The sequence below is a fragment of the Pseudomonas sp. OE 28.3 genome, from assembly GCF_014268205.2.
In the GTDB taxonomy this organism is placed as follows: domain Bacteria; phylum Pseudomonadota; class Gammaproteobacteria; order Pseudomonadales; family Pseudomonadaceae; genus Aquipseudomonas; species Aquipseudomonas edaphica.
On record NZ_CP077082.1, the window covers coordinates 686,735 to 744,405 of the forward strand.

Below are 57,671 nucleotides of genomic sequence, written 5' to 3' on the forward strand. Positions count from 1 at the left end.
TGACGCCAACGACTACGTGGGCAAGGGCATGACCGGCGGCAAGCTGGTGATCGTTCCGCCTAAAGGCAGCATCTACAAGACTCAGGACAGTGCCATCATCGGCAACACCTGCTTGTACGGTGCCACCGGTGGCAAGCTGTTCGCTGCCGGTACTGCCGGTGAGCGTTTCGCCGTGCGTAACTCCGGTGCCCACACCGTGGTGGAAGGCACTGGCGATCACTGCTGCGAGTACATGACCGGTGGCTTTGTCGCGGTACTGGGCAAGACCGGTTACAACTTCGGCTCGGGCATGACCGGCGGTTTCGCCTACGTGCTTGACCAGGACAACACCTTCGTCGACAAGGTCAACCACGAGTTGGTCGAGATCCAGCGGATCAGCGGCGAAGCCATGGAGTCCTACCGGAACCACTTGCAGCACGTGCTGGACGAGTACGTCGAGGAGACCGGCAGCGAATGGGGCCGTAACCTCGCCGAAAACCTCGATGATTACCTGCGTCGTTTCTGGCTGGTCAAGCCCAAGGCTGCCAACCTGAAATCGTTGCTTTCCAGCATCCGTGCCAACCCGCAGTGATATGCGCCTGAAGAGTTTGATGAGGTTTTAACATGGCTGAACGTCTGAATAACGACTTCCAGTTCATCGATGTCGGGCGCAAAGATCCGAAGAAGAAACTGTTGCGTCAACGCAAGAAAGAGTTCGTGGAAATCTACGAACCCTTCAAACCCCAGCACTCGGCCGACCAGGCCCACCGCTGCCTGGGTTGCGGTAACCCGTATTGCGAATGGAAGTGCCCGGTGCACAACTTCATTCCCAACTGGCTCAAGCTGGTGGCCGAGGGCAACATCCTCGCTGCCGCCGAGCTGTCGCACCAGACCAACACCCTGCCGGAAGTCTGCGGCAGGGTGTGCCCGCAGGACCGTCTGTGCGAGGGTGCCTGCACCCTTAACGACGGCTTCGGCGCGGTGACCATCGGTTCGGTGGAGAAGTACATCACCGACACCGCGTTCGCCATGGGTTGGCGCCCGGACATGTCCAAGGTCAAGCCGACCGGCAAGCGCGTTGCGATCATCGGCGCAGGCCCGGCGGGCCTGGGCTGTGCCGACGTGCTGGTGCGCGGCGGTGTGACCCCGGTGGTGTTCGACAAGAACCCGGAAATCGGCGGCCTGCTGACCTTCGGTATTCCCGAGTTCAAGCTGGAAAAAACCGTGCTGAGCCACCGTCGTGAAGTCTTCACCGGCATGGGTATCGAGTTCCGTCTCAATACCGAAATCGGCAAAGACATCACCATGGAGCAACTGCTCGCCGAATACGATGCCGTGTTCATGGGCATGGGCACCTACACCTACATGAAGGGCGGCTTTGCCGGTGAGGACCTGCCGGGCGTGTATGACGCGCTCGACTTCCTGATCGCCAACGTCAACCGCAACCTGGGCTTTGAAAAGTCGCCGGAAGATTTCGTCGACATGAAAGGCAAGAAGGTCGTGGTACTGGGCGGTGGTGACACCGCGATGGACTGCAACCGCACCTCGATCCGCCAGGGCGCCAAGTCGGTGACCTGTGCTTATCGTCGTGACGAAGCCAACATGCCCGGTTCGCGCAAAGAGGTGAAGAACGCCAAGGAAGAAGGCGTGAAGTTCCTCTACAACCGCCAGCCGATCGCCATCGTCGGTGAAGACCGTGTTGAAGGTGTGAAGGTGGTCGAGACCCGTCTCGGCGAGCCGGACGCCCGTGGCCGTCGCAGCCCCGAGCCGATCCCGGGTTCCGAAGAAATCATCCCGGCTGATGCCGTGGTTATCGCCTTCGGTTTCCGTCCAAGCCCGGCGCCGTGGTTCGAGCAGTTCGAAATCCAGACCGACAGCCAGGGCCGCGTGGTAGCCCCGGAACAAGGCCAGTACAAGCACCAGACCAGCAACCCGAAAATCTTCGCCGGTGGCGATATGGTGCGCGGCTCTGACCTGGTAGTGACCGCGATCTTCGAAGGCCGCAACGCCGCCGAAGGCATCCTGGATTACCTGCAAGTTTGAGTTGAAACACGGTCAACGGTGGGAGCTGGCTTGCCTGCGATAGCGATAGTGAATTCACCACCGCCATCGCAGGCAAGCCAGCTCCCACACAAACCCCATTCCAGATAGGGTTTGGTGGTGTCTGTCATACCGCAAGACACCGCGACAAATTGACCTGATAGACAAAAGGCACGGCTCACTCCGTGCCTTTTGCGTCGCGCTCTGAGAAAATGCCCGCACTTTTTTTGCGGATGCCGACATGACTGCCCTCAAGAACGACCGTTTCCTTCGTGCCCTGCTCAAGCAACCCGTAGACGTCACGCCCGTGTGGATGATGCGTCAAGCCGGTCGCTACCTGCCGGAATACCGCGCCAGTCGCGCCAATGCCGGCGACTTCATGAGCCTGTGCATGAACCCGGAGTTCGCCTGCGAAGTCACGATGCAGCCGCTGGACCGCTACCCACAACTGGATGCGGCCATCCTCTTCTCCGACATCCTCACCATCCCTGATGCCATGGGCCAAGGCCTGTATTTTGAAACCGGTGAAGGCCCGCGTTTCAAGAAAGTCGTCAGCACCCTGGCCGACATCGAAGCCTTGCCGATCCCGGACCCGCACAAAGACCTCGGTTACGTGATGGACGCCGTGAGCACCATCCGCCGCGAGCTTAACGGCCGCGTGCCGTTGATCGGCTTCTCCGGCAGCCCGTGGACCCTGGCTACCTATATGGTCGAAGGCGGCTCGTCGAAAGACTTCCGCAAGACCAAGGCCATGCTCTACGACAACCCGCAAGCCATGCACCTGTTGCTGGACAAGCTGGCGCAGTCGGTTACCAGTTATCTCAACGGCCAGATCATGGCCGGCGCGCAAGCAGTGCAGATCTTCGACACCTGGGGCGGCAACCTGTCGTCGGCGGCGTATCAGGAGTTCTCCCTGGCTTACATGCGCAAAATCGTCAGCGGCCTGATCCGCGAACACGAAGGTCGCAAAGTGCCGGTGATCATGTTCACCAAAGGCGGCGGCCTGTGGCTGGAAAGCATTGCTGATGCGGGCGCCGATGCACTGGGCCTGGACTGGACCTGCGACCTCGGCGAAGCCCGCCGTCGCGTCGGCAACCAGGTGGCGCTGCAAGGCAACATGGACCCAACCGTGCTGTACGCCAAACCGGAAGCGATCCGCACCGAAGTCGGCCGCATCCTGGCCAGCTATGGCAAGGGCAGCGGCCACGTGTTCAACCTCGGCCATGGCATTACGCCGGAAGTGAACCCCGAGCACGCTGGCGCGTTCTTGCGCGCAGTGCATGAGCTGTCGGCGCAATACCACGAATAAAACGCAAACCTAATGTGGGAGCTGGCTTGTCGAATCGTCGCACCGCTGCGATAGCAGTAGTGAATTCACTATTGCTATCGCAGGCAAGCCAGCTCCCACATTAAAAGCAGGACCGCGTCAGGTTTTTACATTCCCCAGCGGCGGCAACTTCGCCAGCTTCAGCGCCACCAGCAGCGCACCCATCAGCAACGCCACGATAAACCCGCCAATTCCGTTCCACCCGGCAAAGTGCCAGAAGAACCCGCCCGCCGTCCCCGCGATACTCGACCCCACGTAGTAGCAGAACAGGTACAGCGACGACGCCTGCCCTTTGGCCTTCACCGCTCGCCGCCCAATCCAGCTGCTGGCTACCGAATGCGCGCCGAAGAAGCCGAAGGTGAAGATCAGCATGCCCGGCACCACCAGCCACAGCGGCGTGAACAGGGTCAGCAGCATCCCCGACAGCATCAAGACGATGGTGCCCCACAGTACGCGACGGCGGCCGAGACGGTCAGCCAGAGAGCCGATTTTCGCCGAGCTGTAGATGCCTGACAGGTACACCAGCGACAACAGGCCAACCACCGCCTGGCTAAGTTCGTAGGGCGAGGCCAACAGGCGATAGCCGATGTAGTTGAACATCGTCACGAATGCGCCCATCAACAGGAAGGCCTCGAGGAACAGCCACGGCAGGCCCGCGTCCTTGAAGTGCATGACAAAACCGTTCACCAGGTTACGCGGCTTCAGGCTGCTGGCGCGGAAGTTGCGCGATTCAGGCAGGATTTTCCAGAACACCGTGGCTGCGATCAGCGCCAGCGCGCCGATGATCAGCATCGCGGTGTGCCAGCTGACAAAGTCGATCAACACGCCGATGATCAGACGCCCGCTCATGCCGCCAATCGCGTTGCCGCCGATGTACAAGCCCATGGCCAGGCCAATGTGCTGAGGGTGGATCTCTTCGCTCAGGTAAGTCATCGCCACGGCGGCCAGGCCGCTTAGCGACAAGCCCACCAGCGCACGCATCAGCAGAATGCCTTCCCAGGTCGGCATCAAGCCGCTGGCGATGGTCGCCAGCGCGGCACAGAACAGGGCTGAAACCATCACCGGCTTGCGCCCCAAGCGGTCGGAAATCGGTCCGGTAATCAGCAGGCCCAGCGCCAGCATCGCCGTGGCGACCGAGAGGATCAGGCTGCTTTGCGCCGCATTGATGGAAAACTCGTGGGATAACGCCGGCATCATCGGTTGCACGCAGTACAGCAGGGCAAAGGTGGCAAACCCGCCGGAGAACAGCGCGAGCACCGTGCGCATGAACATCGGCGTGCCTTTTTCGATGTACGCGTCATTGAGCTGGGCGACCACCTCATCCAAGGCGGTAGGCGGGACTTCTTGAGCGAATGGCGCGACAGCAGATTTCACGGGGACCTCGGGGAGGAAAAGCCTGCCAGGACTGGCAATACGAAAAAGAATATAGCTGCCTAATGATTCTTTCCAATATATTGTTCGACCTGTTTAAGAGCTTTTACGACCTAATGAGGTTTGCATGGAATTGCGTCACTTGCGGTACTTCATTGCCGTCGCCGAAGAGCTGCATTTTGGCCGCGCCGCGCAGGTGCTGGGCATCTCTCAACCGCCGTTGAGCCAGCAGATCCAGGCGCTGGAACAGGAAGTCGGCGCACGCTTGTTTGAGCGCACCAATCGTCGGGTTGAGCTGAGCGAGGCCGGCCGATTGTTCCTGCACGAGGCGCGTTTGGTGTTGGCGCAGGTGGATAAAGCCGCCGACGTTGCCCGCCGCGCGCAATTGGGGGAGTTAGGCGAACTGAAGATCGGCTTCACCTCGTCGGCGCCATTCAACGCCAGCATTCCACAGGCGATCTTTGCGTTTCGTAAAGCCTTCCCTGCGGTGCACCTGAATTTGCAGGAAATGAGCAGCACCGAGGTGGCCGAGTCGCTGGTGGATGAGTCGATTCAGGTGGGCCTGATGCGCCCGCTGCCGTTGCCGGATTCTCTAAGCGTGATCGAGTTGATGCGCGAGCCGTTGGTTGCGGTATTGAACGCTGGCCATCCGTTGGTGGAAGGCAGCGAGCGCGGCCTGCACCTGGCGCAACTGGTCGAGGAGCCGTTTGTATTTTTCCCGCGCACCTACGGCAGCGGCCTCTACGCTCAGCTGCTCAACCTGGCCCGCGATGCCGGCTTCAGCCCGCACTTCGCCCAGGAAGCTGGAGAAGCGATGACCATCATCGGCCTGGTGGCGGCGGGGTTGGGGGTGTCGGTGCTGCCGGCGTCTTACCAGCGCATCCGCATTGATGGCGTGGTCTATCGCACCTTGCTCGATCGGGAGGCCGTGACGGCGGTGTGGCTGGTGCAACGCAAGGGTGCGCAAACGCCAATGGCCAAGGCCTTTGTGGAGCTGCTGACGCGCCAGGCGATCTTATAGTCGAACACGGTCAAAAGTGGGAGCTGGCTTGCCTGCGATGCAGGCGCCTCGGTTTATCAGAAAAACTGAGGTGATCCCATCGCAGCATAGGTATCTACACAACCGGTTAACACGAAGTCTGTGGCAGGTGGGCTGTTGTGGCGAGCAGGCTTGTCCTGCGTTGGGCTGCGAAGCGGCCCCAGTACAGGCACTGCAATTTTCCTGAAAGAACTCAGCGACTGGGTTTGGGGCTGCTTCGCAGCCCAACGCAGGACAAGCCTGCTCGCCACAGGAGAAATAGGGTGCTTTTAAAAGTTGTGTAGATACCTATGCCCATCGCAGGCAAGCCAGCTCCCACATTTGGATGCGAAAGCCTCAGTTCTGCTTTAAGGCCTCCACGCCATTGATACCCGCACTCTGCAAGCCCGCCATGATGTCGCGATCCAGCATGCTCACCCAGCGGTTGTAGTTGCGATGGATCTTGCCGTCCTTGTAGCCCAGGTCGCGGCTGTCGCGGTAGGTGATGGCGTAGCTGGTGCGGGTGTAGCGGATATCGATTTCGGCGTGGAATTGGTTGCGCACAGTGATTTCGGCCTGCACCAGTTGCGGGCTCAGGCGTTGCACGGTCCATTCGCGTTTTTGCAGGGCCGCGACGATCACCTGTTTGATTTTTTCTTCGCTGAGCTGGGCCGTGACCGGCAAATCGTGCTGGGTGTTTAGCACGGGTTTGTTGGTGCAACCGGCGGTGGTCAGCAAAGCCAGAGTGATCAGGGTGGCGCGTAGCAAGGAAGACATTCCGTTTTCTCCAGTCAATTAAAAAATCAGGACCAGCGGCGAAAGATCAGCGAAGTGTTGACGCCGCCAAAGGCAAAGTTGTTGTTCATCACGTAGTCGTTGTGCATCTCGCGAAACCCACCTTGCAGGTAATCCAGCTCGCCGCATTGCGGGTCGACGGCATCCAGGTTGAAGGTGTGCACATACTGGTCGCGGTTCATCATTTCGATGCTGAACCACGATTCCAGTGCGCCGCACGCGCCCAAAGTGTGGCCCAGGAAGCTTTTCTGCGAACTGATCGGCATGCGGCTGCCGAACAGGCTGCTGGTGGCCAGCGTTTCGGCGATGTCGCCCTGATCGGTGGCGGTGCCGTGGCCATTGACGTAGCCGATCGCGGATGGCTCAAGCCCGGCATCTTCCAGGGCCAGCTCCATGGCGCGGCGCATGGTTTTCTGCTCTGGGCGCGTGGTGTGCTGGCCGTCGGCGTTGCTGCCGAAGCCGACCAACTCGGCGTGGATATGCGCACCGCGCGCCAGGGCGTGTTCCAGTTCTTCGAGCACCAGCATGCCGCCGCCTTCGCCGATCACCAGGCCGTCGCGGCCGCTGTCGTAAGGGCGTGGGCTGGTCTGCGGCGCGTCGTTTTTGAGGCTGGTGGCGTAGAGCGCGTCGAACACCATGGCTTCGGTGGGGCACAATTCCTCGGCGCCGCCGGCAAGCATCAACGGCAAGCGGCCGAACTTGATCGCCTCGTAGGCGTAACCAATGCCCTGGCTGCCGCTGGTGCAGGCGCTGGAGGTGGGGATCAGCCGCCCGGTCAGGCCAAAGAAGATGCTGATATTCGCCGCCGTGGTGTGCGGCATCATGCGCACATAGGAGTTGGCATTCAGCCCCTCGGCCACCGAGTTCAGCAGCATATTGCCGAACGCCTTGATCTCATCGGTGCTGCCGGTGGATGAGCCACAGGCGACGCCCATGCGCCCGTCCTTGATCGATTCGTCGCCGAGCAACCCGGCATCCTGCAACGCCTGTTCCGCCGCCCACACCGCCAGGCGCGACACGCGGCCCATGCTGCGCAGTTGCTTGCGCGTCCAGTGCGAGGGCACGACAAAGTCGTCGATCGGCCCGGCCAGACGCGTGTTCAATTCGGTAAAACGGTCCCACTCATCCATGCGCCGGATGCCGCTGCGGTTGGCGCGAAAGTTGGCGGCGATGGTGTCCCAATCGCTGCCCAGGGAGGTCATGCCGGCCATGCCGGTGACGACGACGCGTTTCATCAGCACAAGCCCCCATTCACGGCCAGCACTTGGCGCGTGATATAGCCGGCCTCGGCCGACATCAAGAAATTCACTGCCCCGGCGACTTCTTCCGGGGTGCCCATGCGTTGCGCCGGGATCATCTTCATCAGTTCTTCGACCGGCACGTTTTCATCCAGCATCGCCGTGTCGATCAAGCCGGGGGCGACGCAATTGACGGTGATCTTGCGCTTGCCCAGTTCAATAGCCAGCGCCTTGGCCGCGCCGATCAAACCGGCTTTGGAGGCGCTGTAGTTGACCTGGCCACGGTTGCCGATCAAACCGGAAACCGACGTGATACAAACGATACGGCCAGCGGCGCGACGACGAATCATCGGCATCATCACCGGGTGCAGCACGTTGTAGAAACCATCCAGGTTGGTGCGCATCACCACATCCCAATCGTCTTCGGAGAGGGCCGGGAACGCACCGTCGCGTGTCAGGCCGGCGTTGAGCACCACGCCGTAATAGGCGCCATATTGCTCCACATCGGCTTCAAGGATTTCCTTGCAGCTGAAACGATCCGCCACATTAAATTGCAGCACCCGCGCCTTGCGACCCAGCGCCTCGATCTCGAGCTTTACCGCGTCCGCTTCAGCGCGGCCACTGCGGCAATGCAGCACGATGTCATGCCCGGCCTGGGCCAGGCGCAGGGCAATGGCGCGGCCGATGCCACGGCTGGAGCCGGTGACCAGTACGGATTCAGTCATGGCGTTGAGTCCTTCGATTCATCTAAATAATTGGCCGCCTGGGGCGGTCGAAATACGTTCAAACGTGCGCTGGCCTGGATACCGTCACCGGTCAGGTGGCATTCGAACACACCCATGCCGTTGTCGTCTTCCAGCGAGCGCAGGCCGTGGATGCGCAGCTCGGCGCCGGCCGGGAAGTGTTCCACGTTGCATTCGAATTTGCGCGTGCCGAGCAGGAAACCCAGTTCCACTGCCTCGCCGTTCTGGCGCGCGCGGCAGCCGGCATAGGCGGCGACGCTTTGCGCCATCAGCTCGATGCCGACCCAGGCTGGCAGGCTGCCGTCCGGCCGGTTGAACAGGCCGCCGGGCTTGACGGTGGCGCGGGTGTGAACCTGCTCTTCATCGAACGACAGCACCTGGTCGATCAGGATCATGTCGCCCGCGTGGGGCAGCAGTTCGGCGAGTGGCCAATCGATCATGGGGCCTCCGCGATTATCAGGCTGACGTTATTGCCGCCGAAGGCGAACGAGTTGCTCATCAGGCAGCGTTTTTTCAAGGTGTCGCCGGTCTGTGCCCACTGCAGTTCGGGCAGTGCCGGATCGGCTTGGCCGTCCCACACATGCGGCGGCACACGGTCATGCATCAGGCTCAACCAGCAGAACGCCGCTTCCAGCGCGCCTGCGGCACCGAGGGTGTGGCCGCTCATGGGCTTGGTCGACGAACAGGCTACGCCTTGAGGAAACAGGCTGGCGACGGCCAGGCTTTCCATGGCGTCGTTGTGTTGGGTCGCGGTGCCGTGCAGGTTCAGGTAACCGATGTGTTCCGGTTCAAGTTTGGCGCTGGCCAAGGCCTTGCGCATCGACTGCAACGCACCTTTGCCGCTGGGCTCTGGCGCGGAGATATGGTGCGCATCGCAACTGGCGCCGCTGCCGAGCAAGGCAATCGGCGCAGGTGTTTTGGTCATCAGAAACAGCACTGCCGCTTCGCCGATATTGATGCCGTTGCGGTTCACCGAAAACGGATTGCAGCGTTCGCTGGCGACCGCTTCCAGCGCGGTAAAGCCGTTCAGCGTCAGCTTGCACAGGCTGTCGACACCGCCGCAGATCACCGCATCACACACACCCAGGTCGAGCAGGCGCTGGGCACTCATCAGCGCACGGGCGCTGGAAGTGCAGGCAGTAGAAATCACATAGGCCGGGCCGCTTACCTGTAGCCAGTCAGCGAGAAAATTCGCCGGTGCGCTGAGTTCCTGTTGCTGGTAGTCATAGTCGCCCGGGAACTGCTGCCCACGCAGGTAATGCGCGATGCCGCGACTGGCTTCATCGATGCCCGAGGTGCTGGTGCCCAGCACAATGCCAACCCGCGAGGCGCCGTAGGTGTGGATTGCCTGGCGCAGCTCGGTTTCAATCTGCAAGGCCGCATCCAGCAGCAACTGGTTATTGCGGCTGCTCTGCGGGCGTAGGTCAGCCGGGATTGCCACCAGCTCGCTGCGCACGCCGCCCACCGGCAGCACGCGCTCTGGCACCCAACCGCTTTCGGCGCGCATGCCGGAACAATCGCCGGCAAACAGGCTGCGGCTGACTTCAGCCTGGCCGCGGCCCAGGGCGCAGATCACGCCCAGGGCATTCAGGTAAGCCGTCATCGCGCCGCCCCCAGTGGGGTGATGCGGTAGCTCAACGGCTGGCCCGCCATGTTCACGCTGAACACCTCGGAGGACTGATAGACGATCTGCCAATGCCCCGGCAGCGTGCGCGTCAGGTCCATCGCCTGGGCACGCGGGTACAGCGTGGGCACGTCATCGGCCGAGGTCAGCGCAAACAACAGCGCCGCAAACAGCTCACGCGCCTGGGGATTGGGCGGCAGCAAGCCGTCGGCCTGCCACTGGCCATTGATCAGCTTTTGCCGGGCCTGGGGAATGCCCAGCGGGTCCATCATCGACCAGCGAATGGCTGTGCCTTCGCGCTGGATCACCAGCAGCCAATCCTGGGTTTGGCCGTCGGCGCGGCGCTGCACGTGCAATTGCATGGGCAAGGCCAGGGCCGGGGTTTTTTCGGGCAGTGGCGGCTGGCTGACGCAGGCGCTCAGCAGCAACAGGCAACCCATCAACAGCATACGAATCATGTTTCGGCGCTCGCTAAAGGTTTACGCGCCACGCAGTTGACCAGCGTTTCTTCGCGCTGGCCAACCGGTGGTGGGCTGCGCAGGCCCCAGCGTTCCAGCAGGCCGAAATCGCTGGAGCGGCTCCACCACAAATACGGGTACGAAACGTTCTGCGGGCCGAACTCAAAACCCTGCTCGCGCAGCATCTCCAGGTATTCTTCAGCGCTCTTCTGCACATGCATCGGGTGGCGGAACAGCCAGCGAATCACCCAAGTGTCGATATAGGCTTCGGTGGATTCGGCAAACAGCAGATAGCCGCCCGGCTTGAGTACGCGATAGAACTCTTTCAAGGCGCGATGCTGTTCCACCAGATGGTGAAAGGTCTGGTGGCAGAACAGGATATCCACGCTTGCGTCCGGCACCTGCAGTGTGGCGCAGTCGCTGCCGATCAGCTCGATGGCCAAGCCTTGGCGCTTGGCTTCTGCCTGGCTCAGCTCCAGGCTGTGCGGGTCGGCATCCAGGCCGATCAGGCGCTGTGGCGCGAACACCTGCTGCAAATACTGGAACGACTTGCCCTGGCCGCAACCGGCGTCCAGCAGCACCGGCGCCACCGGCAGCGGGTCGGTGAACAGGCCGCGCAGGTCGTTGATCGCCACGCGCAATACATGGTGCTGCCAAGTGTGGCTGCGCAGGAACCAGAAGCCGAATTTGGTTTCTTCGACGTAGTTTTTACTCAGGTATTGGCTACTCATACTGGCTCACCTGCACAAATTTCCGACAACATCCGCAGCCGCCGTTTGGGCTCGCTGACAAACGGGTTGCGCTCATCCCAGGCGTAACCGGCGAGGATCGAACTGATCATCCGGCGAATCTCCGGCGAGCTGCCTGGGTGAAAAATCACGTCCTGGAAGGTGCCTGCATACCAGCCTTCGACATAGCAACGGAAGGTGTCGACCCCGCGTTTCAGCGGCTCGGCGAACTCGGTTTGCCAGTCGACGGTTTCGCCCTTGAGTTGGCGATGTAACAGCGCTGCGGCCATGCTCGCCGATCGCATGGCGATGGTCACGCCGGAAGAGAACACCGGGTCGAGAAATTCCGCCGCATTGCCCAGCAGCGCAAAGCCCGGGCCGTGCAGGGTTTTGACGTTGGCCGAATAGCCGGCGAGGGTACGCGCGGGCGTATCCCACACGGCGTTTTGCAGCACGCCCGCCAGGCTTGGCGTCTCAGCGATGAAACCGCGCAGGCAGGCGTCGAGGTCGCTGTCGCGGCCGTCGAAATGTTCTTTTGCCGCCACCACGCCTACCGAGCAGCGGCCATGGCTGAACGGGATGGTCCAGAACCAGATATCGCGTTGGGTCGGGTGAGTGGTGACGAGGATTTTGCTGCGATCAAAACCTGGGTGTGTGATGTGATCTTCAACGTGGGTAAACACCGCCTGGCGCACCGGGAAATTCGACGGTGCTTCCAGGTCCAGCAGGCGCGACAGCACGCGGCCGTAGCCGCTGGCATCGAGCACGAACTTGGCCTTGAGGTGATACTCGCTGCCATTCTGGCGACGCACGTGCAGGTAGCGGCTTTCACCGGCGAAATCCACACCGACGATGCTTTCGCCATAGCGAATCTCTACGCCTTGCAGCGCCGCTTGATCAGCCAGCAACTTGTCGAACTCGCCGCGCTGCACCTGGAAGGTGGTGGGCTTGCCGTTGCTGAAGGTGTCACCGAAATCAAACGCACTGTAGCGCTCGCCCCAGGCGAACGCCGCGCCGGTTTTTACCTGGAAACCCGCGGCCTGTACGGCGTCGAGCATGCCGGCTTCTTCGATAAAGTCGATGCAGTGCGACAGCAGGCTTTCGCCAATCGAGAAGCGTGGGAAATGCTCGCGCTCGATAATCAATACATCATGCCCGTGGCGCTTTAACAGCGCGGCGGCGATAGCGCCGGATGGCCCGGCACCAATCACCACCACCTGGCGACGTTCCATTTCAACTGTGGGCACGAGGGCTCCTTGCCACTTTGGCGATTAACACATTCATAAGGCGTGCTTCTGATGCCCGGCCCAAGGCGCCAGCATAAAGCTGAACGCCAGGCCGAGGCTGACCGACAGGCCGAAATTGCTCACGGCGGGTGTACTCGACACCGCCAGCAGGCCAAACGACAACCAGGTCGTCAGTGCTGCCAGCAGCGTACCTAAAAGACTCACGGCCGCGCCGCCGATCTGCTCGCGCATCAAGATCGCATAGTCGACGCTGATGGCGGTGACCAACAGCAGGCCGAACAGGCTGAACAAGGTCAGCGGCTGGCCCAGCCAACCGAGGCTGGCGAGGCTGCACAGCGCCGCGAGCAGTGGCAGGGCGACGATGCGCAGGGCACCGCCAACACCGAACGGCATAATCAATAACAGCACGATCAGCACACACGACATCAGCTTCAACTCAGCCGCGCTGATCTGCGTGTCGGCAAACACTCGGTTCAAATCACCCAGCCGGTCAACCAGTTGCACGCCGGGTAAGTCCAGCGCTTGCACACGCAACAGCGCCGGGTTGTTCAGGCCTTGCAGGCTGACCATCGCCGCCACGCCGCCGTTTACCGGCCCCAGCCACAAGGTGCGCCAAGGCTCAGCCAATGGGCCAACCAGCGCGGCATCGATGTCTTCGGTGGGCAGCGCTTGCAGTTGCGTGACTTCGGCTTGCAGCGCGCTGGCCGGCACGCCAAGGTCCAGCAGCGGCTGCCAGTGCTGCGCGAGGTTGTTCAGCGCATCACGAAGGTGTTGCTGCTCAGCCGGCAGGCTCACCAGTTGGTTGAGCGCCAGGTAGCCTTGCAGCTTGCCCATGTTCACCAACTGATCCAGGCGTTCGCCCAAGGCGGCCTGGCGTTCCAGTAACTGCTGCTGGTTGTCGGCGCGCACCAGGAAAAACTGGCTGGTGGGCTGGAAACCAGTAATGCGCGCCACGGCCTGCGCTTCTTGCAGCAATTGCGGCGGGGCACCGATCCACTGGCGGATATCATTTTTACTGTTCAAGTGCCACAGGCCGCCCGCGCAAAACAGCAGCAACAGTGCCAGCAGCACCGGGCTTGGCACGCGCTTGAGCAGCGCGGCGCGCAATAGCCACAGGCATTCGGCAATCCGCAGCGGCCATTGTGCCGGGCGCAGCTCCACACCCTTGAGCAGCGCGGGCAGCAGGCACACCGCCGACAGGTAGGCACCGACTAAACCGGCGGCGGAGAACACGGCGATTTGCGTCAGCGCCGGGAACGGCGTCCAGGCCAGCGCCAGGTAACCGATGCAACTGGTCGCCAGGCTCAGGCTCAGCCCCGGCAAGGTCAGGCGCAATGCCGGCCAGCTGCGCCAGGGTTGCAGGCTCCAGCTTTTGGACAGGTAATGCAGCGGGTAATCCACCGCCACGCCGATCAGGCTGGAGCCCAGCACCAGGGTCATCACATGCATATGGCCGAACAGCGCCACACAGGCCACCGCGCCAAACAGCATACCCACCAGCACCGGCACAAACGCCAGCAGCACCCGCCAGCGCCGAAACGCCAGCAACAGCAACAACAGGATGCCCAGCGTGGCGCCACCACCGACCCAGGTGATTTCCCGCGTGGCCTGTTGCTGCCCGTTGGCGGCGTAAAGCAGGCCGCTGGCAGCGAGCAATTGCGCGCCTTGCTCGCTGGCCTGTTCGCGACTGGCCTGGAGCAGGTCCGCCACTTGCAGCGGCAGTTTCATGTCAAAGGCATTGCCGGTGGTGCGCGCACGCAGCAGCACCCAGCTTTTGCCGTCGGCATCGGCAATCAAGGCGCCGCTGCCGATATCGAGCTGCACCGAACCGTGCTGCGGCTGGCTGTTCTGGATGCGACCGGTAAGGCCCAGCCAGTCGTCCTGGCTCGGCACCAGGCTGAACCCGGTAAACGGGTCGAACAGCGCTTGCACGCGCTGCTGAATGAACGCGTCTGGGTGCTCGATCAGTTGCTCGCGGTCCTTGGCCGAGAGCATCGCCAGCCGACCGCGCAGCAATTGTTCACGCAGGGCGGGCAAGTCGGCTTGCAGGTTCCACTGCACTTTTTCAAACAGCCCGCTGGCCTGCCAGCGTTCGCCCATTTGCTGCGCCACTGCTACGGCTTTTTGCCGATCGGCATGCCCCACCAACACCAGCATTTCGCGGTTCAGCGGTTCCTGCATACGCTGTTCGGCCTTGAGTTCCAGCGCATCCGGCGTGCTGCCCGGCACCAGTTCCATCAGGTTGGCCGACAATGGCGCGCCATGGCGCCACTGCCAGCCGGCCAGCGCCAATACTGCCACCAGCAGGATCAGGAACAGGCGTGGCAGCCAGCGCTCACTGGGCAAAGTCGTGTTGCTCCGATTCGCTCAACGGTTGGCCGGCAGTGCTGTCCTGCATGCGCAGCACGGTGCTGTCGCCCTGGGTTTCGAGCAGTTCGATTGTTTGCACCAGCTCGCCGCCGTCGATATTGATCTGGGTGAATACCTGCTTGAGCAGCAGCGAACGTGGGACCAGCGTCAGCTTCCACTGTTGGGCTTCGCCTTGCAGCTGCAGCTCGAAATCGCGCTGCAAGCCACTGCTGTCGCCTTGGAGTACGGCAAGGAACAGGCGATTCTGCTCGGCACCGGCGCTCTTGTTCGGCAGCAATTGCCAGCCATTGGCGTCACGCCGGGCGATGCCTTGGGCGCTGATGCGGTAGTCCTGTTGCAGCGGGGTTTTCAACAGCCACAGTAGGCCGTGGTCTTTGGCGAGTACGAACGTGCCTTTGCTGACCAGTGGCTGGGGCAGGGCGCGCAGGTGTTTTTCCTGGATGAAGCTGCCGTGGATTACGGCGGGTTTGGCCAGTTGGTCGCTTAGCTGCTGCAGGTCGAAGGCGTGGGCACTGAAACTCAGTAGCAACCCGATCAATGTGGGAGCGGGCTTGCCCGCGATGAACCTGAGGGCGCTGCGCAGTATCAGGCGAAGCGCGTTATCGTTGACGACCATCGCGGGCAAGCCCGCTCCCACATTGGATCTCATTTCAAGGCCCTTTCTACTGCGTTGGTAAAGACTGCGGGCGAGGCCAGCTGCATCTCGCGGCTGGCGATTTCCACCGCCACTTGCACGGTGCTGGCGCGGGTCAGGCGCTCGCCGCTGGCCAGGTCGGTGATCAGGTAGTTCACCTTCAAACGGTTCTCCCATTCCACCAGACTGGCGCGCACGTTGAGGGTCTGGCCGAACACTGCGCCGCGCACATAGCGCAGTTGCATGTCGATCACCGGCCAGGCGTAGCCGGATTCGAGCATCGCCGTGTAGTTGTGGCCGAGCTTGTCCAGCAACGCGCAGCGCGCCACTTCCAGGTACTTCACGTAATGCCCGTGCCACACCACGTTCATGGTATCGACATCAAAAAACGGCACGAGAATTTGCGTGTCGCAATGCAACACGCCCTGGCTACGCATGCAGCCTCCAGTGTTGCTCGGCGATACGTTTGAGGCACAGGCGCAGTTCGCCTTCCAATGCGCGGTCTTCGATCACCGGCGGGAAGTCTTTGGCCAGTTCGATATGCATGGCCGCCAAGGCCGGTGGCAGTGGTCGTGCGTCTTCAGCCTGGGCGCGCAGCCACACGCCCTGGTTGGCGGCGAGCAAGGTGGCGGCGGCGACCTGTTCGGTCAGCTCCAGCACGCGGATTGCGTCGCGGGCGGCGATGGTGCCCATGCTCACCTTGTCCTGGTTATGGCATTCGGTGGAACGCGAGAACACGCTGGCCGGCATGGTGTTTTTCAGCGCTTCGGCGGTCCAGGCGCTGGTACCGATCTGCACGGCCTTGAAGCCGTGGTTGATCATCGCGCGGTCGGCCGGCGCGCCGGACAGGTTGCTCGGCAGGCCGTGGTTGTAACGCACATCCACCAGCAGCGCGAGCTGACGGTCGAGCAGGTCGGCGACGTTAGCCACCAGGGTCTTGAGGCTGTCCATGGCAAAGGCGATATGCCCGCCGTAGAAGTGCCCGCCGTGCAGCACGCGCTCTTCTTCGGCGTCGATAATCGGGTTGTCGTTGGCGCTGTTCAGCTCGATTTCAATGAACGAGCGCAGCCAGTTCAGGCTGTCGGCCAGCACACCCAGCACATGGGGCGCGCAGCGCAGCGAGTAGCGATCCTGCAAACGATGCAGCGGCGCAGTCGGCGCATCGATCGCCAGGTCCTTGCGCAGCCAGGCGGCCACTTGCATCTGCCCCGGGTGCGGCTTGGCGGCGAACAGGCGCTCGTCGAAGTGTTCCGGGTTGCCTTGCAGCGCTACCACGTTCAATGCGGTGATGCGCGTGGCCAGTTGCAGCAGGTAGTCGGCGCGGGCGAAGGCCAGGCAGGCAAGGCCGGTCATCACGGCGGTGCCGTTCATCAAGGCCAGGGCTTCCTTGGGGCGCAGCACCAGCGGCTCCCAACCGAGTTCGCGGTGTACGTCGGCAGCCTGGCGGCGTTCGCCACGGAACAGCACTTCGCGCTCACCGGACAGGGTCGCCGCCACGTAGGACAGCGGCGTCAGATCACCGCTGGCGCCCACCGAGCCTTCTTCCGGAATCAGCGGCAGCACGTCGTGTTCGAGGAAGGCATGCAGGCGCTCCAGCAACTCCACGCGCACGCCGGACACACCATGGCACAGCGACTGCAAGCGTGCGGCGAGCACGGCGCGGGTGGCTTGGGCGTCGAGCAACTTGCCCAGGCCGCAACCGTGGAAGGTGTAGAGGTGACGTGGCAACGCCTCGACGTGCTGCAACGGCACCGCCACCACGCAGGAGTCGCCGTAGCCGGTGGTCACGCCATAGATCACGCCTTCCTTGTCCAGCAGCGAGTCGAGGAACTGCGCGCCCTTGGCGATGCGCTGGCGATAGGCAGCGTCATCCTGCAATTGCGTGGGCGCCTGACGGTTGGCCAGGGCCAGCACGTCTTCGATTGGCAGGTGGCGTTCGCCAAAAATTACCGGCTCAAGATGCGGGGTCATCGGTCTTCCAGAAAGGGTAAAAGTTGAACCATTGTTGGGGCGCCTCCAGGCAAAAATCGCCCAGGCGTGCGGCGTAGCGGGCGGTCCACTGGGCGATGACGTGCTCGCGGGTGCTGCGCTTCCATTCGATCAAGGCGGCGAACGGCTCGATGGTCAGGCGATAGCGGCCATTGTGCTTGAGGCACATCAGCAGGTTGACCGGGCATTTAAGCAGGCCGGCCAGCAGCCACGGGCCTTGGGGGAAGGCGGCGGCATGCCCGAGAAAGTCCACGCGCACCTTGCGCCCGCCGTGCAGGGGCACGCGGTCACCGGCAATCGCCAGCCACTCGCCCTCGTCCAGGCGCTGGCTGAGCAGCAGCATGGTCGCCGGGTCCAGCTCGCTGACCTGGATCAGGCGCAAGTGCGTGGCCCCGGCCTCGCCCAGCAGGCGGTTGAATTGTTCGGCGTGCTTGGTGTGCACCAACACGTTCATGGTGACTTGTTCGCCAATCTCTGCGAGTGCGCGGCACACCTCCAGGTTGCCCAAGTGCGCGCCCACCAGCATCTGGCCGCGCTTGCCGCGTAACTGCCCGCGCAATTGCGCCGGGTCGTTGATTTCGATCTGTTCGATGCGCAGCTTGCCGTTCCACACGTCGAGCTTGTCGAGCAAGGAGTCGGCGAAGGCCATGAACTGCGCGAACACGCTTTTATGGCTGGGCCGCAACGCAGCGCGCCCGCTCCAGTCGGCCAGGCGCTGCTGGTATTGCCAGGCACTTTGGCGCGCTGTGCGGCCGAACAGGAAAAAGTACAAAACGATGCCGTACAGCACCGGGCTCAACAGGCGGCGGCCCAGTACTTTGGCCGCGAACGCGGTGAGTTTCATCAGCCAGAAGCTGCCGCGCTCTTCGCGGTCGGCCCAGTGTTTGGTGCTGTCGCTCATGCCTGCCACCGTCGCCACACAATCATCGGCGCGCGTACCAGCATGCCGAAGAACAGCCGGGTGTGCATGGCGCTGATGCGCACGTTGTCGCGGAACAGGCGGAAGTGTGACACGCCATCGGTAGGGTAATGCACTTGGGTCGGCAGCCAGCGCATCGGCTGGTTGCGCCAGGCCAGGCGTACCAGGATGTCGGAGTCGAAATCCATGCGCGTGCCGATGTACGCCGAATCCATCAAGGCCAGCGTCGGCGCCAGCGGGTACACGCGAAAACCGCACATCGAGTCGCGAATTTGCAGCGACAGGGTGTTGATCCACACCCACACGTGGGTCAGGTAGCGCGCGTAAAGGCGACCTTTGGGCACGCTGTCGTCGTATTCGGGGTAGCCGCAGATCACCGCATTTGGGTGCGTGCGCGAGGCGTCGAGGAAGCTGTCGACTTCGCGCAGGTCGTGCTGGCCGTCGGCGTCTACCTGCAGCGCGTGGGTGTAGCCCAGGCGCGCGGCTTCGCGAAAACCGGCCATGACCGCGCCGCCTTTGCCTTGGTTGTTTGGCAGGGTCAACAAGGTGACGTGATCGAGCGTTGCCAGTTGCGCCAATACCGCCGCGCACGCCGGGCTGCTGCCGTCATCGACCAGCAGGCACGGCAGGCCGCTGTTCAACAGGCTGTGAACCACGGCGGGTACGGCGGTTTCGTGGTTGTAGACCGGGATGAGGGCGCAGGGGTTATGCATGGCGTACCCAGCCAGCGATTGAACAACCTGTGGCGAGCAGGCTTGCCCTGCGTTGGGCTGCGCAGCGGCCCCAGTAAGGTAACCTCTGTGAATCAGGCAGAACTCCATTACAGGTTTTGGGGCCGCTTCGCAGCCCAACGCAGGGCAAGCCTGCTCGCCACAAGAGCTTATGCATGCGCAGCCACCAATTGAATCCGGCCGCTGGAGCAGGCCGCATCGCCGTTGCGGTACGCGAAGTACAGCTTGCCGCGCTCCGGATCGAAGCGCAGGTGCAGTTCAACCTGATCACCAGGGCGCACCAGTTGCTGGAACTTGAGCACTTCCATCCCGGCAAAGGTCGCGGGTAAATCGAGCAGTTGCTGGCCGAGGTTGAAGGCCCATTCCACCTGCACCACGCCGGGCAGCACCGGCGTGACCGGGAAATGGCCGCTGAAGTAGGCCAGGTCCGGCGGGATGCTCAGTTGCACAGTCCATTCGCCGTTGGCTTCGACCTGTTCCAGCACTTCGGGTGCTTTTGGGCGTGGTGCCAGCAGCAATGCCTCTGCGTCAGCCTGGGGCAGTTTGCCTTGGCTGTTCAGCGGCAGCTGGCGCAGCAAACGCCAGCGACGTGGCAGGGCCAGGGCTTCGCAATGTTGGCTTAAATGCTCGCGCAGGGTTTGGGTGACGCTGCGTCGCCCCTGATTGCGCAGCGCATGCAGGCCCTCGGCGCTCAGCACCACCAGCGCGCCAAGTGAAGCGCGGTTTTCCTGCACCACGCCCAGGCGGGTTTCAGCGACCCAGGCGTGGGTCAGCAGTGCCTGTTCGAGCATGGGCAGGGAGATGCGTTTTTCTTCCAGTTTGACGATGCGGTCCAGGCGCCCGAGCAGCTCGAAGCGGCCATCGGAATGAATGCGCGCCGCGTCGGCGGTTTGTTCGATATGCCCGGCCGGCAGGTACGGCGAGGCAATGCGCAGGGCGCCGTCGGCATCCTGGCTCAGTTCCACATCGGCAAATGGCTGCCACGGCTGTGCACCCTGGCGCCATGCGATGCCGCCGGTTTCCGAGCTGCCGAGGATTTCCGTCGGCCATTGCTGCAAGCGGTCGTACAGGCTGCCGGCGGCTTCCACTGGCAGCGCGCCGCCGGAGGAGAACACTCGCGACACTTTACTCAGTGCGGGCCAGTCGAGGTTGTCGCCCATGCGCTTGAGCAGTGCGGGGCTGGCGACCCAGGCAAATTGCGCATGTTCGCGGCTGGCGCGCTGCATGTCTTCAGGGAAGGCTAGTTGCTTGCGCACAAAGGTGCGGCCGGCGCACAGCGGCCACAACACCCGGAACAGCAAACCATAGATATGTTGGGTGGCCACGCTGCCGATGATGCAGGCGTCTTTGAGGCCTGCGCCCCACAGCGCTTCCAGCGCCGCCACTTCGTTGGCCAGTTGGCGCAGGGTCTTGTCGATGCGCTTGGGTTCGCCGCTGGAGCCGGAGGTGCACAGGCTCAATTGGCAGGCGTCGAGGTCGAGCGCGGCAGGGCTCAATGGCGCCTGATACAACGCGTCAAGGTCGGCTGCCTCTACGAGCCAGGCGTCCACGCTGTCGTCCCAGCGTTGGCGGGTCTGGGGCTGTAAGTCGGCAGGCAGCAGCACACTGACCCCGGCACGCCAGGCGCCCAGCAGGGCAACGGCCAGCACGCCTGCGTCTTCCAGGTGCACCGCCAAGCGCTGGATGCCGCGCGCCTGCAGGCCCGCCGCGAGGCTCAGGGCCTGCTCGCAGAGTTGGACGTGATTCATCGCAGGTTCGGTGGTGACCGAACGTTGTTCCAGCGCCTCAAGCAGCAAGTGCTCAAGTTTCAACCCATTCATACGCGGCCTCGAACCCTTTGTCGTACCAGCCATTCCACGGCAAACAGCAGCCCCATCAGCCCGTAGGCGATGAGGCCGTTGTACAACGTCCACCAGCTCAGTGGCGCCCACAGCGTGAGGGCGGCGGCGAGCAAGCCATTACACAGAAAAAACATACTCCACACCACGGTGACCTGGCGCGTGTACACAATTGCTTTGGGCGGCAGCTGCGGGTCGGTCATGCGTGCAAGACGCTCGACCATCGGCGGCCCGTATTTGAGGCTCATGCCGAACAGCGCCAGCATGAACGCGCTGACCAGGCTCGGGTACCAGCGCAGCAACTGCGGGTTGTCGAACCAGGCCAACAGCAGGCAGAACACGATCACCGCTACGGCCATCCAGCGGCTGCCGGGGCGCCGTGCGCCGGTCAGCGCACGCAACAGCCACAGGCTACCCAGCAGCAAACCGAATTGCCACGGCGCGAAGTGCTCGGTGCCGTAATACACCGCAAAAGGGTACAGCAGCCCCGCCAGCAACAGGCCAAGGCCGATCAGCCGGCTCATGCGGCAGGCTGGACCAGACGGTACACCGCCTCAACCACGTCGTTGACAGTGCGCACCGCCTTGAACTCTTCGGCGGCGATCTTCTTGCCGGTCTGGCGCTTGATATGGTCGATCAGGTCCACGGCATCGATGCTGTCGATTTCCAGGTCCTGATACAGGTTGGCGTCGAGGGTGACGCGCTCAGGCGGCAGTTCAAACAGTTCCACCAAGGCATCGCGCAGGGTGTTGAAAATATCGTCACGAGTTTGCATGGTCCGGTCTCAAGCTGCCTTTTTAGCCGTGACGAATGCCGCAAGGCTGGCCACGTTGGTGAAGTGATTGCGCGTGTCTTTGGCGTCGGCATCGATCTTGATGCCGTACTTTTTCTGGATCGCCAGGCCCAACTCCAGGGCGTCCACCGAATCCAGGCCCAGGCCTTCGCCGAACAGGGTCTGGTCGCTGCCAATGTCGTCGGGGCTGATGTCTTCCAGGCCCAGGGCCTCGATGATCAGCGCCTTTATGTCGTGCTCAAGGCTGTGTTGGTTGCTCATCTTCGGCGAGCTCCTTAATGAAATAGTGATGCAGGTAATCGTTGAGCTTGCGTGAAGCCTGGGGCGCTGGCCCCAGTGTGGCAAACGCCTGTGGGTCTATATCGGCACCTACGCGCAAACTGAAGTGAAAACGGCGTTTGGGAATGCGATACCAGGGTTCGGCCTTGGTCAGGGTGGTGGGGCTGACCTTGATCACCACCGGGGTGATGATTGTCGCACCGCGCAGCGCAATGGCCGCGCCGCCGCGATGAAAGGCCGGTGCTACGCCGGGCGTGGTGCGCGTGCCCTCGGGAAAGATGATCAGCGTCTGGCCATCGCGCAGCGCATCGGCCGCGGCATCGAGCATATCGGCGCTGCCGTCATTGCTGATGTAACCGGCGTCGCGCACCGGCCCACGGGTGAACGGGTTCTGGAACAGGCTCTGCTTGACCACGCAGTTGGTCTGGCGCATCAGGCCGATCAAAAACACCACGTCGATCAGCGACGGGTGGTTGGCGATGATCATCTGGCCGGGGCGCCCGAGGTTTTCTGCGCCTTCAACGCTGTAGGTCAGCACACCGGCGCGTTGCATCATGCGGATAAACAGCCAGAACAGCTTGCTGATGGTGTGGCGGGCGCGGCGCTGGTGTTTAGCGGCACTGCCTGGCAGGCAACTGAGCAGCGGGAACACCAGCAAACGCAGGCACAGCCCGCCGACACCGAAGCAGAAGAAGCTCGCGGCGGTGGCGAACAGGCGCCAGTAATAGGCGTCCCGTGGCTTGTCGGTCAGGGCTTGCGTTGCCAGTTCCATACACGGTTCTTCCAGGCATGTTGGCAGGTGGCCTGCTCGGTAAGCAGGGTGCGCAGCAGGTTCAGGGCGTGGGGCCACTGGGTTTGAGTGAGTTGGACAGCGCCGCTGTTTAGTTCCAGTTGCCACTCGTCGCCCGGGGTCAGCAGCAGGCCGAGGGCATAAGGGAAGGGCACGTCACGGATCCAGTCGGCGTAAGCCGCAGGCGGTTGTTCTTCGGTGATCACCAGCAACACCGCCGGGGCGCCTTCGTTGAGCAGCGCGGCGGCTTCGAGCATGCCGTGTTCCAGGCCGTCGCCGGCGGCGGCGAGGGCGGTCATTTCGCAGGTCTCATTGCGCAGGATCGACCACAGGCCAATCACCGCGTTATGCACCGACAGGCTGAACTGGGTGGGCGACAGCGGTTCGTCGTTGGCCAGGTCGCTGAGTATATCGAGGGTGCGCGGGGTTTCGCCGTGCCGGGAAACAAACACCAGCGGCAGGTTTTGCCGGCCCTCGGCCAACGGCCAGCCCACGCTGAACGCCATGCGCGCCAGCCGGCTCAGGCGGCGGCGCTGCATGGCGGGCAGGAACGACACATCGGGTGACGCATCGCTGGCCGGCACTAACACCGGAGCCTGGCACCAGGCGCGCCAGTCCTGCGCAGTCTCAAGGCCCGGAGCCCAGGCGCGCCATTGGTCGATATTGAAAGTGATCACTGAGAAGTTATCCCGCCCCTGCGGGCTTCCATGTGCAGCCGTTGGCCCCGAATACCGGGACAGGGAACAATGGCCGAATGGCGCGCATTATCCCGGTGCCGTGGGGTTCTAGCAAACTTTGGTAAAGATTTGTTCACGGATGAATACAATTTGCCGGAAAAGATTTACAGATTGTCCTTTACCCGTGCGGTGTGTGGATTGTAGGACTCCTCCTTTTGTTCGACAGGTGATGCGCCAGTGCATGGATGAACGAGGTAGCTAACAGGCGCTTTTGCCCTCTACACTCGGACATTCATTGATACACGGAGGTTTTTTCCATGCGGCGTGTGGTGTTCAATCAAAAAGGCGGCGTTGGCAAGTCCAGCATTGCCTGCAACCTGGCGGCGGTGAGCGCCAGTGAAGGCTATCGGACCCTGTTGGTGGACCTCGATGCACAAGCGAACTCAACTCAGTACCTCACAGGGCTGACCGGCGACGATATCCCGATGGGCATCGCCGACTTCTTCAAGCAAACCCTGTCTTCCGGGCCGTTTTCGAAGAAAAATCAGGTGGATATCTACGAAACGCCATTCGACAACCTGCACGTGATCACTGCGACCGCCGAGCTTGCGGACCTGCAGCCCAAGCTTGAGGCCAAACACAAGATCAACAAGCTGCGAAAGCTGCTGGATGAGTTGAGCGAAGATTACGACCGGATTTACCTGGATACGCCGCCGGCACTGAATTTTTATGCGGTTTCGGCGTTGATTGCCGCTGATCGCGTGCTTATCCCGTTTGATTGCGACAGCTTCTCGCGCCAGGCGTTGTATGGTCTGTTGCGTGAAATCGAAGAATTGAAGGAAGACCACAACGAAGGCCTCGAAGTGGAAGGCATCGTGGTCAACCAGTTCCAGGCCCGTGCGAGCCTGCCGCAGCAGATGCTGGATGAGTTGATTGCCGAAGGTTTGCCGGTACTGCCGGTGTACCTGGCCAGCTCGGTGCGCATGCGCGAGTCGCACCAGGAGAGCAAGCCGCTGATCCACCTGGACCCACGGCACAAGCTGACGTTGCAGTTTGTGGAGCTGCATAACTTGCTGGAAAATGCCTGATCCCAATAGCACCCCAAATCCCCTGTGAACTCATGTGGGAGCTGGCTTGCCTGCGATGCAGACAACTCGGTCTATCAGTTAGACCGAGGTGATGCCATCGCAGGCAAGCCAGCTCCCACATTTGTTTTTGTGTTTCAGCAGGGGGATTTGGATTGTTCCTACGGAGGCTGTAGGAAGGGTCTGGCAAATGGGGTTGTGGGTTGTATCGTTGCCTACAGCTAAGCCAGAATCGCCCGGCTTGTGCGTCTGGATGGGCGTCTCTAAGGTTGGCCGGTCGCTGAATGTTCAGTGATCGGGTTTAGTAGCCCGTGGTGAGACGTACAGCAAATCATTGATCAGGACTGCCCTGTATTTGATGGTGGCTGTACGGAGGGCGCTTTCGAGCGCGCCGGTGAGTCTCCCCGGTCTACTAACCTGCGTACAGCTGCCACCCTCCGTTTAGTAGCGGCTGGTTGCGGCTCCTACCCGGAGACGTTCCATGGTTAACCTTTATTCCGTTGCACCCAACCTCCCTACCGAAACCCTCGTACTCAACAGCTACGAAACCTTCACTTCCGTCCGTACCCTGTTACTCAAGCTGTCCAACGACCTCACCGGCGAGCACCGCGACGTGGCTTTGGCCATTCATCAATTAAGCGAACTCGGCGTAATGCTGGTCGGCCAGATGATGGACCACGAAACCCCCGTAGCCCGAGCTTAAAACGCGGTCAATGTGGGAGCTGGCTTGCCTGCGATGCAGGCAACTCGGTCTATCAGTTAGACCGAGGTGAGGCCATCGCAGGCAAGCCAGCTCCCACAGTTGACCCCGTTGCTTGAGGGGCTGGTTTACACCCCTTGGCTACGCAACCAACTCATCAACTGCGGCAACGGAAACGCGCCACTCTGGCGCGCCACTTCGCGGCCGTTCTTGAACAGAATCAAACTCGGAATCGAGCGAATCCCCAACTGCGCCGACAGCTGCTGATTAGCCTCACTATCCAGCTTGGCCAACCGACATTTACCCTCCAACTGCCCACCCGCCTGCTCAAACACCGGCGCAAACGATTTGCACGGCCCACACCACTCGGCCCACACATCCACCAACAACGGCAGGTCACCCTTGATCTGGCTGGCGTAGTCGCCTTGTTTCAGCTCGAAAGGCTTGTTCAGCAACACAGGCTGCTTGCAGCGCCCGCATTTAGGGGAATCGCCCAGGCGATCGCCAGGGATGCGGTTGAGGCCGTTGCAATGCGGGCAGGGGATTACAAGAGGTTCGGACATGGTGGGCTCCTAGGACGTGGCCAATGGGTTCAATCTGGAGCCGGCAACGAGGTTTATCAAGACCAGGCGAAAAGGATGAAACACTGATCGTTCCCACGCTCCGCGTGGTAATGCATCCCGTGACGCTCCGCGTCACCCGTGCGCAGATGCACTGCAAAAGGCGGGACGCGGAGCGTCCCAGGCGGCATTCCCACGCGGAGCGTGGGAACGATCATCTTACGACGAGCAACTAATCTCCAAATGCTTGCCCCAGTCCGGTGGCCGCTGGGCGTATTGCTCCATCCCGGCCTGTTCCTCAAACGGCTTGCTCAGCACCTCATGCAGTCGCCGCACTTCGCTGTAGTCACCTGACTCGGCAGCCGCGATGGCGTTTTGCGCCAGATAGTTGCGCAGGATGTACAGCGGGTTAACTGCGTGCATGCGTTCACGGCGCTGTGCCTCGCTGTAATCGCCATCCCGTGCGACGCGAGCCTTGTATTGATCAGCCCAGGCATCAAACCCGGCCAGGTCGACAAAGTCATCGCGCAAGCGCGCCACGGCCAGTGCCGCAGACTCATCACCCAGACGGCGGAAGAACAGCGTGTAGTCCACGCCGCTGTTCTGCATCAGTTTCAGCAAGCGTTCCACCAGTGGCTGGTCAGCGTCTTCAGCCGTGGTGAGCCCCAAGCGTCGACGCATCAGGTCCAGGTAGTGCGCCTGATACAGCGGCAGATACAGCCCAAGGGCTTCTTTTAAGGCATCCACACTGATAAACGGCGTCAGCGCCTGGGCCAGCGCGCTCAGGTTCCACTGCCCGATCGGCACTTGGTTGCTGAAGGAGTAGCGCCCTTCATGGTCCGAATGGTTGCAGATGAAGTGCGCGTCAAAATCATCCAGAAACGCAAACGGCCCGAAGTCGAAGGTGATGCCGAGGATCGACATATTGTCGGTGTTCATCACGCCGTGGCAGAAGCCATAGGCCTGCCATTTGGCGATCATCTCGGCATTGCGCTCGACGATTTCGCGGAACATTGCCAGGTACGGTTCGGGCTGTTCGCGGCACTCGGGGTAGTGCAGATTCAACACGTGCTCGGCCAATTCGGCCTGCTGCTCGGGCTTCTTGGTGTAGTAGAAGTATTCGAAATGCCCGAAGCGGATATGGCTGTGAGCCAAGCGCAATACCATGGCGCCGCGCTCTTGTTTCTCGCGCCATACCGGCGTGTCGGAGCCAATCACGCAGAGGGCGCGGCTGCTGGGAATACCCAAGGCATGCAGGGCTTCGGAAGCGAGAAACTCACGAATCGAAGAGCGCAGCACCGCACGCCCATCGCCCATGCGCGAATACGGCGTCATCCCGGCGCCCTTGAGGTGCAAGTCCCAATGCTCGCCGGCCTGGTTGTACACCTCACCCAGCAACAACCCGCGGCCATCGCCCAGTTGCGGGGTATAGCCGCCGAACTGGTGCCCGGAATAGACCATTGCCCGCGGTTCTGCTTCGGCCCACAGTTTGTGCCCGCCAAACAGCTCGGCAAATACCGGCGTTTCGGCCACGGCCGGGTCGAGGTCGAGCAAGGCCATGGCGGCGTCGCTCGCCACCACAAGGCGCGGCGCGTCGAGGGGCTCAGGCAGTACGTGGGTTGAGAACGCGTCGCCCAGGCGTGCGAAGCGGTTGTCGAAGGTCAGTTCGTCGAGGGCTTTCACCGGCCATCTCCAGCAGAATGTCCGAGCATTCTGCTGGGGATAGGGCGTTTAGTCGAGTTTGCTCGGCGGCGGTTCTTGCACGCCGCCGTCGTTGGCGGGTTTGGTCGGTGCGTCGACTTCCACCAGTTTGTATTCCTGGCCGTGGAGGTTCTTGAGGTAGACCTCCATCTGGCGGAACGAGATGTTGATGTGGTGGTTCTTGAACTCGCGGTTGATAAAGCGGTTCACCTCGTCGATCACCGGGTTGCGGTCACCCAGGTCGCGCACGTGCATGCGCAGTTCGTGGTCGAGGGTGCTTTCGCCGAAGTTGAGGAAGTACACATGGGGTTCGGGTTCTTTCAGCACGCGCGGGTTTTCACGCGCGGCCTTGAGCAGCAATTCCTTCACCAGATCCAGATCAGAGCCGTAGTCCACGCCCAGTTTCAGGGTGACGCGGGTGATGGTGTCGGTCAGTGACCAGTTGATCAGTTGCCCGGTGATAAACGTCTTGTTCGGGACAATGATGTCCTTGCGGTCGAAGTCGGTAATCGTGGTGGCGCGGATGCGGATCTTGCTCACCGTGCCCGACAGGTTGCCGATGGTGATGGTGTCGCCGATGCGCACCGGGCGTTCGAACAGGATCATGATGCCGGAGATAAAGTTGGCGAAGATCTCCTGCATACCAAAGCCCAACCCCACCGACAGCGCCGCCACCAGCCATTGCAACTTGTCCCAGCTCACGCCGAGGGTGGACAAGGTGGAGACGAAACCGACGCCGGCGATCACATAGGACAGCAAGGTGGTCGTGGCATAAGCGCTGCCTTGGGCCAGGTCCAGCTTGGACAGCACCAGTACTTCGAGCAGGCCGGGCAGGTTGCGCGCCAGGGCGAAGGTGATGCCGACGATGATCGAGGCGCCGAGCAAGTCGCCGATGCTGATCGGCACCATGCTGATATTGGCACCAGTGCCGCTGGTGTATTCGTAGAGGGTCACGTTGTCCAGGTAGGAGAACACAGTGATCAGGTCTTTCCACACCCAGTACAGCGCGGCGATAAAGCCGCCGAGCAAGGCCAGGCGGATCAGGCGCATGGACTGTTCGTTGACCTGCTCGATGTCCAGGGTCGGTTCTTCGATCACCGCTTCGCCGTCGCCGGCTTCCTTGGCGGCCTGGCGTTTGGCCAGGGCGCGGGCATAGGCCAGGCGTCGTGCAGCAACGCCGAGGCCGCGGACAAAGGTGGCCTCGATGACCAGCCAGAACATCAGCAGGTACAGCGTGTTGATCAGCCGGTCGCTGAGTTTGAGCGCGGTGTAGTAGTAGCCAAAGCACACGGCGATAAACAGCGCGACGGGCAGGGCGGTAAACACCAGGCCCACGGCCTTACGGAACAATGAGGCTTTTTCGTGGGTCGGGCTGTGCAGCAGCAGGCGACTCAGCAGCCAGGCCATCAGCGCGTAGCAGGTCAGCACCACAGCGATACCCAGCACGTCGTCGGCCAGCGCGGCCGGCTGGTGTTCGGCGATGGCCACTACGGCTACCAGCGCCAGCACCACCAGCCCGAGCTTGCGGATCCAGCCCTGGAGGAATTCGACCTGGGGCTTTTCCCAGCGGAAATGCAGTTCGGCCACGCCACCCGGCGCGAGAATCCGGTAGGCGGTGTAGAACACCAGCCACGCTTGGGCGATCAGCAGCAAGGCCGCGCCCAAGTTGGCGTTTTGCCCACGGGCGTCTATTTGCAGCGCGTAGCCGCACAATGCCAGCGCCAGGGCCACCGGCAGCGCCAGCAGGATATTCACCAGGATGGCCACCGGCGTGTGCCATTGGCTGTCGCGCTTGAAGTGGCCAATATCGAGGTGGATCTTTTTCAGGCGCGCGTACAAGGCTTTACGCCGCCACAGCAGTGCGCCAATCAAAAGCAGCAACGGCAAGAACAGCAGCGGGCGCTGGGTCAGGCCGTCATACAGTTCGCTGACGCTCGAAGCCCACGGCAGGGTGGTGACTTGCTTGGTCAGGTGGTCCGGCACGGTTTCCAGCCACTCGGTGTCCAGCGGCTTGTTGCTGGGGATCCAGAACATTTGCTCGTCGAGGGTCGCGCGCAGGTTGGTGGCGGTGCTGAGCAGTTGTTTCTGGTTCAGTTGCAGGGTGATAGATTCGTTCAGCAGCGCGCTCAGCTCACGGCTCAGGCGTTCGAGCAGGTCGCTGCGAGTGATCGCCAGTTCCAGCAAAGTGCGGCGCAATTGTGGCGTCACGTCATCCGGCGACTGGTTGGCCAGCAGGCTATCCACATAGGTGCTGGGCGTACTGATCAGTTCGCGTTGCTGGTTGACCTCGAACTGGTACAGGCGAATGTTGGCGATGTCGTCCGCCAGGTTGCGGTCGACGGTAAGACGCGGCAGCGCCTGTTTTTGTTTGTAGAGGATTTTGGAGAGCAGCAGGCTGCCCTTGAGCACATTGATCTGCTCGTCCAGGGCCGAGTCGCTTTGGGTGACGGTGTCCAGTTGCTGCTTGGTCTGCAGGTTTTTCTGGGTCAGGTCATTGAGGCGGTCAGTGCTTTTGAGCAGGTAGTCGGAGAGCTTGAGGTTGGCCGCGCTTTCGGTCGCGAGCAGGCTGCTGCCGCCGGCCTTTTGCGCTTCGATGGACTGCTGGGTCACGGTCTGCTGGGACTGGGCCAGGCGTTTCTGGTTGATCAGGGTTTGCAGGTCCTGGATCTCTTGTTCCAGGCGCGCGGTCTTTTCCACCACCAGGTCATGCTGGCTGTTGCCCAGGTCTTGCAGTTGGCTGTTGCCGGCCAGTTCCTGGCGGCGCAGCGGGATCAGGGCATTAAGGGCCGCAAGTTCGGCATTCAATTGGTTGCGCTGGTCGCCGCTGAGGGTTTTGCCGTTGTCTTTACCAGCCTTGAGGATCGAATTGATCTGCTGGATGCGCGTCTGGCTGCTGCTGATTTCGGTCTGGGCGCGCTCTGGACGGGTTTGGGCGGCGATGGTCAGGCTGTTGGCGTCGGCCAACTCTTTTTGCAGGTCGCCTTGCTGGGTGCTGCGCTGCACGAGCAATTGCTCAAGTTGCGGCACGGGCAGCGAGGCATAGCGTTGGGCCACGGGGACAATTTTAGTCGCCTTGAGCCGCACCAATTCACGCTGGTTGTCGGTGGTCTGGCGCGGGGCGTCTGCCAGCTGGCGCTTGAGGTCGGCCAGGCGCTGCTCGTAATCCTGCTTGTTGCCCAGGTACGTCAACGTCTGTTGCAGGATGCTCTGCAACGCCTTCATGTCGGCGTCGGGCAGCTTGCGGTCGGGCAGCTTGTCCAGGCTTTGCTGGATGGCGTCGGTGCTGGGCGGGTCGGCGGCGTAGACGTTGCCCACGCAGAGGGTCAGGCCCAGCAGGGCAGTGGCTAAAAAGGTGCGCAGTAGGGTCATGGATACCGGTCGAGCAAGGTAAAGAGGCTGGTGGCGTGGCGCCATAGCCTCGCAGTTTAGAGGAAGAGTCCAGGGCCTGGACGACTTCCTTCGGGGAATTTGACGCCGACTTTTCCGATCTTGTTCCCGTCCATGACCGCGACGGTCCAGATTGTGTTGTTCCACTCCACCTGGTCGCCGACGATGGGCGCGCCGCCGACCTTTTGGGTGATGAAGCTGCTGAGCGGCATATCCGGGTCGATGCCGTCGAGCTTAAGCCCGTACAGGGCGGAGACCGCGCCCAGCTGGGCGTCGCCTTCGAGCACGAAATCGCCGAAGAAACGCAGGTCGAGGCCGCGCTGCGGTGCCTGGCTGAACAGCTTGCCGAGGGCCGGCAGGTTGTGTTCGTGGCCGATCACGCAGAGTAAATCGTCGACTTCCAGCACCGTACTACCCGACGGATGGAGCAGTTGCTGACCACGGAACAGCGCGGCGATGCGCGTGCCTTCGGGCATTTTCAGCTCGCGCAGGGCGGCGCCGATGCACCATTTTTCCGCGCCCAGGCGGTAGACGAACAGCTCCCACTCGCTGGTGACGTGCACTTCCAGCGCGGCGCGGGAGATGGGCGCCGGTTCCGGCGGCACGGTGACCTTCAGCAATTTGGCCACCCACGGCAGGCTGGTGCCTTGCACCAGCAGCGACACCAGCACAATAAAGAACGCCAGGTTGAAGTACAGCTGCGCGTGCGGCAGGCCGGCCATCAGCGGGAACACCGCCAGAATGATCGGCACCGCGCCGCGCAAGCCGACCCAGGCGATAAAGGCTTTTTCGCGGCCGTGGAAGGCCTTGAACGGCAGCAGGCCGACCATCACCGACAGCGGCCGCGCAAACAGGATCATCCACAACGCCAGGCCCAGTGCCGGCAGGGCGATGGGCAGCAGGTCATGGGGTGTGACCAGCAGGCCCAGCACCAGGAACATGCCGATCTGTGCCAGCCACGCCATGCCATCGAGCATATGCAAAATGCCATGACGGCTGCGCACCGGGCGGTTGCCGATCACCAGCCCGCACAGGTACACGGCGAGGAAGCCGCTGCCGTGCAGGGCATTGGTCAGGGCGAACACCACCAGGCCACCGGCGATCACCAGGATCGGGTACAGGCCGGTGGCCAGGTTGATGCGGTTGACCATTTGCAGCATCAGCCAGCCGCCGCCCAGGCCGACGATGCCGCCGATGCCGAATTCGCGAATCAGGTGAGCCAGCAAGCTCCAGTGCAGGCCGGTCTGGCCGCTGGCCAGCATGTCGATCAGGGTGACGGTGAGGAATACCGCCATCGGGTCGTTGCTGCCGGATTCGATTTCCAGGCTGGCGGTGACCCGCTCGTTCAGGCCCTTGCCGCCCAGCAGTGAGAACACGGCTGCGGCGTCCGTGGAGCCAACAATCGCGCCGATCAGCAAGCCTTGGATGATATTGAGGTCGAACAGCCAGGCCGCCGCCATGCCGGTGAGGCCGGTGGTGATCAACACCCCCACCGTGGCCAGCGACAACGCCGGCCAGAGTGCCACGCGAAAACTCGCCACCCGTGTGCGCAAACCGCCGTCGAGCAGGATCACGGCCAATGCGAGGTTGCCCACCAGGTACGCGGTTGGGTAGTTATCGAAGATGATGCCGCCGCCATCGACGCCGGCGGCCATGCCCACCGCCAGGATGATCACCAGAATCGGGATCCCTAAGCGCGAGGAAAGAGAACTCACCAGAATGCTCGCACCCACCAGCAACGCGCCGATCAAGAACAGGCTGTTGATGGTCGTTGCATTCAAAGGCAGTACTCCAGAGCGGGGAAGACGGGGCGCAAACTGACCATGCAGTCTGCGTGCCAGCGATTCTAACCTGTTGAATTGCTGTGCTGTCAAAAGATCGTTCCCACGCTCTGCGTGGGAATGCCTCGTTGGACGCTCTGCGTCCGCTGTCAATGTGTGAGCTGGCTTGCCTGCGATAGCGGTGTATCAGTCACTGGGGTTATTGACTGTTAGATTGCTATCGCAGGCAAGCCAGCTCCCACAAGGGATCACTGGTGTCAGTTAGAGCCTGAAGCGCCCCACCATCCCATTCAGGTCCACCGCCAAGCGCGACAACTCACTGCTCGCCGCACTGGTCTGGCTGGCACCCGTGGCCGACTGCACCGACAAATCACGAATATTCACCAGGTTACGGTCCACTTCCCGCGCCACTTGCGCCTGCTCTTCGGCCGCGCTGGCGATCACCAGGTTGCGTTCGTTGATCTCCACAATCGCAGTGTTGATGGTGTCCAGCGACATTCCCGCGCCTTTGGCGATGTTCAACGTCGACTCCGCACGTTCGGTGCTGTTGCGCATCGAATCCACCGCATGCTCGGTGCCGGCCTGAATGCTGCCGATCATCCGCTCGATCTCGCTGGTCGACTGCTGGGTGCGATGGGCCAGCGCGCGCACTTCATCGGCCACCACGGCAAACCCGCGACCGGCTTCACCGGCGCGTGCCGCTTCAATCGCGGCGTTCAGGGCCAGCAGGTTGGTCTGGTCGGCCAGGCCGCGAATCACGTCGAGCACTTTGCCGATATCGCGGGACTCATTGGCCAGGTCGCCAATCAAGGTGGCGGTGGCTTGCACATCGCCGCTCATGCGCTCGATGGCGCTGACGGTTTCCTGTACCAGGTCACGGCCGTCACCGGCAGAGGTGGTGGCGTTGCGCGAGGCTTCGGAGGTGCTCACCGCGTTGCGCGCGACTTCTTCAACGGCACTGGTCATCTCGTTGACGGCGGTGGCGGCTTGCTCGATTTCATTGTTCTGCTGGGTCAGGCCACGGGCACTTTCGTCGGTGACGGCATTCAGTTCTTCTGCCGCGGACGCAAGCTGGGTCGCGGAGCCAGCGATGCGTTGCAGGGTGTCGCGCAGCTTGTCCTGCATCTTGGCCATGGCAGCGAGCAGGCGGCCGGCTTCATCGTTGCCATCAACCTTGATCGGGCGTGTGAGGTTGCCTTCAGCGACTTCTTCGGCGGCTTCCAGGGCCTGGGCAATGGGCAGCGTGATGCTGCGGGTCAGCAGCCAGGCGAACAGCAGGGTCAGCGCGGTGGCAATGATCAGCAGGCCCACTACCAGATCAAAGGCCATGTCGTATTGGTCTTTGGCTTCTTGGTTGGTGGCGTTGGCCATTTGGTTGTTGATGTCCAGCAGGCGCGTGAGCACCGCGTTGACTTGCTCGGAATTACTCAGTAATTCGGTGTTGAGCAAGGCGCGCAGCTCATCAATCTGGTTGGCGCGTGACAGGCTCTTCATGCGCTCCTCGATCTGATGGTACTGGCCGAGCAAACGTACGTATTCGTTGTAGGTGGCGCGCTCTTCGCTGCTTTCTATAAGTTTTTCGTAGACGCCTTGGGCGGCACGAATCTGCTGGTTGCGCAGCTCAAAGGCTTCCAGGGTTTTTTGCTGCACGTCCGGCTCGCGGTTGGTCAGCAGGCGGTACGACAGCACGCGCAGGCGCAGGGTCAGCTGGGTGAATTCGTCGAGGGCGCGAATGCTCGGCACGCTGGACTGGGTGATGTCTTCGGTGGCTGCGCGAATTTTGCTCATCTGGTTCAAGGCGAACACACCGAGAAACAACATCAGCGCGCCAATAAACGCAAAGCCAAGGAAAGCCCTCGGAGCGATATTCATATTACGAAGAGACATGCGGGAGTCCTGGGGAGAAGCGCGATCCGTGCGGCCATGAGACGAGGTGTGCATTGCGTATCGGCCATGCGACTAAAGTCTTAAGGGGGCGCGCGCTTTTGTCGCATCTGACGAGGGGTTGGACGGATTCAGGAACCAGATCGGGTAAATGCAGTCACTAAGGCTCGAAAGTGCGGCCCGGCCCTTAAAAAACGGGCTGCCTGCCGGGGATAACCCTGGCATCCGAGGTGAATTTTCTTTATCGTCACCGCCCTTTGAAAATGCCCGAGAAATCAAAATGTTAGAAGCATCCCTCAGCCAGCTTGAACAGCTGGTCACTGACCTCGTACAACAAAACCAAGACCTGCTCGGCAGCAATGAAGCCCTGAAGGCGGAACTGGCCCGCGCCAAGGATGAAAACGACAGCCTGCAACTGAACCTGATGGAACAGGAAGAAAAACATGGCGCCACCGCCGCGCGTATCCAGGCGCTGGTTGAGCGTGTGAGCGCAGGGCCTGTCGGCGCATGAATGAAGGGATAAAGGTCGTTTCGATTCTCGGAGAGGATTACTCGATCAAGGCGCCGCAAGGGGAGGATCAAACCCTGATGCACGCCGTGACCATGCTCAAGGCCTCCCTGGCCACCACCAAGAAAAAGTACCCGACCCTGATCGGTGACAAATTATTGGTACTGGCTGCGCTGAACCTGTGCGCCGAGCAGATCGACATGCAAAAGCATCACCAGCAGGAACTCGACCGTTACCAAGAGCAAGTCAGCGCCACGGTCGAAGTGATATCCAAGGCGATCGGAACGCCTTAGAACCATGCGTCCTGCATGCCCAGGCACGTGTCATCGCGTGCCTCCAGAATCGCCAGTTCATGATGGCAGCTCGGTACTTCCCAGGTCAGGAAGTACCGGGCGGCCTGGAGCTTGCCTTTATAAAAGGCCACATCGGCCGCATTCCCCTTGGCCAAACCTTCCTCGGCGCGAATCGCCTGCTCCAGCCAGCGCCAGCCAATCACCGTGTGCCCGAACACCTTCAAGTACAGTGCCGAGTTCGCCAGGCTGCTGTTGACCTTGCCGTGGGCGAGATCCGTCAGCAGGCCAATCGTCACGCTTTGCAGGCGGCTGACCAATTGCTCCAGCGGTGCGCGCAGGGCCGTCAGTGAGGCGTATTCCTGAGCCCGAGCGCCGGTTTCGGCGATCAGGCGGATCAGTTGCTTCAAGCCCGCGCCGCCGTTTTGCGCGAGCTTGCGCCCGAGCAAATCCAGGGACTGGATGCCGTGGGTGCCTTCATGGATCGGGTTCAGGCGGTTATCGCGGTAGTACTGCTCCACCGGGTATTCGCGGGTGTAGCCGTGGCCGCCGAGGATCTGGATTGCCAGTTCGTTGGCCTTGAGGCAGAACTCCGATGGCCAGGACTTGACGATGGGTGTGAGCAGATCGAGCAGTTCGTGGGCGTGCTTGCGCTCGGCTTCGGTTTCCAGCGTGGTGGTGTCGTCAAACAACCGAGCCGCGTACAGGCCCAGGTCGAAGGCGCCTTCCACATAGGCTTTCTGGATCAACAGCATGCGCTTGATATCGGCGTGCTGGATAATCGAAACCGGCGCGGTGCTCGGGTCTTTGCTGTCAGGCAGGCGACCTTGCGGGCGTTCGCGGGCGTATTCCAGTGAATAGAGGTAACCGGCGTAACCCAGCATCACCGCACCCATGCCCACGCCGATGCGTGCCTCGTTCATCATCTGGAACATGCAACTCAAGCCCTGATGGGGTTTGCCCACCAGATAGCCGACGCAGTTGCCGTTATCGCCGAAGTTAAGCGCTGTGGACGTGGTGCCCCGCCAGCCCATCTTGTGAAACAGCCCGGCCAGCAGCACGTCGTTACGTGCGCCCAGGCTGCCATCCTCGTTGACCAGGAATTTGGGCACGATAAACAGCGAAATGCCCTTCACCCCAGGCGGCGCGTCCGGCAGCTTGGCCAGCACCATATGCACGATGTTTTCCGACAGCGGGTGGTCGCCGCCGGAGATGAAGATCTTGTTGCCCTTGAGTCGATACGTGCCGTCGGACGCAGGCTCTGCGCGGGTACGAATATCCGACAGCGACGAGCCGGCATGTGGCTCGGTGAGGGCCATGGTGCCGAAGAAGCGGCCTTCGATCATCGGCTGCAGGAAGCGCTGTTTTTGCGCCTCGGTGCCGAAGCTTTCGATCAGGTTGGCGGCGCCCATGGTCAGGAACGGGTAGGACGTTGACGCTGCGTTGGCCGACTGAAAGTGCGCGAAACAGGCTTGGGAGAGCAGGGTAGGCAACTGCATGCCCCCGGCTTCGAAACTGCGGGCAGCGTTCAGAAAGCCCGCTTCCAGAAAAGCGTCCACGGCGGGTTTGACTTCAGGGATCAGGATCGCCTGGCCATCTTCGTAGCGCGGTTCGTTTTCGTCATTTTTGCGGTTGTGCGGCGCGAAATACTTCTCGGCAATGCTGCGCGCCGTGCTGATGGCGGCGTCGAAGGTTTCACGGTTGTGCTCGGCAAACCGCTCGCGCTGGGTCAGGCCCTCGGCATCGAGGACTTCGTACAGCTCGAAAGCCAGATTGCGGGAACTGAGCAGCGTCTCGGACATGGCGGCTTACCTTTGAAGGGAATGGCCTGAGTCTAAGTGCGCGAATAGAGGCTGGATAGCAAGATTGATTTGCGTGATGGAGGGGCAGAACGCGGGCGAAAGGTTGGATGCGGTCAATGTGGGAGCTGGCTTGCCCGCGATGAGGCCGTGCCAGCTGACATCTAAGTCACTGGCCCACCGCTATCGCAGGCAAGCCAGCTCCCACATGAGTTAACCGATGGTCATCAGGCTCGCGTTACCACCCGCCGCAGCGGTGTTAACGCTCAATGCCCGCTCGATCACCAGGCGCTCCAGCGCAATCGCCGTCTCACCTTGCGACAAGCCGTGCACCCCGACAATCGCGCCACCGCGCTGCGCCACTTGCTGGCACACCGCACGCAGTTGGTCGGAATCACCGTGGTGCACAACGGCGTCGAACACCACCTCATCCTTGGTCCAGTCAGCCACACGCTTGATCTTCGCCTGAACTTCCCTCGGCAGGCGTGGGAACAAGGCTTTGGTCAGGTCAGTTTCCGGCCATACCGCCGAGCCACCAACCGCCAATACCGCCGCCAGTTGCGTCAGCAGGTCGCCTTCCACTTCCGCCAGGCACAACACGTGCTCGCGGGGCAGGATGGCATAGCTGTTGCGCTCGCCGGTCGGGCCGGCCAGTTGGCGGGTGATACCGCTTTGCGACTGTGCGGCAAACTGGCTGCACAGGGCGCTCAGGTCGCTGAACGTGTTGCTGTCGGCCCAGGTTTTCAGGGTGGTCAGCGGTTGGCTCATGGCGTCGCGCAGGCGCACGTCCGGTGCAGCCAGCTTGTCGCCGCGCACGAAGGATTGCTCGATGGCATCCGTAGGGCGAGTCGACAGCAGGCGGTACAGGTACAGCGGACCGCCAGCTTTCGGGCCAGTACCCGACAAACCTTCGCCGCCGAACGGCTGCACGCCGACCACGGCACCAACGATGTTGCGGTTCACATAGACGTTACCGGCATGCACATTGTCGATCACCTTGGCGATGGTCTCGTCGATGCGCGTGTGCACGCCCAGGGTCAGGCCGTAGCCGGAGGCATTGATCTGGCCGATCAACTGGTCGATCTCTTTGCGCTTGTAGCGCACCACGTGCAGTACCGGGCCGAAGATCTCGCGTTGCAGCTCGTCGAAGCTTTCCAGCTCGATCAGGGTTGGCATCACGAAGGTGCCGCGCTTGATCTCTTCGCCGTCGGCGATCGCCACCTGGTACACGTTGCGGCCTTTGTCGCGCATGGCCTGGATGTGTTTCTCGATGCCGGCCTTGGCTTCGGCGTCGATCACCGGGCCGATATCCACCGACAGGCGCTCCGGGTTACCCAGGCGGCATTCAGCCATGGCGCCCTTGAGCATTTCGATCACGCGGTCGGCCGAATCTTCCTGCAGGCACAGTACGCGCAGGGCCGAGCAACGCTGGCCAGCGCTGTCGAAGGCCGAGGAAACGACGTCGATCACCACTTGTTCGGTGAGCGCCGAAGAGTCGACGATCATCGCGTTCTGGCCACCGGTTTCGGCGATCAGCGGGATCGGGCGGCCCTGGGCATCCAGGCGACCGGCGACATTGCGTTGCAGCAGGCGCGCCACTTCGGTGGAACCGGTAAACATCACGCCTTTGACGCGATCATCACCGACCAGACGGGCACCGACGGTTTCGCCCTGGCCCGGCAGCAGTTGCAGCACGCCTTCCGGGATACCGGCTTCGAGCAGGATACGCACGGCCTGTGCGGCCACCAGTGGGGTTTGTTCGGCCGGCTTGGCCAGTACCGGGTTACCGGCGGCCAGTGCAGCGGCCACTTGACCGCTGAAGATTGCCAGCGGGAAGTTCCACGGGCTGATGCAGACCACTGGGCCGAGGGGGCGGTGGGCATCGTTGGTGAAATCGTTGCGCGCCTGCACCGCGTAGTAACGCAGGAAGTCCACGGCTTCGCGCACTTCTGCGATGGCATTGGCGAAGGTTTTGCCGGCTTCACGGGCCAGCAGGCCCATCAGCGGCTGGATCTCGCCTTCCATCAAGTCGGCGGCGCGCTCCAGGATCGCGGCACGTTCGGCGGGCGGCGTGGCCTGCCAGATCGGGCCGGCGTTGATGGCGCACTGGATCGCATTGTCGACGTCTTCGACGGTGGCTTCCTGTACATGGCCCACCACATCACGCAGATCGGACGGGTTCAGCACCGCTGCAGCGGCTTCATTACTGGAAGCGCAGCCCAGCATCGGCGCGGCTTTCCAGTTGTTGTGCGCGGTGGCCAGCAGTGCGCAAGACAGCGACGCCAAGCGATGTTCGTTGGCCAGGTCGATACCGGCCGAGTTGGCGCGGTCGCTGCCATACAGGTCACGCGGCAGCGGGATACGCGGGTGCGGCAGGCCGAAGCCGCCTTCCAGCGTGGCCATCTGCTCGATGTTGGCCACTGGGTCGGCCACCAGCTCCTGAATCGAGATGGTGTGGTCGGCAATGCGGTTGACGAATGAGGTGTTGGCGCCGTTTTCCAGCAGGCGACGCACCAGGTACGCCAGCAATGTTTCGTGGGTGCCGACCGGAGCGTACACGCGGCACGGACGGTTCAGCTTGCCCTCGGAAACCTTGCCTACAACCTGCTCGTACAGCGGTTCGCCCATGCCGTGCAGGCACTGGAACTCGTACTGGCCGGGGTAATAGTTTTGACCGGCGATATGGTAAATGGCCGACAGCGTGTGGGCGTTGTGCGTGGCGAACTGCGGGTAGATGACTTCCGGCACCGACAGCAGTTTGCGTGCGCAGGCAATGTAGGAAACGTCGGTGTACACCTTGCGGGTGTACACCGGGTAGCCTTCCAGGCCTTCGACCTGGGCGCGCTTGATTTCGCTGTCCCAGTACGCGCCTTTTACCAGGCGGATCATCAGGCGATGGCGGCTGCGGCGCGCCAGGTCGATCACGTAGTCGATCACATACGGGCAACGCTTCTGGTAGGCCTGGATCACGAAGCCGATGCCGTTCCAGCCGGTCAGTTGCGGCTCGAAGCACAGGCGTTCCAGCAGGTCGAGCGACAGCTCCAGGCGGTCGGCCTCTTCGGCGTCGATGTTCAGGCCGATGTCGTATTGCTTGGCCAGCAAGGTCAGCGACAGCAGGCGCGGGTACAGCTCGTCCATCACGCGCTCGTACTGCGCACGGCTGTAACGCGGGTGCAGTGCCGAGAGTTTGATGGAGATGCCCGGGCCTTCATAAATCCCACGGCCGTGGGAGGCTTTGCCGATGGAGTGAATGGCTTGTTCGTACGAGGCCAGGTACTTCTGGGCGTCGTGTTCGGTCAGCGCGGCTTCACCGAGCATGTCGTAGGAATAGCGGAAACCCTTGGCTTCGAACTTGCTCGCATTGGCCAGGGCTTCGGCGATGGTTTCGCCGGTGACGAACTGCTCGCCCATCAGGCGCATGGCCATGTCGACGCCCTTGCGGATCATCGGCTCGCCGCTCTTGCCGATGATGCGGCTCAGGGACGAGGTCAAGCCCGCTTCGTTATGGGTGGCGACCAGTTTGCCGGTCAGCAGCAAGCCCCAGGTGGCCGCGTTAACGAACAGCGATGGGCTGTTGCCCAAGTGCGGCTGCCAGTTGCCGGTGCTGATCTTGTCGCGGATCAGCGCGTCGCGGGTGCCCTTGTCCGGGATGCGCAGCAGCGCTTCGGCCAGGCACATCAGCGCTACGCCTTCCTGGGACGACAGGGAGAATTCTTGCAGCAAGCCCTGAACAATACCGGCACGGCCGCCAGCACTTTTTTGGTTGCGCAGTTTTTCGGCAATCGAGGCGGCCAGCTTGTTGGTGGCCTCGGCCATTGGCTGCGGCAGGCGCGCCTGCTCGATCAGCATCGGCACCACTTCCGGCTCCGGGCGGCGGTAAGCGGCGGTGATCGAGGCGCGCAATACCGATTGCGGCAGAATGCTTTCGGCAAACTCCAGGAAGCACTGGTGGGCGTGGTCAGGTTGCACTTCGCCGGCGTCTTCAGCGTCCTTGCTGCCCGAGCCATTGAGCTCAGTCAGGGTTGCACCACCCTCGAGTTTCTCCAGGTAATTGAAAATCGCCTGCTTGATCAGCCAGTGCGGCGTGCGATCAATGGAGGTCGCGGCTGCCTTGAGGCGTTCGCGGGTCGGGTCGTCGAGTTTGACCCCAAGGGTGGTCGTTGCCATCTTTTTATCCTCATGGGTGCCACTACCGAGTGGCATCTGCTGGCGGCAAGATTAGCTTTGCGCATGCAGAGGTGCAACCGGGTGCAACCCAAATTGTTCAGGAATTTTTCGATCGTGATCGGGAAAAATTCCGGCCCTCGACGGAATACGCTGCGTCTTGGTGCGTTTACTTCTAAAATCGGCTGTTCTTGCTCCGAAAAGGAGCAAAAACCCGGTATTTTCGCGAAAACATATCGAGGTGCAACTTAATCTCAAGAAACTGGTTGCACCTTATTTACTTTGTTGAATAGCATTCGCGCCCAAGGTGCAACCACTCGCAAGGGTCGGTTCATCGGCTGGCGGCTTTCCTGGGGAAACGCCAGTCATAAATGCGCGGCTCGCCGTATCGTCTACCCGTTACCAATGGGTGGCCGTCTGCCAGACCGCTGCTACATAAAAACAAAGCCAGGGCGTCACTCCTATGAGCGTTAGCAATCCAACCCTGATCACATTCGTGATCTACATCGCAGCAATGGTGCTGATCGGCTTCATGGCCTATCGCTCCACCAACAACCTTTCTGATTACATCCTCGGCGGTCGCAGCCTCGGTAGCGTGGTCACGGCCTTGTCGGCCGGTGCCTCGGACATGAGCGGCTGGTTGCTGATGGGCTTGCCGGGCGCGATCTACATGTCCGGCCTGTCGGAAAGCTGGATTGCCATCGGCCTGATCGTCGGTGCCTACCTCAACTGGCTGTTCGTGGCCGGTCGCCTGCGGGTGCAGACCGAGCACAACGGCGACGCCCTGACGCTGCCGGATTACTTCTCCAGCCGTTTCGAAGATAAAAGCGGCCTGCTGCGGATCATCTCTGCGGTAGTGATCCTGGTGTTCTTCACCATCTACTGCGCGTCCGGCATCGTGGCGGGCGCCCGTCTGTTTGAAAGCACCTTCGGCATGTCCTACGAGACCGCGCTGTGGGCCGGTGCTGCGGCGACCATCGCCTACACCTTCGTGGGTGGCTTCCTGGCGGTCAGCTGGACCGACACTGTGCAAGCTACGCTGATGATCTTCGCGCTGATCCTCACGCCAATCATCGTGCTGCTGGCCACCGGTGGTGTCGACACCACGTTCCTGGCGATCGAAGCCAAGAACCCCGACAACTTCAACATGCTCAAAAACACCAGTTTCATCGGCATCATCTCGCTGATGGGCTGGGGCCTGGGTTACTTCGGCCAGCCGCATATCCTCGCGCGTTTCATGGCGGCGGATTCGGTGAAGTCGATCGCCAAGGCGCGTCGCATCTCCATGACCTGGATGATCCTGTGCCTCGCCGGCACCGTGGCGGTGGGCTTCTTCGGTATTGCTTACTTCTCCGCGCACCCGGAAGTGGCCGGTCCTGTCACCGAGAACCACGAGCGTGTGTTTATCGAGCTGGCCAAGCTGCTGTTCAACCCATGGATCGCGGGCGTGCTGCTGTCGGCCATCCTGGCGGCGGTGATGAGCACCCTGAGCTGCCAACTGTTGGTGTGCTCCAGCGCGCTGACCGAAGACTTCTACAAAACCTTCCTGCGCAAAAACGCCTCCCAGGTTGAGCTGGTGTGGGTGGGTCGCGCGATGGTGCTGTTGGTGGCCCTGATCGCCATCGCCATGGCCGCCAACCCGGACAACCGCGTACTGGGCCTGGTGAGCTACGCCTGGGCAGGCTTCGGCGCTGCGTTCGGCCCTGTGGTGCTGATCTCGGTGATCTGGAAAGGCATGACCCGTAACGGCGCACTGGCCGGTATTCTGGTCGGCGCGATCACCGTGATCGTGTGGAAGCACTTCAATCTGCTGGGCCTGTACGAAATCATCCCGGGCTTTATCTTCGCCAGCCTGGCGATCTATTTCGTGAGCAAGATGGGCGCACCGACTGCGGGTATGGTCGAGCGTTTTGATGCAGCGGAAAAAGACTACAACCTCAACAAGTAACTCGGTGGGCGGTAAGCGCCAATTGCGTTAGAAAAAAGGCCCGCATCCTTAGGATAGCGGGCCTTTTTTTGATCGTTTTGATCGTTCCCATGCTCCGCGTGGGAATGCCACCCCGGACGCTCCGCGTCCCGCTGCCAGTTCAGCCAGCATCCGGCTGATTGAGAAAAATCAGCACGCCCAGGATCGCCATGTAGAACTTGAATGCCGCTTCCTGGCCGTTCCACTGATGGGACTGCCACATCAGAAACCATTCACCGCCGACCACCATAAAGCCAAAAAACCACACCACAAAGCCGAGGGTCAGGCCGGCTGTTGCACCTGCCTTGGCGCGGTTGAATTCGCTCCCGCCTGCATGCCGCGCGCGCCATAGCGATAGCGCGCCCCGCGCCAGCAGTACAGCGGTGAGCGCCTCGCCGAGAATGATCAGCACGTAGGCCGCGTGCCACATCCACGGCGTCGTGATTGCCCGATACATGGCGGCGTTGTTCGGGAAGGTGGTGTCCATGCTCAACACATGTTGGACGAAGGCGAAGTTGGAGCCGTAGTCCGTGATGTTGTTGAACGCAACCAGGGTGGCGAAGGCGGCGAGGGCCAGGGTCAGGATGATTTTTGCGTAGCGGGTGGCCATGCTTTTTCCAGTGATCCGGTGAGGAGGAGCTATTACGCTAGCACGGCCTTGGCGTGCCTTCGACGCCAGATACATGAAGAATCCGGCACCCAGGGTGTAGGAGCTTACTGATTTGTCTGTGGTGTGCTCTGGTGGGTGAAAAGCTGGTGCAGAATCGCTCGCCCACCCCTTGCGGAGAGACACCGGATGTTTGCTCTTGCCAATCAAAGTGCCTTTAACCTGACCCTTGATGGGCAGCCCAGTGAACTCAAGGTTCGAGGGTTTTCGGGTGATGAATTTATCAGCCTGCCTTTTCGTTTTGACCTTGAGTTGGTGAGCGAACAACCCGACCTGGACCTCGATAGCCTCCTGCACCGTCAGGCGTTCCTGGGGTTTGATGCGCAAGGACACGGCGTTCATGGCCAGGTGTACCGGGTGGCGCAAGGCGATTCCGGCAAGCGCCTGACCCGTTACCAGATCACCCTGGTGCCGCAGTTGGCTTACCTGGAACACAGCACGCACCAGCGGATCTTTCAGAAAAAAACCGTGCCGCAGATCATTGCGCTGGCACTGGAGGCACAGGGTATCCAGGGTGATGCCTTTGCGTTTCAGCTGAGTGGGCAATACCCCGAGCGTGAGTACTGTGTTCAGTTCGGCGAAACCGATCTGGCGTTCATTCAGCGCTTGTGCGTGGAGTCGGGCATTCACTATCACTTCCAGCACAGCCCCGAACGCCATCTGTTGGTGTTTGGCGATGACCAAAGCGTGTTCACCCAGCCAGACCAAGCCACTCCCTACTCGGCCGGTTCCGCCATGGTGGCCGGGGCCCCTGCGATCAAGCACTTCATCCTGCGGTTGGAGACCCGCACCACCGGCGTAAGCGTGCGCGATTATGATTTCAAAAAGCCCGGTCTGGTCCTGGAAAGCGCGGCATCCAGCGGGCAACAGCCTGTGCTGAATGAGCAGTACTACCCTGGGCACTTCACTGATCGAACCCATGGCAAGTACTTGGCGCAACGGGTGCTTGAGCGTCATCGCAGTGACTTTCGCCAAGCCAGCGGTAGTGGTGACCAGCCGGCCTTGTCCACTGGGCAGTTCCTGAAGATGACCGGGCACCCTCGTCCGGAATGGAATAATTTGTGGTTGGTTACCCGGTTGTACCATTCAGGGCAACAGCCTCAGGTCCTTGAGGAATCTGCGCCTGACACTTATGACGATGGCGTCTCCCCCGGCTACCACAATGAGTTTGTCGTCACACCTTGGGATGTGCCGTTTCGAACGCCGCTGATCATGTCCCGCCCGCAAATATCGGGCTACCAGAACGCAGTGGTCACCGGGCCTGCCGACGCTGAGGTCCATTGCGACGAATACGGTCGCGTCAAAGTGCAGATGGCCTGGGATCGCGACGGCGGACACAACGAGTACTCCAGTTGCTGGCTGCGGGTAGCCAGCGGCTGGGCTCACGACCGTTACGGTGCGGTGCTGATCCCGCGGGTCGGCATGGAGGTGCTGGTGGGCTTCGTCAATGGCGACGTGGATATGCCGCTGGTGATGGGCTGCCTGCCCAACGCGGCGAATCTGTTGCCCCTTGACCTGCCGGCGGAAAAGACCCGCAGCCTGTTCCGAAGCCAAAGCACTCCGGGCGGCGGCGGTTACAACGAGTTGCGCATTGAGGATCGCAAAGGCGCCGAGGAGATTTACCTGCGTGCCCAGCGCGACTGGACCCAGCACGTCTTGCATGACCAACACGTCCAGGTGGATAACCAGCGTCGGCTCAAGGTGGGTGGCGAATCCCACCATGAGCTGCTGGGTGAAGAGCAGCGCATCACCCATGGCAATCGCCTCGCGGAACTCAAGCAGGATGATCATCTGGTCGTCGCTGGCTCGCAGCAGGTGCGGGCCGGGCGGACCATCCAGATCGGCGCCGGGCAAAGCGTGGTCATCGATGCGGGCGCCAGCGTGACAATCCAGGCCGGAGGGCAATCGATCACGCTGTCGGCCGCCGGAATTTTCAGCAGTGTGCCGATCCAGGTTGGCGGTGCGCCCGCTGCTGTGCCGATGCCGCTGATGCCGGGTGTCACCGCAAAGTTGTCAGCGGCTGTTGCTGCACCACTCAGTGGCGTACAGGTTGCCAGCCTCAAGCGCAGTGCGCCGTTTTGCGAGGAGTGTGAGCGCTGCAAGAACGGCCAGTGTGATATTCCCGGACACTCTCACCCTTAAATGGAATTTATCCCGATGTCTCAGTCCATGGTTCCCAGCGCCTGGCTCGCACAGTGGCCACTACAACCCGAGGAGCGCCTCTACGCAGTGTTGGGCAGCGCCAGCGAAGCCAGGCCGCTTAATGCATGGCAAACCCTGGCACCGAGGAAATTGCCGCATTCGATATGGGCCGGTACGGCTTACGCCGAATGGGTCGACGTCATGCCTTATGTGGGCATTGTTGAGCCGGGCAGTGCCTTCCTTGATTGGGTCGCCAGCGCCGAGGCAACGGACTGGGGTTGGCTCGCGGTCTCGTCCAGCCCGCCGGAGACGGTGGCTGCGCACCTGCAAGGCCTGACCAAAGTGTGGTTGCCGGATGAGCAGGCGGTGTTTTTACGCTTTTGGGATGGCGCTCAGTGGCTGCCCATTCTGCAGAAGCTCGGCGATGAGGCCGCACGCGTGTTGCCGGTGTTTCAGCGCTACCTGATCAATGGCCAGCCGCTGGCCGTCAGCACCAGCCCGGCCACGGCGGCCAAGGCCAGCCCATGGTGGCAAGTGCCTGCGTCGCTGCTTGAGCACTTGGCAGAGCGATCGCCGCAGGTGCTGATCGGCAACCTGCTGCAATGGCTCGAAGAGCAGCGCCCGGACCTCTACACCGCGTTCAGGCCTGCGACCTTGCGGCACAAGGTCGCCTACTTTTCGCGCAGGCCCGACGTCAGCCCTCAAGCGCTGGCGGATTATCTGGCTTCAGAGTTGAGTTGAAGCCAGGGCCTGCTGCAGGTCCTCGATCAAGTCTTCAATCGCCTCGATGCCGACCGACAGGCGAATCATCTCCGGCTTCACGCCGGCCTTGGCCTGTTCCTGCTCGTTCATCTGCCGGTGAGTGGTGGACGCGGGGTGGCAGGCCAGGGATTTGGCATCGCCAATATTCACCAACCGCTTGAAGATTTGCAGGGCATCGTAGAAACGCACGCCCGCGTCATAGCCGCCCTTCAAGCCGAATGACAGGATCGCCGAGGGTTTGCCCTGCATGTATTTCTGCGCCAAGGCGTGGTGCGGGTGGTCCGGCAGCCCGGCGTAGCTGACCCACTCCACCTCGGCGTGGCCTTGCAGGAACTGCGCAACCTTCAGCGCGTTTTCGGTATGGCGCTCCATGCGCAAGGCCAGGGTTTCCAGGCCTTGCAGCAACAGAAATGCATTCATCGGCGCCAGCGCAGCCCCGGTGTTGCGCAACGGCACAGTGCGGGCGCGGGCAATGAAGGCGGCGGGGCCGAACTTTTCCGTGTAGACCACCCCGTGGTAGGCCGGCTCCGGTTGGTTGAGGCCGGGGAATTTTTCCGGGTATTGGGTCCAGGGGAAGGTGCCGCTGTCGACGATCACACCGCCCAGGGAGTTGCCATGGCCGCCCACGTATTTGGTGACCGAGTGCACCACGATGTCGGCGCCGAACTGAATCGGCTTGCACAGGATCGGCGTGGCCACGGTGTTATCCACCATCAGCGGTACGCCGCGCGCATGGGCGACATCGGCCAGGGCTTCAATGTCGATAATATTGCCTGCCGGGTTGCCGATGCTTTCGCAGTAGACCAGCTTGGTGTTGTCGTCGATCAAGTCGGCGATGGCCTGGGCAGAGTCGTCGCGGGCGAAGCGCACGTCGACGCCAAAGCTTGGCAGCAGGTGGGCGAACAAGGTGTAGGTGCCGCCGTAAAGCTGGGGCGTGGTGACGATATTGTCGCCCGCACGGGTCAGGGTCTGGATTGCATAGTGGATTGCCGCGCTACCGGCCGACACGGCCAGGGCGGCGATACCGCCTTCAAGGGCGGCAATGCGCTGCTCCAGCACGTCGTTGGTAGGGTTCATGATGCGTGTGTAGATGTTGCCGGGCACGTCCAGATTGAACAGGTCGGCGCCATGCTGGGCATTATCGAACTCGAAGGCGACGTTCTGGTAGATCGGCACGGCGACGGCCTTGGTGGTCGGGTCCGACTTGAAGCCGTGGTGCAATGCAATGGTGGCGTCTTTCATGATGCGGGTTGACCTCCTTGGATTCCAGGGTTGCCCCCAAGCAATGTGGGGGCTGGCTTGCCTGCGATGCCAGCACCGCGGTGTATGGGTAATACCGCGGTGATGCCATCGCAGGCAAGCCAGCTCCCACAGCAGCCATAGATTGTTTTCGGCAGTGCGCCTGCCTTTGCGACATAAGCACCGCCCGACACGCAGCCCTGCACCTTTGCCGCCGTAGAAGGTAAACTTCGCCCCCTGCGCAGGAGCAACCATGAATTATCGTCACGCCTTTCACGCCGGCAACCACGCCGATGTCTTCAAACACCTGACCTTGACCCGCCTCATCGCCCTGATGTCGCGCAAGGAGCAGCCGTTCGCCTACCTCGACACCCACGCCGGGATTGGCCTGTACGACTTGCAGGGCGACCAGGCCAACCGCACCGGCGAATACCTGGAAGGCATTGCGCGCCTGTGGGGCGAAAGCGACCTGCCGCCACTCACCGCCGACTACATGCGTGTGCTGCACGAGATGAACCCGGACGGCCAGCTGCGCTACTACCCAGGCTCGCCGGAGCTGGCGCGCCGCCTCACGCGGCCCCAGGACCGTGTATTGCTTAATGAGAAGCACCCGGAAGACGGCGTGCTGCTCAAGGACAACATGAAAGGCGATCGCCGGGTCAAAGTGCACTTGGGCGAAGGCTGGCATGTGCCACGTGCTTTGCTGCCAGTGCCGGAAAAACGCGCGTTGATGCTGATCGATCCCCCGTTTGAACAACTTGATGAGATGCAGCGCTGCGCGGCGTCCCTCAAGGAAGCGGTCAGCCGCATGCGCCAGACCGTCGCGGCGATCTGGTACCCGGTGAAGGACCAGCGCATGCTGCGGCGTTTCTATCAGGACCTGGCCGGCACCGGCGCGCCGAAGCTGCTGCGTGTGGAATTGCTGGTGCATCCGTTGGACACGCCCAACACCCTGACCGGCTCGGGCCTGGCGATTGCCAACCCGCCGTGGGGGCTGGAGGAGGAGCTTCGTGAGCTGCTGCCGTGGCTGTCCAAGAAACTTGGTCAGACCCAGGGTGGGTGGCAGATGGATTGGCTCATCGCTGAGTAATGAGTCGCCTGTCGGAACGCTATCGCGGGCAAGCCCGCTCCCACATTTGGAATGCATTCCAAGGTGGGAGCGGGCTTGCCCGCGATGCTTTTGGCGTCAGATAGGGCAGGTCACGCCGGTACCGCCGATGCCGCAATAGCCTTGCGGATTCTTCGCCAGGTACTGCTGGTGGTACGCCTCGGCGAAATACACCGTCGGGGCTTGTTCGATTTCAGTCGTGATCACACCCAGGCCCGCCTTGTTCAATTCAGCCTGATAGGCATCGGCGCTGGCCTTGGCCGCTTCCAGATGCTCAGGTTTCACCGCGTAGATCACCGAGCGGTATTGGGTGCCGATGTCGTTGCCCTGGCGCATGCCCTGGGTGGGGTTGTGCAACTCCCAGAACATTTTCAGCAGTTCTTCATAGCTGATCTTGTCCTGGTCAAACACAACCAGTACCACCTCGCTGTGGCCGGTCAGGCCCGAGCAGACTTCTTCGTAGGTCGGGTTCGGCGTGTAGCCACCGGCGTAACCGACCACGGTGCTGACCACGCCGTCGCGCTGCCAGAACCGCCGTTCGGCACCCCAGAAGCAACCGAGGCCGAAGATCGCAAACTCTACGTTGTCGACAAAGGGGCCAAGCAGCGGGTTGCCGTTGACGAAGTGGGTTTCGGGCAGGTTCATCGGCGTTTCACGGCCAGGCAAAGCTTGTTCTTGAGTCGGCAGCACGTTTTTGTTCACCAGAATTTCCGAGCGCAAGACCATGATCAGTCCTCTCAGTCAGATTGAGTTATGTATTAAGACAGACAGCCAGTGTGCCCGAGTGTTACAGCGCTGTCAGGCGATTGGCCCGCGCGGATAGCGTTTAAGCTTTTCCAACAGCTCTGCGCCGGGGATCGGCCGGTCGAACAGGTAGCCCTGGCCCACATCGCAGCGATGGCGGCGCAGGAACGCCAGCTGTTCGGCCGTCTCGATGCCCTCGGCCACTACCTTGAGCTTGAGGTTATGGGCCATGGCGATGACCGCCGAGGTGATCTCCATGTCGTCCTGGTTGTCCGGGATTTCGTGGATAAAGCTGCGATCGATCTTGATGATGTCGATGGGGAATTTTTTCAGGTAGCTCAGCGACGAGTAGCCGGTGCCGAAGTCGTCCATGGCCAGGGTCAGGCCGAAGCTCTTGAGCTGGTCGAGTTGAAGGCGCGTGTCTTCGGTGGCTTCGAGCAGCAAGCCTTCGGTCAACTCCAGCTCCAGCAGGTTGGCCGGCAGTTGTTCTTCCTTGAGGATGGTGGCGATCGACGCCACCAGGTCCGGGTCGGAGAACTGCTTGGGCGACAGGTTGATCGCCACCTGCAGATTGCCCATGCCGCCTGCGCTCAACTGCTTGCTCATGCGGCAGGCCTGGCGCGCGATCCATTTGCCGATGGGGATGATCAACCCGGTTTCTTCGGCCACGCTGATGAACTGGTCCGGGCGGATCATGCCCTTTTCCGGGTGATTCCAGCGCAGCAGCGCTTCCATGCCCAGCAAGCGGCCGCTGCGCAGGCACAGTTTGGGCTGGTAGAACACGTCCAGCTCGTTTTGGGTCAGGGCGCGGCGCAGGTTGTTTTCCACGAACAGCTTGTAACTGGCCTCGGCGTTCAGGGCCTCGGTGAAGACCTGCACCTGATGTTTGCCGTTGGCCTTGGCCTTGTGCAGGGCCAAACCGGCGTTACGCATCAGGGTCTGTGGGTCGCGGCCGTGCAGCGGTGCACAGGCCAGGCCCACGGAGCCGGTGACGCTGATCAACTGGTTGTCGACAAACATCGGCTTGTCGAGGGTGGTCAGCAATTGGCTGGCCACCTGTTGGCCGGTCTCAAGGTCGGTATCGTCCAGCAACACCGCAAACTCGTTACTGGCAAAACGCGCCAGGCTGCCACCGGCACTCAGGCTGTTGCGCAGGCGCCGGGCCAGGCTGATCAGCAGTTTGTCACCGGTCTGGTGACCGAGGCTGTCGTTGATGCGCTTGAAGTTGTCGATGTCCACCAGCAGCAGGCTGATCGGGCTGTCGCTGTCGCGGGCGAAGCGTTCATCAAGGTTGCGAATAAACGCCGGGCGGTTGCCCAGGTTGGTCAGGTTATCGGTGTAGGCCAGGCGCTCGATACGCTGCTGCGCGAGCTTGGTCTGGGTGATGTCTTCGTAGATGCCGATGTAGTGGGTCAACTCACGGTTGTCGCCATACACCTTGGAGATCGACAGCTGGCCCCAATAGGGTTCCAGGTTTTTGCGCCGGCTCTTGAATTCACCCTGCCAGCTGTTGCTCTTGGCCAGGCTCGACGGCGCGTCGAACAGCAGTTCGCTGAGGTTTTCCAGGGCCGGCAACTGTGCCAGGCGGTGGCCGTGGACTTCTTCGGCACTGTACTGGGTGATCGCGGTAAAGCTTGGGTTGACGTACTCCACCACGCCGTCGCAATTGACCAGCAGAAAGGCGTTGGCGCTTTGTTCCACCGCGCGCTGGAACAGGTGCAAGGCGCTGGTGGCGGTGCGGCGGTTGTGGTTATTGATCACTTGCGCGAACTGGTCCGCCAGCTCGCCGGCAAAGGCGATCTCATCCGACTGCCAGGCACGCGAGCTGCCACTTTGCTCCAGGCACAACACACCGACGACCTGACCATCTACGCGGATGCTGGCGTCGAGCATGGCGTGGACGTCCTTGGCGCGCAGGCTCTCGGCCATTTCCCGGGTGCGCGGGTCACGCATCGCGTGGGTGGCGTCGATGGCACGGCTCGAATGCAGGGCTTCCAGGTAATCCGGGAAGTTGCTGGCGTCAATCGCTTCGGGCAAGTGGTGCTGCTGGTCTTCGCGGTGGTAGGCCGAGATCGGCACCAGGCGCTGGCCTTCGAGGTTCCAGATGCTGGCGCAGTCGATCTGGTAGATATCGCAGGCACTGCGGGTGATCAGCTCGGCGGCTTCTTGCAGCGAATTCGGCGTGGTGTAGCGCTGGCGCGCCAGCAGCAGGATCAGCTCCTGTTGGGCGCGTACCCGTTCAAGGTGCTGCAGCTGTTCCTGCTGGGCACGCTGGTTGAGTTCCAGGGCAATCTGCAGGCGGCTGTTCTGGTTTTCCAGGTCGGCGGTCGGGGCGGCGGTGGGGATTTCGCTGAACAGGCCGTCGACCACCATCAGGTAGCCGCGCAACAGGTGGCGATTGTGTTGTTTATACGCCTCGCCCATCTCCAGCAGGCTCAATGGCCCATCGTTGGTGTGCAGGGTGTAGCGCACCAGGTAATGCGGGCTATGGGCCAACTGCTGCTGGATGGTGTCGTGCAGTTGATAGCGCGCCTGGGGTTCCATCAGGCTGGCGTAGGGGGTGCCGATCAAGGCGCACAGTTCCACCGCCGGCAGGCCGAATTGGCGCTCGCAATTGGGGTCCAGGTACAGCAGCGCCCAGCTTGCCTCATTAAGCCGCTCGAAACGCAGCATACCGAGGCGCGAAGGCACCGGTAATTGCGTCACTACCTCGGCCGCCATACGGGCGACATCGGGTTGGCTTTTCATGGGGGAAACTCGCTTGGGAAGATGCGCACGGCGCCGGGCTCACGCCCTCTTTACTGTCACCTGCGGCAAGGTTGCATCATGCAGCACGCACTGACAAGAGAGGATGAAGGCTAAGTGCTATAACCCTGTTATCGGCCGCGTGGGGGATTTCTGCAATCGGGGTGATGGAAGGTGTACAAACCTGTTTTGCGTGTTCAACAGACACCCAAAAAAAGCCCCGCCAAGTGGCGGGGTTGAGGTACGAGCGTGGCGCTCGGAAATCGGTAGTGCCAGGCCTCCCCGGTGACAGGGAGGCCCGTTTGAGGCTTATAGCAAGATGGTGCGGATGTCGTTGAGCAGTTGGCTCAGACGCTGCGTGAAGCGGGCAGCAGCAGCGCCGTTGATCACACGGTGATCGTAGGACAACGACAGCGGCAGCATCAGCTTCGGCTGGAACGCTTTACCGTCCCACACAGGCTGGATAGTGGCCTTGGACACACCCAGGATCGCCACTTCCGGCGCGTTGACGATTGGCGTGAAGCCAGTACCGCCAATGTGACCGAGGCTGGAGATCGTGAAGCAAGCGCCTTGCATGTCATCGGCGGTGAGCTTCTTGTCGCGGGCCTTGGCAGCCAGCGCAGCAGCTTCAGCGGCGAGTTGCAGCAGGCTCTTCTGATCAACGTTCTTGATCACAGGAACCAGCAGGCCGTCCGGGGTATCCACGGCGAAACCTACGTTCACGTACTTCTTGCGAATGATCGCCTTGCCGCTTGGTGCCAGCGAACTGTTGAAGTCCGGCAGCTCCTTGAGCAGGTGCGCGCACGCCTTGAGCAACAGTGGCAGCACGGTCAGTTTCACACCGGCTTTTTCGGCCACGGCTTTCTGCGCAACGCGGAACGCTTCCAGGTCGGTGATATCGGCCTGGTCGAACTGAGTCACGTGCGGGATGTTCAGCCAGCTGCGGTGCAGGCTCGACGCGCCGATTTGCATCAGGCGGGTCATCGGCACTTCTTCGGTTTCGCCGAAGCGGCTGAAGTCCACGACCGGGATCGGTGGAATGCCCGAGCCGCCCGTAGCAGCGCCGGCAGCCGGAGCTTCCTTGGCTTTCTGCATCATGGCTTTGACGTACACCTGCACGTCTTCTTTGAGCACACGACCGTGCGGGCCGGTGGCCGACACAGCGTTGAGCTCAACGCCGAACTCACGGGCCAGCTGACGCACGGCAGGGCCGGCGTGAACCTTGGCACCGCTTGGCGCAGGTGCAGGCGCAGCCGCCGGAGCCGGTGCGGCCTCGGCTTTTGCAGCAGGTGCAGGAGCGGCAGCCGCCGGAGCAGCTTCAGCCTTGGCAGCCGGAGCAGCAGCCGGTGCTGGCGCAGCAGCAGGTGCAGCGCCTTGTACTTTGAGCTTGAGGATGAAGTCGCCAGTGCCGACTTCGTCTTCCAGCTTGACCGCGATGCTTTCCACTACGCCGGCAGCCGGCGATGGGATTTCCATGGAGGCCTTGTCGGACTCCAGGGTGATCAGCGACTGGTCGGCTTCGACGGTGTCGCCGACCTTGACCAGCAGCTCGATGATCTTGGCCTTGCCCGACGAGCCGATGTCCGGAACATGAATGTCCTGGACAGTGGCAGCGGCCGGAGCAGCAGCCGGGGCCGCAGGGGCCTCGGCAGCAGCAGGTTTTTCAGCGGCAGGTGCGGGTGCAGCAGCGGCAGCCGGGGCTGGCGCAGGGGCCGCATCAGCGGCGCCTTCGATTTCCAGTTCCAGCAGTTCGTCGCCTTCTTTCAGGCGGTCGCCCAGCTTCACTTTCAGGCTCTTGACCACGCCGGCCTTGGGAGCAGGGATTTCCATGCTCGCCTTGTCCGACTCCAGGGTCAGGATGCTCTGGTCGGCTTCGACGGTGTCGCCGACCTTCACAAACAGCTCGATTACTTCACCTTCACCGCTGCCGATGTCAGGTACGCGAATGAGTTCGCTCACAAAAAATCTCCTCAGCAGTCCAGTGGGTTGCGTTTTTCCGGGTTGATCCCGAACTTGACGATAGCGTCAGCCACCACCTTAGGTTCGATCTCACCACGGTCAGCCAAGGCTTCCAGGGCTGCCAACACCACGAAGTGACGGTCAACTTCGAAGAAGTGACGCAGCTTTTTGCGGCTGTCACTGCGGCCGAAACCGTCGGTGCCCAGGACTTTGAATTCCTTGGACGGGACCCACTGGCGAATCTGTTCAGCAAACAGCTTCATGTAGTCGGTAGAGGCAATGACTGGACCTTTACGGCCGGCCAGGCACTCTTCGACGTAGCTCTTGGCTGGTTTCTGACCTGGGTGCAGGCGGTTGTTGCGCTCGACTGCCAGGCCGTCGCGACGCAGTTCGTTGAAGCTGGTAACGCTCCACACGTCAGCGCCGACGTTGAACTCTTCACGCAGGATCTTCGCCGCTTCACGCACTTCACGCAGGATGGTGCCGGAGCCCATCAGCTGCACGTGGTGCGCCGCTTCCTTGGTGTCTTCTTCGAGCAGGTACATGCCCTTGATGATGCCTTCCTCAACACCGGCCGGCATGGCTGGCTGCTGGTAGGACTCGTTCATCACAGTAATGTAGTAGAAAACGTCCTGCTGCTCTTCGGTCATCTTCTTCATGCCGTCCTGGATGATCACCGCCAGCTCATAGCCGTAGGTTGGATCAAAGGTGCGGCAGTTCGGGATGGTGGCAGCCAGGATGTGGCTGTGACCGTCTTCGTGTTGCAGGCCTTCGCCGTTCAGCGTGGTCCGGCCGGCGGTGCCGCCGATCAGGAAGCCACGGGTACGGCTGTCGCCTGCTGCCCACGCCAGGTCGCCGATACGCTGGAAGCCGAACATCGAGTAGAAGATGTAGAACGGCAGCATCGGCTGGTTGTGGCTGGAGTACGAAGTACCGGCAGCGATGAAGGAACTCATGGCGCCCGCTTCGTTGATGCCTTCTTCGAGGATCTGGCCCTTCTTGTCTTCCTTGTAGAACATCACCTGGTCTTTATCGACTGGCTCGTAGAGCTGGCCGACGGAGGAGTAGATGCCCAACTGACGGAACATGCCTTCCATACCGAAGGTACGGGCTTCGTCCGGGATGATCGGGACGATACGCGAACCGATTTCCTTGTCCTTGACCAGCTGCGCCAGGATGCGCACGAAAGCCATGGTGGTGGAGATTTCACGGTCGCCCGAGCCGTCCAGGATAGCCTTGAGGGTATCGAGTGGCGGAGTCGGGATGTCGAAAGACTTGGCGCGGCGCTGTGGCACGAAACCGCCCAGTGCAGTGCGACGCTCGCTGAGGTAGCGGGCTTCGGCGCTGTTTGGCTCCGGCTTGAAGAACGGCAGGTTTTCCAGCTCTTCATCCTTGACCGGGATGTCGAAGCGATCGCGGAACAGCTTCAGGCTTTCAACATCAACTTTCTTGGTGTTGTGCGCAGTGTTCTTCGCTTCGCCGGCACCGGTGCCATAACCTTTGATGGTCTTGGCCAGGATGACGGTAGGTTGTTCTTTGTGGTTGACCGCTTCGTGGTACGCCGCGTAGACCTTGTACGGGTCGTGGCCGCCACGGTTGAGTTTCCAGATTTCGTCGTCGGACAGGTCTGCAACCATTGCCTTGAGTTCAGGCGTGTTGAAGAAGTGTTCACGTACGAACGCGCCGTCTTTGGCTTTGTAGTTCTGGTACTCGCCGTCGATGACTTCGTCCATGCGACGTTGCAGGATACCGTCGACGTCCTTGGCCAGCAGTGGGTCCCAGAAACGGCCCCAGATGACTTTGGTCACGTTCCACTGAGCACCGCGGAACACGCCTTCGAGTTCCTGGATGATCTTGCCGTTGCCGCGAACCGGGCCGTCGAGGCGCTGCAGGTTGCAGTTGATGACGAAGATCAGGTTGTCGAGCTTCTCGCGGCCAGCCAGGGAGATAGCGCCCAGGGATTCCGGCTCGTCACACTCGCCGTCGCCCAGGAAGCACCAGACTTTCTGCTTGCCTTCAGGGATGAAGCCACGGGCTTCCAGGTACTTCATGAAGCGTGCCTGGTAGATCGCCTGGATCGGGCCAAGGCCCATGGATACTGTCGGGAACTGCCAGAAATCAGGCATCAGCCAAGGGTGCGGGTACGACGACAGGCCGTTACCGTCCACTTCCTGGCGGAAGTTGTTCATGTGTTCTTCGGTGATGCGGCCTTCCATGAACGCACGGGCATAGACGCCTGGCGAGGTGTGGCCCTGGAAGTAGATCAGGTCGCCGCCGTGTTCGTCGGTCGGGGCCTGGAAGAAGTAGTTGAAGCCGATGTCATACAGGGTTGCGCTGGAAGCGAAGCTGGAGATGTGACCGCCCAGGTCAGAATCTTTCAAGTTCGTGCGCATTACCATCGCCATGGCGTTCCAACGTACCAGCGAGCGAATGCGGCGTTCCATGAACAGGTCGCCAGGCATGCGTGCTTCGTGGGTAACGGGGATGGTGTTGCGGTATGGCGTGGTGATGGCGTAAGGCAATTGCGAGCCGCTGCGGGTCGCGAGTTCGCCCATACGGGTCATCAAATAATGAGCACGGTCTTCGCCTTCTTTGTCGAGAACCGATTCCAGGGCGTCCAGCCATTCCTGGGTTTCGACGGGATCGAGGTCTTGCATGGCTTGCTCCAGGGCGGAAAGGCTACCAGAATCGGTTGCCTGAAGTTTGCGACTGGCCTTGTGGGCAGACGACATAAATTCTTGGATGGCCGAAGGTTGCTTCGGCGTCCTGTAGTTTTACTACAAATCGTCGGCCATTTCAGCCTTTCGAATGTATATACGAGTAGTAAAACTACACAAGACTGAGCGTATGGCTCGGTCCGGCTGGTGAGCATAATCGTTATTGTTGATCATT

At 61.6% G+C, this 57,671-nt stretch carries 46 protein-coding genes (1 of these 46 cut by a window edge); 12 read left to right on the top strand and 34 right to left on the bottom strand.

What is annotated here, in order from left to right:
• From gltB to hemE, 3 genes are all read left to right on the top strand, one after another.
• Window positions 1-571, top strand: partial view of a glutamate synthase large subunit gene (gltB, locus tag HU759_RS02995; protein WP_169986593.1) — the final stretch only. Its footprint begins 3,875 nt before the window's first position; the window shows 571 of its 4,446 coding nt (coding positions 3,876-4,446); its start codon lies off the left edge, out of view; its stop codon occupies window positions 569-571.
• A 32-nt stretch (window positions 572-603) separates the two neighbouring features.
• Window positions 604-2,022, top strand: a complete 1,419-nt coding sequence (locus HU759_RS03000; protein ID WP_003187920.1) for an FAD-dependent oxidoreductase — start codon at window positions 604-606, stop codon at window positions 2,020-2,022.
• A gap of 238 nt (window positions 2,023-2,260) precedes the next feature.
• Window positions 2,261-3,328, top strand: a complete 1,068-nt coding sequence (gene hemE, locus HU759_RS03005) for a uroporphyrinogen decarboxylase (RefSeq protein ID WP_034117349.1) — start codon at window positions 2,261-2,263, stop codon at window positions 3,326-3,328.
• 117 nt (window positions 3,329-3,445) lie between these two features.
• Here hemE and HU759_RS03010 read toward each other — a convergent pair whose 3' ends face one another.
• Window positions 3,446-4,720 (bottom strand): MFS transporter, encoded by a 1,275-nt coding sequence (locus HU759_RS03010; RefSeq protein ID WP_186618469.1) that lies wholly within the window; start codon window positions 4,718-4,720, stop codon window positions 3,446-3,448.
• 124 nt (window positions 4,721-4,844) lie between these two features.
• Between HU759_RS03010 and HU759_RS03015 the strand changes: the two genes are divergently transcribed.
• Window positions 4,845-5,738, top strand: coding sequence for a LysR family transcriptional regulator (locus HU759_RS03015; protein WP_186618471.1), 894 nt, complete (start codon window positions 4,845-4,847; stop codon window positions 5,736-5,738).
• 354 nt (window positions 5,739-6,092) lie between these two features.
• Here the strand turns inward: HU759_RS03015 and HU759_RS03020 are convergent, their stop codons facing one another.
• The 20 genes from HU759_RS03020 to HU759_RS03115 all read right to left on the bottom strand — a co-directional run bounded on the left by HU759_RS03020 (window position 6,093) and on the right by HU759_RS03115 (window position 23,588).
• Window positions 6,093-6,512 (bottom strand): hypothetical protein, encoded by a 420-nt coding sequence (locus HU759_RS03020; RefSeq protein ID WP_017138558.1) that lies wholly within the window; start codon window positions 6,510-6,512, stop codon window positions 6,093-6,095.
• A 26-nt stretch (window positions 6,513-6,538) separates the two neighbouring features.
• On the bottom strand, window positions 6,539-7,765 hold the full coding sequence (locus tag HU759_RS03025) for a beta-ketoacyl-ACP synthase (protein ID WP_099548054.1): 1,227 nt from the start codon (window positions 7,763-7,765) through the stop codon (window positions 6,539-6,541).
• Window positions 7,765-8,493 (bottom strand): 3-oxoacyl-ACP reductase FabG, encoded by a 729-nt coding sequence (gene fabG / locus HU759_RS03030; protein ID WP_186617945.1) that lies wholly within the window; start codon window positions 8,491-8,493, stop codon window positions 7,765-7,767. Before fabG ends, HU759_RS03025 begins: the two co-directional genes overlap by 1 nt.
• Window positions 8,490-8,951: a hotdog family protein gene (locus HU759_RS03035; protein ID WP_017138555.1), complete on the bottom strand. Its 462-nt coding sequence runs from the start codon at window positions 8,949-8,951 to the stop codon at window positions 8,490-8,492. The genes fabG and HU759_RS03035 overlap by 4 nt, the downstream gene beginning before the upstream one ends.
• Window positions 8,948-10,114, bottom strand: coding sequence for a beta-ketoacyl-[acyl-carrier-protein] synthase family protein (locus HU759_RS03040; protein WP_186617943.1), 1,167 nt, complete (start codon window positions 10,112-10,114; stop codon window positions 8,948-8,950). The genes HU759_RS03035 and HU759_RS03040 overlap by 4 nt, the downstream gene beginning before the upstream one ends.
• Complete coding sequence (locus tag HU759_RS03045) at window positions 10,111-10,593, bottom strand: hypothetical protein (protein WP_056860603.1); 483 nt, start codon at window positions 10,591-10,593, stop codon at window positions 10,111-10,113. The genes HU759_RS03040 and HU759_RS03045 overlap by 4 nt, the downstream gene beginning before the upstream one ends.
• Window positions 10,590-11,324: a class I SAM-dependent methyltransferase gene (locus HU759_RS03050; protein WP_017138552.1), complete on the bottom strand. Its 735-nt coding sequence runs from the start codon at window positions 11,322-11,324 to the stop codon at window positions 10,590-10,592. Before HU759_RS03050 ends, HU759_RS03045 begins: the two co-directional genes overlap by 4 nt.
• Window positions 11,321-12,568 carry an NAD(P)/FAD-dependent oxidoreductase gene (locus HU759_RS03055; RefSeq protein WP_099548058.1) on the bottom strand — a complete coding sequence of 416 codons (1,248 nt, stop codon included), beginning with the start codon at window positions 12,566-12,568 and terminating at the stop codon, window positions 11,321-11,323. Before HU759_RS03055 ends, HU759_RS03050 begins: the two co-directional genes overlap by 4 nt.
• A gap of 33 nt (window positions 12,569-12,601) precedes the next feature.
• Window positions 12,602-14,914, bottom strand: coding sequence for an MMPL family transporter (locus tag HU759_RS03060; protein WP_186617941.1), 2,313 nt, complete (start codon window positions 14,912-14,914; stop codon window positions 12,602-12,604).
• Window positions 14,904-15,554, bottom strand: a complete 651-nt coding sequence (locus HU759_RS03065) for an outer membrane lipoprotein carrier protein LolA (protein WP_186617946.1) — start codon at window positions 15,552-15,554, stop codon at window positions 14,904-14,906. The genes HU759_RS03060 and HU759_RS03065 overlap by 11 nt, the downstream gene beginning before the upstream one ends.
• Window positions 15,555-15,583: 29 nt before the next feature.
• On the bottom strand, window positions 15,584-16,009 hold the full coding sequence (locus HU759_RS03070) for an acyl-CoA thioesterase (protein WP_099487817.1): 426 nt from the start codon (window positions 16,007-16,009) through the stop codon (window positions 15,584-15,586).
• Complete coding sequence (locus HU759_RS03075; RefSeq protein ID WP_099548062.1) at window positions 16,002-17,543, bottom strand: aromatic amino acid ammonia-lyase; 1,542 nt, start codon at window positions 17,541-17,543, stop codon at window positions 16,002-16,004. The genes HU759_RS03070 and HU759_RS03075 overlap by 8 nt, the downstream gene beginning before the upstream one ends.
• Window positions 17,527-18,462, bottom strand: a complete 936-nt coding sequence (locus HU759_RS03080) for a glycosyl transferase (RefSeq protein ID WP_099548063.1) — start codon at window positions 18,460-18,462, stop codon at window positions 17,527-17,529. Before HU759_RS03080 ends, HU759_RS03075 begins: the two co-directional genes overlap by 17 nt.
• Window positions 18,459-19,193, bottom strand: a complete 735-nt coding sequence (locus HU759_RS03085; RefSeq protein WP_176991735.1) for a glycosyltransferase family 2 protein — start codon at window positions 19,191-19,193, stop codon at window positions 18,459-18,461. The genes HU759_RS03080 and HU759_RS03085 overlap by 4 nt, the downstream gene beginning before the upstream one ends.
• 167 nt (window positions 19,194-19,360) lie before the next feature.
• Complete coding sequence (locus HU759_RS03090) at window positions 19,361-21,031, bottom strand: acyl-CoA synthetase family protein (protein ID WP_186617939.1); 1,671 nt, start codon at window positions 21,029-21,031, stop codon at window positions 19,361-19,363.
• The gene (locus tag HU759_RS03095; protein ID WP_186617937.1) at window positions 21,028-21,573 is read right to left on the bottom strand and encodes a hypothetical protein; all 546 of its coding nucleotides are present in this window, start codon (window positions 21,571-21,573) and stop codon (window positions 21,028-21,030) included. The genes HU759_RS03090 and HU759_RS03095 overlap by 4 nt, the downstream gene beginning before the upstream one ends.
• The gene (locus tag HU759_RS03100) at window positions 21,570-21,824 is read right to left on the bottom strand and encodes an acyl carrier protein (RefSeq protein ID WP_003187949.1); all 255 of its coding nucleotides are present in this window, start codon (window positions 21,822-21,824) and stop codon (window positions 21,570-21,572) included. Before HU759_RS03100 ends, HU759_RS03095 begins: the two co-directional genes overlap by 4 nt.
• Before the next feature lie 9 nt (window positions 21,825-21,833).
• Window positions 21,834-22,103, bottom strand: coding sequence for a phosphopantetheine-binding protein (locus tag HU759_RS03105; RefSeq protein WP_017138542.1), 270 nt, complete (start codon window positions 22,101-22,103; stop codon window positions 21,834-21,836).
• Window positions 22,081-22,893: a lysophospholipid acyltransferase family protein gene (locus HU759_RS03110; RefSeq protein ID WP_017138541.1), complete on the bottom strand. Its 813-nt coding sequence runs from the start codon at window positions 22,891-22,893 to the stop codon at window positions 22,081-22,083. Before HU759_RS03110 ends, HU759_RS03105 begins: the two co-directional genes overlap by 23 nt.
• Window positions 22,869-23,588, bottom strand: coding sequence for a beta-ketoacyl synthase chain length factor (locus tag HU759_RS03115; RefSeq protein WP_186617935.1), 720 nt, complete (start codon window positions 23,586-23,588; stop codon window positions 22,869-22,871). The genes HU759_RS03110 and HU759_RS03115 overlap by 25 nt, the downstream gene beginning before the upstream one ends.
• Before the next feature lie 317 nt (window positions 23,589-23,905).
• Between HU759_RS03115 and HU759_RS03120 the strand changes: the two genes are divergently transcribed.
• Both HU759_RS03120 and HU759_RS03125 read left to right on the top strand, forming a co-directional pair.
• Window positions 23,906-24,676: a ParA family protein gene (locus HU759_RS03120; protein WP_017138539.1), complete on the top strand. Its 771-nt coding sequence runs from the start codon at window positions 23,906-23,908 to the stop codon at window positions 24,674-24,676.
• A gap of 478 nt (window positions 24,677-25,154) precedes the next feature.
• Window positions 25,155-25,376 carry a DUF6124 family protein gene (locus HU759_RS03125; protein ID WP_099548066.1) on the top strand — a complete coding sequence of 74 codons (222 nt, stop codon included), beginning with the start codon at window positions 25,155-25,157 and terminating at the stop codon, window positions 25,374-25,376.
• Window positions 25,377-25,501: 125 nt separating this feature from the next.
• On the opposite strand, the gene trxC is transcribed toward HU759_RS03125, so the two are convergent.
• The 5 genes from trxC to HU759_RS03150 all read right to left on the bottom strand — a co-directional run bounded on the left by trxC (window position 25,502) and on the right by HU759_RS03150 (window position 34,689).
• Complete coding sequence (gene trxC, locus HU759_RS03130) at window positions 25,502-25,936, bottom strand: thioredoxin TrxC (protein WP_186617933.1); 435 nt, start codon at window positions 25,934-25,936, stop codon at window positions 25,502-25,504.
• Window positions 25,937-26,152: 216 nt separating this feature from the next.
• Window positions 26,153-27,616: a protein adenylyltransferase SelO gene (locus HU759_RS03135; protein ID WP_169986569.1), complete on the bottom strand. Its 1,464-nt coding sequence runs from the start codon at window positions 27,614-27,616 to the stop codon at window positions 26,153-26,155.
• A gap of 48 nt (window positions 27,617-27,664) precedes the next feature.
• Window positions 27,665-31,003, bottom strand: a complete 3,339-nt coding sequence (gene mscK, locus HU759_RS03140; protein ID WP_017138535.1) for a mechanosensitive channel MscK — start codon at window positions 31,001-31,003, stop codon at window positions 27,665-27,667.
• A gap of 56 nt (window positions 31,004-31,059) precedes the next feature.
• A complete protein-coding gene (locus HU759_RS03145) occupies window positions 31,060-32,802 on the bottom strand; it encodes a potassium/proton antiporter (protein WP_017138534.1) in 1,743 nt (580 codons plus the stop codon).
• A gap of 261 nt (window positions 32,803-33,063) precedes the next feature.
• Window positions 33,064-34,689, bottom strand: a complete 1,626-nt coding sequence (locus HU759_RS03150) for a methyl-accepting chemotaxis protein (protein WP_017138533.1) — start codon at window positions 34,687-34,689, stop codon at window positions 33,064-33,066.
• Between the two features lie 277 nt (window positions 34,690-34,966).
• On the opposite strand from HU759_RS03150, the gene HU759_RS03155 reads away from it, so the two are divergent.
• Together HU759_RS03155 and HU759_RS03160 are read left to right on the top strand one after the other, a co-directional pair.
• Window positions 34,967-35,197 carry a hypothetical protein gene (locus HU759_RS03155; RefSeq protein WP_017138532.1) on the top strand — a complete coding sequence of 77 codons (231 nt, stop codon included), beginning with the start codon at window positions 34,967-34,969 and terminating at the stop codon, window positions 35,195-35,197.
• The gene (locus tag HU759_RS03160; protein WP_017138531.1) at window positions 35,194-35,487 is read left to right on the top strand and encodes a cell division protein ZapA; all 294 of its coding nucleotides are present in this window, start codon (window positions 35,194-35,196) and stop codon (window positions 35,485-35,487) included. Before HU759_RS03155 ends, HU759_RS03160 begins: the two co-directional genes overlap by 4 nt.
• On the opposite strand, the gene HU759_RS03165 is transcribed toward HU759_RS03160, so the two are convergent.
• Together HU759_RS03165 and putA are read right to left on the bottom strand one after the other, a co-directional pair.
• On the bottom strand, window positions 35,484-37,286 hold the full coding sequence (locus tag HU759_RS03165; RefSeq protein WP_186617931.1) for an acyl-CoA dehydrogenase: 1,803 nt from the start codon (window positions 37,284-37,286) through the stop codon (window positions 35,484-35,486). The genes HU759_RS03160 and HU759_RS03165 overlap by 4 nt on opposite strands.
• A gap of 210 nt (window positions 37,287-37,496) precedes the next feature.
• Complete coding sequence (gene putA, locus HU759_RS03170; RefSeq protein WP_017138529.1) at window positions 37,497-41,450, bottom strand: trifunctional transcriptional regulator/proline dehydrogenase/L-glutamate gamma-semialdehyde dehydrogenase; 3,954 nt, start codon at window positions 41,448-41,450, stop codon at window positions 37,497-37,499.
• Between the two features lie 460 nt (window positions 41,451-41,910).
• Here putA and putP point away from each other — a divergent pair, with 460 nt between their 5' ends.
• Window positions 41,911-43,395, top strand: coding sequence for a sodium/proline symporter PutP (gene putP / locus HU759_RS03175; RefSeq protein ID WP_017138528.1), 1,485 nt, complete (start codon window positions 41,911-41,913; stop codon window positions 43,393-43,395).
• 139 nt (window positions 43,396-43,534) lie between these two features.
• On the opposite strand, the gene HU759_RS03180 is transcribed toward putP, so the two are convergent.
• Complete coding sequence (locus HU759_RS03180) at window positions 43,535-44,023, bottom strand: DUF2165 domain-containing protein (protein ID WP_099548069.1); 489 nt, start codon at window positions 44,021-44,023, stop codon at window positions 43,535-43,537.
• Between the two features lie 186 nt (window positions 44,024-44,209).
• Here HU759_RS03180 and HU759_RS03185 point away from each other — a divergent pair, with 186 nt between their 5' ends.
• Together HU759_RS03185 and HU759_RS03190 are read left to right on the top strand one after the other, a co-directional pair.
• The gene (locus HU759_RS03185) at window positions 44,210-46,222 is read left to right on the top strand and encodes a type VI secretion system tip protein VgrG (RefSeq protein WP_170039077.1); all 2,013 of its coding nucleotides are present in this window, start codon (window positions 44,210-44,212) and stop codon (window positions 46,220-46,222) included.
• A gap of 15 nt (window positions 46,223-46,237) precedes the next feature.
• A complete protein-coding gene (locus HU759_RS03190) occupies window positions 46,238-46,963 on the top strand; it encodes a DUF4123 domain-containing protein (RefSeq protein ID WP_170039079.1) in 726 nt (241 codons plus the stop codon).
• On the opposite strand, the gene HU759_RS03195 is transcribed toward HU759_RS03190, so the two are convergent.
• On the bottom strand, window positions 46,949-48,226 hold the full coding sequence (locus HU759_RS03195) for an O-acetylhomoserine aminocarboxypropyltransferase/cysteine synthase family protein (RefSeq protein WP_170039081.1): 1,278 nt from the start codon (window positions 48,224-48,226) through the stop codon (window positions 46,949-46,951). The genes HU759_RS03190 and HU759_RS03195 overlap by 15 nt on opposite strands.
• A gap of 250 nt (window positions 48,227-48,476) precedes the next feature.
• Between HU759_RS03195 and rlmJ the strand changes: the two genes are divergently transcribed.
• Entirely contained in the window at window positions 48,477-49,313 is an 837-nt protein-coding gene (gene rlmJ / locus HU759_RS03200; protein ID WP_017138523.1) for a 23S rRNA (adenine(2030)-N(6))-methyltransferase RlmJ, read from the top strand.
• Between the two features lie 96 nt (window positions 49,314-49,409).
• On the opposite strand, the gene msrA is transcribed toward rlmJ, so the two are convergent.
• From msrA to aceE, 4 genes are all read right to left on the bottom strand, one after another.
• Window positions 49,410-50,057 carry a peptide-methionine (S)-S-oxide reductase MsrA gene (msrA, locus tag HU759_RS03205; protein WP_017138522.1) on the bottom strand — a complete coding sequence of 216 codons (648 nt, stop codon included), beginning with the start codon at window positions 50,055-50,057 and terminating at the stop codon, window positions 49,410-49,412.
• A gap of 72 nt (window positions 50,058-50,129) precedes the next feature.
• Entirely contained in the window at window positions 50,130-52,823 is a 2,694-nt protein-coding gene (locus HU759_RS03210; RefSeq protein WP_017138521.1) for a GGDEF and EAL domain-containing protein, read from the bottom strand.
• Window positions 52,824-53,129: 306 nt separating this feature from the next.
• Complete coding sequence (aceF, locus tag HU759_RS03215; protein ID WP_099548073.1) at window positions 53,130-54,779, bottom strand: dihydrolipoyllysine-residue acetyltransferase; 1,650 nt, start codon at window positions 54,777-54,779, stop codon at window positions 53,130-53,132.
• 11 nt (window positions 54,780-54,790) lie between these two features.
• A complete protein-coding gene (gene aceE / locus HU759_RS03220) occupies window positions 54,791-57,436 on the bottom strand; it encodes a pyruvate dehydrogenase (acetyl-transferring), homodimeric type (RefSeq protein WP_017138519.1) in 2,646 nt (881 codons plus the stop codon).
• Window positions 57,437-57,671 lie beyond the last annotated feature (235 nt).

What these genes read in the sequence shown, in the direction of transcription:
- HU759_RS03000 (WP_003187920.1), top strand. Translation starts at nt 604, where the DNA reads ATGGCTGAACGTCTGAATAACGACTTCCAGTTCATCGATGTCGGGCGC.
- hemE (WP_034117349.1), top strand. Translation starts at nt 2,261, where the DNA reads ATGACTGCCCTCAAGAACGACCGTTTCCTTCGTGCCCTGCTCAAGCAA.
- HU759_RS03015 (WP_186618471.1), top strand. Translation starts at nt 4,845, where the DNA reads ATGGAATTGCGTCACTTGCGGTACTTCATTGCCGTCGCCGAAGAGCTG.
- HU759_RS03020 (WP_017138558.1), bottom strand. Translation starts at nt 6,512, where the DNA reads ATGTCTTCCTTGCTACGCGCCACCCTGATCACTCTGGCTTTGCTGACC.
- HU759_RS03025 (WP_099548054.1), bottom strand. Translation starts at nt 7,765, where the DNA reads ATGAAACGCGTCGTCGTCACCGGCATGGCCGGCATGACCTCCCTGGGC.
- fabG (WP_186617945.1), bottom strand. Translation starts at nt 8,493, where the DNA reads ATGACTGAATCCGTACTGGTCACCGGCTCCAGCCGTGGCATCGGCCGC.
- HU759_RS03035 (WP_017138555.1), bottom strand. Translation starts at nt 8,951, where the DNA reads ATGATCGATTGGCCACTCGCCGAACTGCTGCCCCACGCGGGCGACATG.
- HU759_RS03040 (WP_186617943.1), bottom strand. Translation starts at nt 10,114, where the DNA reads ATGACGGCTTACCTGAATGCCCTGGGCGTGATCTGCGCCCTGGGCCGC.
- HU759_RS03045 (WP_056860603.1), bottom strand. Translation starts at nt 10,593, where the DNA reads ATGATTCGTATGCTGTTGATGGGTTGCCTGTTGCTGCTGAGCGCCTGC.
- HU759_RS03050 (WP_017138552.1), bottom strand. Translation starts at nt 11,324, where the DNA reads ATGAGTAGCCAATACCTGAGTAAAAACTACGTCGAAGAAACCAAATTC.
- HU759_RS03065 (WP_186617946.1), bottom strand. Translation starts at nt 15,554, where the DNA reads ATGGTCGTCAACGATAACGCGCTTCGCCTGATACTGCGCAGCGCCCTC.
- HU759_RS03070 (WP_099487817.1), bottom strand. Translation starts at nt 16,009, where the DNA reads ATGCGTAGCCAGGGCGTGTTGCATTGCGACACGCAAATTCTCGTGCCG.
- HU759_RS03075 (WP_099548062.1), bottom strand. Translation starts at nt 17,543, where the DNA reads ATGACCCCGCATCTTGAGCCGGTAATTTTTGGCGAACGCCACCTGCCA.
- HU759_RS03080 (WP_099548063.1), bottom strand. Translation starts at nt 18,462, where the DNA reads ATGAGCGACAGCACCAAACACTGGGCCGACCGCGAAGAGCGCGGCAGC.
- HU759_RS03085 (WP_176991735.1), bottom strand. Translation starts at nt 19,193, where the DNA reads ATGCATAACCCCTGCGCCCTCATCCCGGTCTACAACCACGAAACCGCC.
- HU759_RS03090 (WP_186617939.1), bottom strand. Translation starts at nt 21,031, where the DNA reads ATGAATGGGTTGAAACTTGAGCACTTGCTGCTTGAGGCGCTGGAACAA.
- HU759_RS03095 (WP_186617937.1), bottom strand. Translation starts at nt 21,573, where the DNA reads ATGAGCCGGCTGATCGGCCTTGGCCTGTTGCTGGCGGGGCTGCTGTAC.
- HU759_RS03100 (WP_003187949.1), bottom strand. Translation starts at nt 21,824, where the DNA reads ATGCAAACTCGTGACGATATTTTCAACACCCTGCGCGATGCCTTGGTG.
- HU759_RS03105 (WP_017138542.1), bottom strand. Translation starts at nt 22,103, where the DNA reads ATGAGCAACCAACACAGCCTTGAGCACGACATAAAGGCGCTGATCATC.
- HU759_RS03110 (WP_017138541.1), bottom strand. Translation starts at nt 22,893, where the DNA reads ATGGAACTGGCAACGCAAGCCCTGACCGACAAGCCACGGGACGCCTAT.
- HU759_RS03120 (WP_017138539.1), top strand. Translation starts at nt 23,906, where the DNA reads ATGCGGCGTGTGGTGTTCAATCAAAAAGGCGGCGTTGGCAAGTCCAGC.
- HU759_RS03125 (WP_099548066.1), top strand. Translation starts at nt 25,155, where the DNA reads ATGGTTAACCTTTATTCCGTTGCACCCAACCTCCCTACCGAAACCCTC.
- trxC (WP_186617933.1), bottom strand. Translation starts at nt 25,936, where the DNA reads ATGTCCGAACCTCTTGTAATCCCCTGCCCGCATTGCAACGGCCTCAAC.
- mscK (WP_017138535.1), bottom strand. Translation starts at nt 31,003, where the DNA reads ATGACCCTACTGCGCACCTTTTTAGCCACTGCCCTGCTGGGCCTGACC.
- HU759_RS03150 (WP_017138533.1), bottom strand. Translation starts at nt 34,689, where the DNA reads ATGTCTCTTCGTAATATGAATATCGCTCCGAGGGCTTTCCTTGGCTTT.
- HU759_RS03155 (WP_017138532.1), top strand. Translation starts at nt 34,967, where the DNA reads ATGTTAGAAGCATCCCTCAGCCAGCTTGAACAGCTGGTCACTGACCTC.
- HU759_RS03160 (WP_017138531.1), top strand. Translation starts at nt 35,194, where the DNA reads ATGAATGAAGGGATAAAGGTCGTTTCGATTCTCGGAGAGGATTACTCG.
- HU759_RS03165 (WP_186617931.1), bottom strand. Translation starts at nt 37,286, where the DNA reads ATGTCCGAGACGCTGCTCAGTTCCCGCAATCTGGCTTTCGAGCTGTAC.
- putA (WP_017138529.1), bottom strand. Translation starts at nt 41,450, where the DNA reads ATGGCAACGACCACCCTTGGGGTCAAACTCGACGACCCGACCCGCGAA.
- putP (WP_017138528.1), top strand. Translation starts at nt 41,911, where the DNA reads ATGAGCGTTAGCAATCCAACCCTGATCACATTCGTGATCTACATCGCA.
- HU759_RS03180 (WP_099548069.1), bottom strand. Translation starts at nt 44,023, where the DNA reads ATGGCCACCCGCTACGCAAAAATCATCCTGACCCTGGCCCTCGCCGCC.
- HU759_RS03185 (WP_170039077.1), top strand. Translation starts at nt 44,210, where the DNA reads ATGTTTGCTCTTGCCAATCAAAGTGCCTTTAACCTGACCCTTGATGGG.
- HU759_RS03190 (WP_170039079.1), top strand. Translation starts at nt 46,238, where the DNA reads ATGTCTCAGTCCATGGTTCCCAGCGCCTGGCTCGCACAGTGGCCACTA.
- HU759_RS03195 (WP_170039081.1), bottom strand. Translation starts at nt 48,226, where the DNA reads ATGAAAGACGCCACCATTGCATTGCACCACGGCTTCAAGTCGGACCCG.
- rlmJ (WP_017138523.1), top strand. Translation starts at nt 48,477, where the DNA reads ATGAATTATCGTCACGCCTTTCACGCCGGCAACCACGCCGATGTCTTC.
- msrA (WP_017138522.1), bottom strand. Translation starts at nt 50,057, where the DNA reads ATGGTCTTGCGCTCGGAAATTCTGGTGAACAAAAACGTGCTGCCGACT.
- HU759_RS03210 (WP_017138521.1), bottom strand. Translation starts at nt 52,823, where the DNA reads ATGAAAAGCCAACCCGATGTCGCCCGTATGGCGGCCGAGGTAGTGACG.
- aceE (WP_017138519.1), bottom strand. Translation starts at nt 57,436, where the DNA reads ATGCAAGACCTCGATCCCGTCGAAACCCAGGAATGGCTGGACGCCCTG.